45 protein-coding genes and 1 tRNA gene (2 of these 46 cut by a window edge) are annotated in these 57671 nt (G+C 44.1%); 26 read left to right on the plus strand and 20 right to left on the minus strand.

Annotation, left to right across the window (positions count from 1 at the left end):
* From rpoN to ACFQ21_RS29730, 3 genes are all read left to right on the plus strand, one after another.
* On the plus strand, nucleotides 1-1366 hold the 3' portion of the coding sequence (gene rpoN / locus ACFQ21_RS29720) for an RNA polymerase factor sigma-54 (protein ID WP_377586346.1). Its footprint begins 95 nt before the window's first position; the window shows 1366 of its 1461 coding nt (coding positions 96-1461); its start codon lies beyond the left edge, outside the window; it ends in the stop codon at nucleotides 1364-1366.
* Nucleotides 1367-1411: 45 nt separating this feature from the next.
* Complete coding sequence (locus ACFQ21_RS29725) at nucleotides 1412-2035, plus strand: hypothetical protein (RefSeq protein ID WP_377586348.1); 624 nt, start codon at nucleotides 1412-1414, stop codon at nucleotides 2033-2035.
* A gap of 65 nt (nucleotides 2036-2100) precedes the next feature.
* Nucleotides 2101-2883, plus strand: a complete 783-nt coding sequence (locus tag ACFQ21_RS29730; protein WP_377586350.1) for an enoyl-CoA hydratase/isomerase family protein — start codon at nucleotides 2101-2103, stop codon at nucleotides 2881-2883.
* Between the two features lie 64 nt (nucleotides 2884-2947).
* Here ACFQ21_RS29730 and ACFQ21_RS29735 read toward each other — a convergent pair whose 3' ends face one another.
* A complete protein-coding gene (locus ACFQ21_RS29735; protein ID WP_377586352.1) occupies nucleotides 2948-3688 on the minus strand; it encodes a porin family protein in 741 nt (246 codons plus the stop codon).
* A gap of 120 nt (nucleotides 3689-3808) precedes the next feature.
* Here ACFQ21_RS29735 and ACFQ21_RS29740 point away from each other — a divergent pair.
* Nucleotides 3809-3882, plus strand: a tRNA-Arg gene (locus ACFQ21_RS29740).
* Nucleotides 3883-4557: 675 nt separating this feature from the next.
* On the opposite strand, the gene ACFQ21_RS29745 is transcribed toward ACFQ21_RS29740, so the two are convergent.
* From ACFQ21_RS29745 to ACFQ21_RS29780, 8 genes are read right to left on the minus strand one after another with little or no spacing between them, the layout of a single operon-like run.
* Nucleotides 4558-5292: an acyloxyacyl hydrolase gene (locus ACFQ21_RS29745; RefSeq protein WP_377586354.1), complete on the minus strand. Its 735-nt coding sequence runs from the start codon at nucleotides 5290-5292 to the stop codon at nucleotides 4558-4560.
* Nucleotides 5293-5308: 16 nt separating this feature from the next.
* Complete coding sequence (locus ACFQ21_RS29750) at nucleotides 5309-6205, minus strand: DUF6268 family outer membrane beta-barrel protein (RefSeq protein ID WP_377586356.1); 897 nt, start codon at nucleotides 6203-6205, stop codon at nucleotides 5309-5311.
* Nucleotides 6202-7410 (minus strand): hypothetical protein, encoded by a 1209-nt coding sequence (locus ACFQ21_RS29755; RefSeq protein ID WP_377586358.1) that lies wholly within the window; start codon nucleotides 7408-7410, stop codon nucleotides 6202-6204. The genes ACFQ21_RS29750 and ACFQ21_RS29755 overlap by 4 nt, the downstream gene beginning before the upstream one ends.
* Nucleotides 7407-8099 carry an ABC transporter ATP-binding protein gene (locus ACFQ21_RS29760; protein ID WP_377586360.1) on the minus strand — a complete coding sequence of 231 codons (693 nt, stop codon included), beginning with the start codon at nucleotides 8097-8099 and terminating at the stop codon, nucleotides 7407-7409. Before ACFQ21_RS29760 ends, ACFQ21_RS29755 begins: the two co-directional genes overlap by 4 nt.
* Nucleotides 8099-9343: an ABC transporter permease gene (locus tag ACFQ21_RS29765; protein ID WP_377586362.1), complete on the minus strand. Its 1245-nt coding sequence runs from the start codon at nucleotides 9341-9343 to the stop codon at nucleotides 8099-8101. Before ACFQ21_RS29765 ends, ACFQ21_RS29760 begins: the two co-directional genes overlap by 1 nt.
* Before the next feature lies 1 nt (nucleotide 9344).
* Nucleotides 9345-10442, minus strand: a complete 1098-nt coding sequence (locus ACFQ21_RS29770) for an efflux RND transporter periplasmic adaptor subunit (RefSeq protein WP_377586364.1) — start codon at nucleotides 10440-10442, stop codon at nucleotides 9345-9347.
* Nucleotides 10443-10446: 4 nt separating this feature from the next.
* The gene (locus ACFQ21_RS29775; protein WP_377586366.1) at nucleotides 10447-11757 is read right to left on the minus strand and encodes a TolC family protein; all 1311 of its coding nucleotides are present in this window, start codon (nucleotides 11755-11757) and stop codon (nucleotides 10447-10449) included.
* 4 nt (nucleotides 11758-11761) lie between these two features.
* Nucleotides 11762-12151 carry a hypothetical protein gene (locus tag ACFQ21_RS29780; RefSeq protein ID WP_377586368.1) on the minus strand — a complete coding sequence of 130 codons (390 nt, stop codon included), beginning with the start codon at nucleotides 12149-12151 and terminating at the stop codon, nucleotides 11762-11764.
* A gap of 95 nt (nucleotides 12152-12246) precedes the next feature.
* On the opposite strand from ACFQ21_RS29780, the gene ACFQ21_RS29785 reads away from it, so the two are divergent.
* Entirely contained in the window at nucleotides 12247-12438 is a 192-nt protein-coding gene (locus tag ACFQ21_RS29785; protein ID WP_377586370.1) for a hypothetical protein, read from the plus strand.
* A gap of 341 nt (nucleotides 12439-12779) precedes the next feature.
* Here the strand turns inward: ACFQ21_RS29785 and ACFQ21_RS29790 are convergent, their stop codons facing one another.
* Both ACFQ21_RS29790 and ACFQ21_RS29795 read right to left on the minus strand, forming a co-directional pair.
* Nucleotides 12780-13550, minus strand: a complete 771-nt coding sequence (locus ACFQ21_RS29790) for a LytR/AlgR family response regulator transcription factor (RefSeq protein ID WP_377586372.1) — start codon at nucleotides 13548-13550, stop codon at nucleotides 12780-12782.
* The gene (locus ACFQ21_RS29795; protein WP_377586374.1) at nucleotides 13547-14551 is read right to left on the minus strand and encodes a sensor histidine kinase; all 1005 of its coding nucleotides are present in this window, start codon (nucleotides 14549-14551) and stop codon (nucleotides 13547-13549) included. Before ACFQ21_RS29795 ends, ACFQ21_RS29790 begins: the two co-directional genes overlap by 4 nt.
* Nucleotides 14552-14784: 233 nt before the next feature.
* On the opposite strand from ACFQ21_RS29795, the gene ACFQ21_RS29800 reads away from it, so the two are divergent.
* From ACFQ21_RS29800 to ACFQ21_RS29810, 3 genes are all read left to right on the plus strand, one after another.
* Nucleotides 14785-15654: a helix-turn-helix domain-containing protein gene (locus ACFQ21_RS29800; protein ID WP_377586376.1), complete on the plus strand. Its 870-nt coding sequence runs from the start codon at nucleotides 14785-14787 to the stop codon at nucleotides 15652-15654.
* Between the two features lie 134 nt (nucleotides 15655-15788).
* Nucleotides 15789-16991 carry an epoxide hydrolase family protein gene (locus ACFQ21_RS29805; protein WP_377586378.1) on the plus strand — a complete coding sequence of 401 codons (1203 nt, stop codon included), beginning with the start codon at nucleotides 15789-15791 and terminating at the stop codon, nucleotides 16989-16991.
* An 832-nt stretch (nucleotides 16992-17823) separates the two neighbouring features.
* Nucleotides 17824-20718: a DUF6055 domain-containing protein gene (locus ACFQ21_RS29810; protein WP_377586380.1), complete on the plus strand. Its 2895-nt coding sequence runs from the start codon at nucleotides 17824-17826 to the stop codon at nucleotides 20716-20718.
* Between the two features lie 101 nt (nucleotides 20719-20819).
* Here the strand turns inward: ACFQ21_RS29810 and ACFQ21_RS29815 are convergent, their stop codons facing one another.
* The 4 genes from ACFQ21_RS29815 to ACFQ21_RS29830 form a co-directional block, all read right to left on the minus strand.
* A complete protein-coding gene (locus tag ACFQ21_RS29815) occupies nucleotides 20820-21260 on the minus strand; it encodes a PepSY-like domain-containing protein (RefSeq protein ID WP_377586382.1) in 441 nt (146 codons plus the stop codon).
* A 72-nt stretch (nucleotides 21261-21332) separates the two neighbouring features.
* A complete protein-coding gene (locus ACFQ21_RS29820) occupies nucleotides 21333-22142 on the minus strand; it encodes an HAEPLYID family protein (protein WP_377586384.1) in 810 nt (269 codons plus the stop codon).
* 89 nt (nucleotides 22143-22231) lie between these two features.
* Entirely contained in the window at nucleotides 22232-23500 is a 1269-nt protein-coding gene (locus ACFQ21_RS29825; RefSeq protein WP_377586386.1) for a sensor histidine kinase, read from the minus strand.
* Entirely contained in the window at nucleotides 23497-24174 is a 678-nt protein-coding gene (locus ACFQ21_RS29830; RefSeq protein ID WP_377586388.1) for a response regulator transcription factor, read from the minus strand. The genes ACFQ21_RS29825 and ACFQ21_RS29830 overlap by 4 nt, the downstream gene beginning before the upstream one ends.
* A gap of 173 nt (nucleotides 24175-24347) precedes the next feature.
* On the opposite strand from ACFQ21_RS29830, the gene ACFQ21_RS29835 reads away from it, so the two are divergent.
* The 10 genes from ACFQ21_RS29835 to ACFQ21_RS29880 all read left to right on the plus strand — a co-directional run bounded on the left by ACFQ21_RS29835 (nucleotide 24348) and on the right by ACFQ21_RS29880 (nucleotide 37981).
* A complete protein-coding gene (locus ACFQ21_RS29835) occupies nucleotides 24348-25226 on the plus strand; it encodes a hypothetical protein (protein ID WP_377586390.1) in 879 nt (292 codons plus the stop codon).
* A gap of 93 nt (nucleotides 25227-25319) precedes the next feature.
* Complete coding sequence (locus ACFQ21_RS29840; RefSeq protein WP_377586392.1) at nucleotides 25320-25667, plus strand: winged helix-turn-helix domain-containing protein; 348 nt, start codon at nucleotides 25320-25322, stop codon at nucleotides 25665-25667.
* A 123-nt stretch (nucleotides 25668-25790) separates the two neighbouring features.
* A complete protein-coding gene (locus ACFQ21_RS29845; RefSeq protein WP_377586394.1) occupies nucleotides 25791-28313 on the plus strand; it encodes a TonB-dependent receptor in 2523 nt (840 codons plus the stop codon).
* Nucleotides 28314-28517: 204 nt separating this feature from the next.
* Nucleotides 28518-28871, plus strand: coding sequence for a YciI family protein (locus tag ACFQ21_RS29850; protein WP_377586396.1), 354 nt, complete (start codon nucleotides 28518-28520; stop codon nucleotides 28869-28871).
* 60 nt (nucleotides 28872-28931) lie between these two features.
* Nucleotides 28932-30155, plus strand: coding sequence for an RNA polymerase sigma factor (locus ACFQ21_RS29855; RefSeq protein WP_377586398.1), 1224 nt, complete (start codon nucleotides 28932-28934; stop codon nucleotides 30153-30155).
* 104 nt (nucleotides 30156-30259) lie between these two features.
* Complete coding sequence (locus tag ACFQ21_RS29860) at nucleotides 30260-31516, plus strand: FAD-binding protein (protein WP_377586400.1); 1257 nt, start codon at nucleotides 30260-30262, stop codon at nucleotides 31514-31516.
* A 173-nt stretch (nucleotides 31517-31689) separates the two neighbouring features.
* A complete protein-coding gene (locus ACFQ21_RS29865; RefSeq protein ID WP_377586402.1) occupies nucleotides 31690-32316 on the plus strand; it encodes a TetR/AcrR family transcriptional regulator in 627 nt (208 codons plus the stop codon).
* A 2-nt stretch (nucleotides 32317-32318) separates the two neighbouring features.
* Complete coding sequence (locus ACFQ21_RS29870; protein ID WP_377586404.1) at nucleotides 32319-33644, plus strand: TolC family protein; 1326 nt, start codon at nucleotides 32319-32321, stop codon at nucleotides 33642-33644.
* Between the two features lie 17 nt (nucleotides 33645-33661).
* Nucleotides 33662-34795 carry an efflux RND transporter periplasmic adaptor subunit gene (locus ACFQ21_RS29875; RefSeq protein WP_377586406.1) on the plus strand — a complete coding sequence of 378 codons (1134 nt, stop codon included), beginning with the start codon at nucleotides 33662-33664 and terminating at the stop codon, nucleotides 34793-34795.
* A 21-nt stretch (nucleotides 34796-34816) separates the two neighbouring features.
* A complete protein-coding gene (locus ACFQ21_RS29880) occupies nucleotides 34817-37981 on the plus strand; it encodes an efflux RND transporter permease subunit (protein WP_377586408.1) in 3165 nt (1054 codons plus the stop codon).
* A 253-nt stretch (nucleotides 37982-38234) separates the two neighbouring features.
* Here the strand turns inward: ACFQ21_RS29880 and ACFQ21_RS29885 are convergent, their stop codons facing one another.
* From ACFQ21_RS29885 to ACFQ21_RS29905, 5 genes are all read right to left on the minus strand, one after another.
* Nucleotides 38235-39137, minus strand: coding sequence for a glycoside hydrolase family 43 protein (locus tag ACFQ21_RS29885; protein WP_377586410.1), 903 nt, complete (start codon nucleotides 39135-39137; stop codon nucleotides 38235-38237).
* A 66-nt stretch (nucleotides 39138-39203) separates the two neighbouring features.
* Nucleotides 39204-39548 (minus strand): hypothetical protein, encoded by a 345-nt coding sequence (locus tag ACFQ21_RS29890; RefSeq protein WP_377586412.1) that lies wholly within the window; start codon nucleotides 39546-39548, stop codon nucleotides 39204-39206.
* Between the two features lie 52 nt (nucleotides 39549-39600).
* A complete protein-coding gene (locus ACFQ21_RS29895; protein WP_377586414.1) occupies nucleotides 39601-40500 on the minus strand; it encodes a helix-turn-helix domain-containing protein in 900 nt (299 codons plus the stop codon).
* 296 nt (nucleotides 40501-40796) lie between these two features.
* Nucleotides 40797-42065, minus strand: coding sequence for a DUF1501 domain-containing protein (locus ACFQ21_RS29900; RefSeq protein WP_377586416.1), 1269 nt, complete (start codon nucleotides 42063-42065; stop codon nucleotides 40797-40799).
* Between the two features lie 18 nt (nucleotides 42066-42083).
* A complete protein-coding gene (locus ACFQ21_RS29905; protein WP_377586418.1) occupies nucleotides 42084-43940 on the minus strand; it encodes a DUF1800 domain-containing protein in 1857 nt (618 codons plus the stop codon).
* Between the two features lie 302 nt (nucleotides 43941-44242).
* Between ACFQ21_RS29905 and ACFQ21_RS29910 the strand changes: the two genes are divergently transcribed.
* From ACFQ21_RS29910 to ACFQ21_RS29945, 8 genes are all read left to right on the plus strand, one after another.
* The gene (locus ACFQ21_RS29910) at nucleotides 44243-48448 is read left to right on the plus strand and encodes a hybrid sensor histidine kinase/response regulator (RefSeq protein ID WP_377586420.1); all 4206 of its coding nucleotides are present in this window, start codon (nucleotides 44243-44245) and stop codon (nucleotides 48446-48448) included.
* Nucleotides 48449-48518: 70 nt separating this feature from the next.
* Nucleotides 48519-48845: a DUF6660 family protein gene (locus tag ACFQ21_RS29915; protein ID WP_377586422.1), complete on the plus strand. Its 327-nt coding sequence runs from the start codon at nucleotides 48519-48521 to the stop codon at nucleotides 48843-48845.
* A gap of 145 nt (nucleotides 48846-48990) precedes the next feature.
* Entirely contained in the window at nucleotides 48991-52131 is a 3141-nt protein-coding gene (locus ACFQ21_RS29920; protein ID WP_377586424.1) for an efflux RND transporter permease subunit, read from the plus strand.
* Nucleotides 52118-53422, plus strand: a complete 1305-nt coding sequence (locus ACFQ21_RS29925; RefSeq protein ID WP_377586426.1) for a TolC family protein — start codon at nucleotides 52118-52120, stop codon at nucleotides 53420-53422. Before ACFQ21_RS29920 ends, ACFQ21_RS29925 begins: the two co-directional genes overlap by 14 nt.
* Before the next feature lie 50 nt (nucleotides 53423-53472).
* Nucleotides 53473-54708, plus strand: coding sequence for an efflux RND transporter periplasmic adaptor subunit (locus ACFQ21_RS29930; protein WP_377586428.1), 1236 nt, complete (start codon nucleotides 53473-53475; stop codon nucleotides 54706-54708).
* 376 nt (nucleotides 54709-55084) lie between these two features.
* Nucleotides 55085-55390 carry a hypothetical protein gene (locus ACFQ21_RS29935; protein WP_377586430.1) on the plus strand — a complete coding sequence of 102 codons (306 nt, stop codon included), beginning with the start codon at nucleotides 55085-55087 and terminating at the stop codon, nucleotides 55388-55390.
* 176 nt (nucleotides 55391-55566) lie between these two features.
* Nucleotides 55567-55938, plus strand: coding sequence for a hypothetical protein (locus ACFQ21_RS29940; RefSeq protein WP_377586432.1), 372 nt, complete (start codon nucleotides 55567-55569; stop codon nucleotides 55936-55938).
* 417 nt (nucleotides 55939-56355) lie between these two features.
* Nucleotides 56356-57671, plus strand: the start of a protein-coding gene (locus ACFQ21_RS29945; RefSeq protein ID WP_377586434.1) for a T9SS type A sorting domain-containing protein. It continues 6382 nt past the right edge of the window; only the first 1316 of its 7698 coding nucleotides appear in the window; its start codon is at nucleotides 56356-56358; the stop codon falls past the right edge of the window.

Consider the following 57671-nt stretch of genomic DNA (forward strand, 5'->3'; position numbering starts at 1 on the left):
TGAAACCAGGATTGAGGAAGAGCTTGAGATAAATCCTGCGCTGGAGGAAGGAGAGGGAGAAGATCAGGAGAAGACGGAAGAAGATACCTACGAACAGGAAGAAGAATACCAGGAGTCATCGGGAAGCGAAGAGGAGGTCGATATAAAAGATTACCTCCGCGATGATGATTACAGCGGCTATAAAATGCAGGGCGATGGCGATGATGAAGATGAACGCGACATGCCGCTGCCGATGTCTACTTCGTTGCACGAGCAACTCATGGATCAGCTCGATTTCCTCGGGCTTGATGAAAAACAATATACCATTGGCAAACAACTGGTGGGCAGTATAGAAGGCGATGGCTATATACGCAGAGACCTTGATGCCATCGTAAACGACCTCGCCTTTTCGCAGGGTATTGAAGCAACCGTGGAAGAAGTAGAGACGGTGCTGAAAAGAATTCAGACGTTCGACCCCCCCGGTATTGCTGCGCGCAATTTGCAGGAATGTTTACTACTGCAGTTAGACCGTATGGACAACGGCCATGATATCGATGTAGCCGTTGCAAAAAAAATCATTACCGAGTGCTACGATGAGTTTACCAAGAAGCACTATCAGAAAATACAGAAGAAACTCGAAACGGAAGACGAAGAGTTTATCCGCGATGCTGTAGACCTGATCGTAAAGCTCAATCCGAAGCCCGGAGGAAGCAGTGCCCCTTCCATGGTGAAGAACCAGTATATCATTCCGGATTTTATACTCACCAACAATAATGGTAAGCTCGAACTGGCGCTAAACTCGCGCAACGCACCCGAGCTGCGCATCAGTCGCTCGTATACCGAAATGTTCAAGGCATACGATAAGAGTGATAAGAAAGACAAGAAACTGAAAGAGGCGGTATCCTTCGTAAAACAAAAGCTGGATGCAGCCAAGTGGTTTATCGATGCCATTAAACAGCGCCAGCAGACTTTGCTCAGAACCATGCGCGCTATAGTTGATTTTCAGTATGATTTCTTTCTGGAAGGTGATGAGACAAAACTGAAGCCGATGATTCTGAAAGATATAGCCAGCATGATCAGCATGGATATATCTACCGTGTCGCGTGTGGCCAGCAGTAAAGCCGTACAAACAGATTTCGGAATTTACCCGCTCAAATATTTCTTCTCCGAAGGTATATCTACCGATTCGGGCGAGGAGGTAAGCAGCCGCGAGGTAAAGCAGATCATTAAAGATATTATTGATAGTGAAGATAAGAACAAGCCTTACTCGGATGATAAGCTGGAGAAGATCCTGAATGACAAAGGGTATAATATTGCCAGAAGAACAGTTGCCAAATATCGTGAACAACTGAATATACCTGTGGCACGGCTTCGTAAAGAACTATAATATGGCTGTGCATTTTTTAATCATCCATAACACTTTTTGAGTAGCGTGAATTTTATAGCAAAAGTTATCTCCTTTGTATTCCATCCGTTGCTGATGGTAACGTATCTGTTTGCATTGTTTGCCCTGTACTTTCCGATTGGGCTTGATCCGCTGAAGATAGAAACACAATGGAGTTTTGTGCTGATCATTTTTGCCTTTACGTTTTTGCTGCCGGCACTGAATATAGGCCTGTTGAAATTACTCGGTACAATACGAAGTATAACCATGCAGGACCGCAGAGAGCGTGTACTGCCGTTTACATTCATAGCGATACTCTATGTACTCATTACATACCTGTTCTACTCGAGAACAGGCGTGAGCGTTAACGATAATCTCTTCAAGTTTTTATTGCTGGGCGATGCGCTAGTGGTGATGGCAGCCGTTGTTACATTGTTCTATAAAGTAAGCATCCACAGCCTGGCTGCCTGGGGATTTTTAGGCATCATTGTGCCGTTGAATACATTATCGGAAGACGGTTCACTGTTCTATCCATCGTTGGTGGCTATTGTTATCACGGGGTTCATCATGTCGTCACGACTGTTGTTGCATGTACATACCACCCGCGAAGTAATGGTAGGCTCTGTGCTCGGGTTGGTGACGAGTCTCATCGGAATGTCAGTTTTGTTCTAAGAATAACTTTCATCTCTTGCGAAAGAACGGTAGCTTCGGATTCAAACATCTGATGCTATAATTCTATGGATTACAAGTTTTTGAAATATTCACTGCAGGGTGGAGTTGTTACCATTTCACTGAATCGCCCGGAAGTATACAATGCCCTGAATGACGATATCACCTACGAACTTCAGGACGCACTCAAAGCCGTTGCTAAAGATGATACAGCACGCGTAGTGGTACTCACAGGTGAAGGAAAAGCATTTTGCTCCGGACAAGACCTGAAGGCTGCTGCCGGAACTGAGAAGCGTTCTTTTATAGACTCGCTGCACAAGCGTTATAATCCGATAATCCGTGCCATGCGTAATCTACCCAAGCCAATTATAGGCAGGTTAAACGGTGTGGCAGCTGGTGCTGGTTGCTCACTCGCCCTGGCGTGCGATATTATTGTAGCTTCCGAGGAGGCTACGCTCATCGAGGTTTTTATAAATATAGGATTGGTGCCGGATTCAGGCTCATCATACTTTTTACCAAGACTGGTAGGCATGGCTAAGGCGTTTGAATTGTGCAGCATGGGCTCTCGCGTGAAAGCAAATGAAGCGCTTGCCCTGGGATTGGTGAACAAGGTTGTACCGCCCGATCAGCTCGACACGGCAGTAAAAGAGTATACCGATTACTTTGCCGCTGCGCCTACCCGTTCCGTTGGTTTGATCAAAAAGATGCTCGATAAAGCCTCGACTTCAACATTAGATGAAGCGCTGGAATACGAAGCCTATTGCCAGGAGATAGCTGGTAATACACAAGACTATAAAGAAGGCGTTACTGCCTTTCTGGAAAAACGAAAGCCTGATTTCAAGGGGAAATAAAATAGCCCGCCCCGATAGTAAACGAGACGGGCTACTTCAAAATATACTTTACGATACGATCTTCTTAGAAGCTCGATAAAGATATACCAACGGTAAAGGTGTTGAAATTCTTAAGTTGGCTGTCTTCGAGGATACCTTTGTCTTTCTCGAACAGGTCGCTGAGGTTATAGTATCCGAAGAGGCTGAAGTTTCCGACACCGATTTTAGCCGATACACCGTAACGGAACTTGTTAAGGTTATAGTCCTGCTTGTCTTTCAGTTTTTTCATTTCACCGTTCTCTTTGTATTTGATCTTGGTGAAAGAATCGAACATATAGCCTACACGGCCACCGATAGATGCCTTGAAGCTGCGGGCAGGATCTTCCGGATTCGTACGGAAGGTAATTTCCACAGGAACTTCAATATAGTTCGTGATCAGCTGCGACTTACGTGTATCTGAACGACCTGCTTCAGTCGGGGAGATCATCACGATAGAACTTCCGTTATAGTCGAGGGTATATTCGTTCTTAAACTTGAAGCGCTCCATGCTGAAACCAATACCCGGTACAAAACTGAAGTTTGATTTCAGTATGCGCATTTCATATTGATAGTACACATTCAGTGTACGCGATCCCCAGAATCCGAGACTGAACTCGCTGGGCTTACTGGATGCATTGTTTACACCAAGCTCAAGCGTAAATGTACCTGGAATATCAGGACGACCAGATCTTTTCAAAGAACCTGTGCTCTGTGCTGGTGTAGTATCCTGACCGAAGGCCGGGATAAAAAAAACTGTAAAAATTAAATAAGCCGCGAATTTTCTCATTGTTTGCCTGTCTATCAGTAAAATAAAGGTTCAAAAATAACTTTTTTGTTGGCAGAGCCAAACGAGTTTATTTGGTCAAGTGAATTTATTCTTTACATTTGCAGTCCCAAATTCACACCCGCACTCGTAGCTCAATTGAATAGAGCATCTGACTACGGATCAGAAGGTTCGGGGTTTGAATCCCTGCGAGTGCACTTGGTAAAGACCGGAGATTAATATCTTCGGTCTTTTTTGTTTTACAAAGTTTCAAACCCAATCAGCTCAACTATTATATGGAGCATCCCGATTTCTGACAGGGTAGTTCGGTGTTGAATCCTTGCGTGTGCGCATCTGCGGCAGAATGGAAAACTTTCATTCTGTTCATTTTTTATCCCTACAATTCATTGGTTTTCAATATCATGAGTGATACTGTATACCATTTCCTCTGCGGAGATTGAACTTCATTATTTAAAATAAGTCTTTCCTGAAAGTCAAACTCAACAGTTTTGCCTACTACAACGCGTGCCGCTGCATAAACTTGTTTAAATGCCGCAATAGATTAACGCTCCAACAATATTAGAGAACTATATATTGTCAGTCACCTCTAACGATGCTCTCACGCTTCATAAAGTTGTATTGTTCTGTATTTAATCTTGAGAGCTCTATACCGGTGATCTATGACTTCTTTCTTAAACACGAAGGAAGAGAAGAAGCTCTCATACGGATTTTACCAGTGTATGTGGCACTTTTATGCATTGCATTGCAGCGACCTTCTTTTTTTGGAAAGCCTTTGCAAAATGTAATCTGCGTGTAGTTTGCCCGTTGCCAGGCAGTTCAAGGGTGATTCTGATAAGGCGAATTTTCGTCGGAAACTACAACAGGGTTAACGCTTAAGGCTTTTGATACAACAACGCAACCGAAAAACCATTACTGTCATGACCAGGATTTCTATCATCACTGGGATGATCTCCGTTTGAAAAGTGAATATGCCAGATGGACAATTGAGCGGCAAGGCGTTTGTTGATTTTAATATCCGCTCCTATACCATATTTTGGACTTCCATTCAATCGTGTACCTTCCCTGTAGTCGCCAAAGAATCCCGAGGGCTTCGGAAAGTTTTCTGCAAACAGTATCAATCCTGCTCCGCTTTGAAAAAATAACTTGAAGCTTTCGTTATGTATAGGATAGAAGCGGACGAACGGTCTTATACCAGATCCCCACGTATTGTTGATTTCATCTTTTACGTGCACTGCAGAGATTTCTGCTCCGATCGACATATATTTTCGTACTTTATATAGTATACCTATATTATTCTGGTATACGGTAGTTTTACTGGCATAATATCCGTACGAAATTCCAAGGTCGTTATAAAATGAAATCCGATTGCGGATGGTGGAATCCTTTCGGGTAAAAATGAGGATTGCCGTTGCTGCTAAAGCGGGTATATATAGACCATTGCCGGTATGAAGGCTGACCGGACTGATGCCCAGCGGATTCTGATACCATTTGGTGAAGGGTGGATATTGGCCAATGGAAGGTTGCTGACCTAAACACGTGAGTACAGAGGCAGGCAAAAGCCAGGCAGACAGAACAATAACTTTTAATAGTATATATGGTTTTGACATAATAGTATATTTTATGTTACTCGTTTTGATGAAGTGACCAGGCCAACACTATTTCAGCAAAAAAGGAATTGGCTTCATACGAATAGGAGGGAGTTCGTTTCCTGCCATTTACATCAATCGTCAGAATGCTGAAGACTCCTGTTTCGGATGCATCATATAACTCGAACCTTTGTCTCAGCGAGGCGCCTGTTCTGATGGAGATCGTCCAGTGTTGTTTCACCTTGTAGTCGAATCCGATACCTGCGTTCCATTGTTTACGCTGCAAGTATTGCGCGTTGTTTTCCCGGGCTGACAATCTGAAAGTTGAATTGTCGGGTTTAAGAAAGAGTGATAGTGAGGCTTTCGGGTGAATGGTATAGTAAAGGCGCGGGTTTAGCGGAAACGGACCGTGGAGACTTAGCTGTCGGGAGATTTTCCAATTGAAGTCTATAAAAGGAGCAATGAGGTTTCCAAAGAATTGTTTGCTGTAAAGTAGTCCATAAGAGAATGACAGTTTTTCGCTGATTTGATTTTTATACCGTATGCCCGCAGCAAACCGGAAGTCATCGCTTGTAATGTCTTTGAAATCGGAATATATACCCACAGAGAGAACGGCCGTCAGGACATTGTTCGTTTTTAACTTCCTGCCAAAAAGTAATTGCATGGATGTGCCGTGCAATGCCTGCGCCATAGGTAGCGATTGTCCATCAGTAAGAAGACTTTCATACTTGATGCCGGTTGCCACGGTGTAGTTTTTGCGGAGTATAGTGGGTACTTTGATATTAGCTTCAAGTTCATGCAGTACGTCATTGCCTGACGTATGCTTCATCGGTGTGATACTATATTTAAGATGAAACAGATCAGCATCCTGTTGCGCCAGTACCGACTTGCATAGAACCGATGTAAAAAAGTATACTATAAATATGTTCTTCATTTTGCGAGAATAAAAGCAAGGCCGGCCAGTATCGATGCTCCCTGGTAATAATTGATTGAGCCTGCCGGTGGATCTATTTTGTTGCTTAAGGTATATGATGCAGAAAAGCGCAGCGATGTACCGGGTGAAAAACGATAGTCAACACCGGTACCAATGTGATACGTGAATATATTTTCAATTTTTCGGACTATATCCTTTTTTATGCCACCCTGCGAACTTCCTGACCCGGTGCCTCCTTCAACATGAATATAGGTATACCCGGCTGCTGCAGTAATGAAAGGACGCAGGCTTCCGAAGAGAAATGCATATCGTATACCGGCTGCGTAAGGAATAACGATACCTCCGTGGCCACTTCCACTTGCTTGTACTCCGCCGGGCCCGATTGTTATACTATGAATAGTTTTTTCCTTCGGAATAAGAATACAATGCACATCAGCATATGTGGATATTTTTTCGGTGAAATTATAGTCGATTGTAAAACCAAATATGAAATGGTGTTTCGCTATGTCAATAAATGTTTCGTCATCAAATTCGGTTCTGCTCCTCTCCGCTTGTTGCCACCGCCCAAGTGTAATGCCCAGGCTCACGTGTTGCTTGTATAGCTTGGGGTGTTTGTTAGCAGGCGGTGCTGTGCTTACCGGTATAGTGCTCGCTGCCTGAGGTGGATTGCGCTGTATGATTGAGTCCAGTGTATGTACCGACCCGGACGTAATATACTGGTTTCTCATTTGTTCTTTTCGGTAGTTCCATCGAGTAACAGCGCGCACAATGCCTGGGTATCTCTTTACAAACTCTTCAGCAACACAATGTGCTTCGCCCATGCCAATGATAAATACGCTGGAAGGATCTGTGTTGAAGGTATGCTGTGTTTGTAAAATAACTTGCCGTAAAAATTTCTGATCCTGATCTGCCCTTACCGAATCTCCGGAAGAGGAACAATACCATCGATGCAACAAGCCTATGGGTAAAAGTATAACGGCTGGCTGCCGCAGACGATGCCAGGGTAAATTATCAAGTGCGAGCGGACGTATATAGTTATCGTGTAGAATAATTATAAGTGGTAAATGATCGGTTTTATCTTTTGGAACATTTACCAGGTACGATCGCCTTATACTGTCTGATTGAAGTGTGAAAATGCGCTGTGCCGCTATATAACTGTTGTTTACTGCATAGAATATAGCGATGAGAACAATTATCTTCTTCACGTATTATGTTGGTTAATAATTTTACCATCCATCATTTCGATAATCCGATCGCTCTTGGCAGCGAAGTCATTGTCATGCGTTACAGTAATTATAGTTTTCCCGAATTCACGACTTAACTGCATAAACATGTCAAATACATTAGCCGCATTTTTGGAATCAAGGTTGCCGGTCGGTTCATCTCCCATAAGAATAGCCGGTTCGTTGATGAGTGCACGCGCTATGGCTACACGCTGCTGTTGTCCGCCGGAAATGCGTGATGCAGCTTTTAACGCTTGCTCACCTACATTCAGCATCCTGAGTTTTTCGTAGGCCTTATGCTCAATTTCTTCGAATGAATATTTGCCCAGGCGAAGAGCAGGTATCATAACATTCCTAAGACAGGAGAAATCGGGTAACAGGTAATGAAATTGAAATACAAACCCGAGGTGTTCGTTCCGAAAGAGCGCAAGCTCATTTTGGGTACGACCGGTTACAGGTGTATTGTTTAAAATCAGTTTGCCCTCGTAGTCGGTGTCCATCGTTGATAGTATATATAGTAATGTAGATTTTCCACAGCCCGACTTTCCGATGATGGATACAAATTCACCTTTGAATACTTCGAAGCTCACGCCTTTCAATGCCTGAAATTTTTCAGGCTCAAGGAAGAATTTATTAATGTGGTCGGCTCGTAATGCAATTTGTTTTTCCATTATCCTCGAATGATTTGTACAGGGTCTACCTTGGATGCTTTAACGGCAGGTATATAGCCGGCAAAAAAAGTGGTGATAACACCAAACACGAAGCCTTGTATATAATGTGGGATTTTGAACGCCATGGGTAAGTAGCTAACATTGCCCATGCCGATATATAGTTTGGATACAAGTAGCGCCAGCGTCCATCCAAGGGCAAGTCCCATAAAACTTCCTATTAAACCAATGAACATGGCCTGTCTTATAAAAATCGAAATGACATGTGTGCCTGCAAATCCCGTGGCCTTTAGAATGGCAATTTCTTTTATCTTTTCATAGATCGTCATGTTTAGAATATTATATATACCAAAGCCTGCAACGATAAGAATCGTAACAACAACCGAGTTCGCAATAACATCGCGGATTTTGCGGGCAGCAACAGATTGCTCGTTGGCACCCTGCCAGTCTTCTGCCTGGTAGCCGGTAAGTTGCTCGGCTTTACGTGCAAACTGCGGTGCCTGCGTATAGTCTTTTATGTTGATATATATTTCGGTAATGTAACTGCGGTCTTTCTTGAGCAGTTGTTCTGCAACGGGTACATTTACGTAGGTTTTTGTATTATCAATGGCCTTGATGGTGGTTTTAAAAATTCCAACAACGCGGAGGCGTTTAGCCATACCGTTGGAAGCTGTCAGCGTAATGTAGTTTCCTTTTGTTACGTTGAGATCGGAGGCCAGTCCTGCACCAATAATGATACCGTCCGGTGTGTTTTGCAGATCGTCTGTTTTTCCGGTCAGCAGCGTAGAGGTAATGTCGAACATTTTGTCTTGTTCCAGAATGTTTACGCCATACACGGTTCCGTTTCGATCTACGCCACTATAGGTATATATAACATTACTGCTCACTTGTGCCGATAGCGCCATTACTTCCCTGTCTGTTTTCAGGGAATGAATAAGTTTGAATGGATCTTTTATCCGGTTATCCGATGCAGTCAGTTTGGGATTTGAAATGATCTTTATCGTACCGTCTTGCAAGTATGTCTGTAACAGACTGGCATTGCTCATTTTATTGTCGCTGTATAAACGCACATGAGGTGTAGTGCTCAGCGTTACTTTTTCGAAGTAATCATTGGTGCCGGCGATCAGCGAATTCATGAAGATATACATGGATATACCAAACGTCACACCCAATGCCGCAACGCCCGTCTGCTTCTTGCGCGACAGTAAATAGGTTAATGCTATTTCTGTATTAATACCGGTACGCATATCAGTTCGCTTTGATAAGTTCGTCCTGCAGGGTCAATCCTTCTTTCACTTCAACCCAGTCCGTTGAGATGATCCCTGTTTTAATAGCGATAGTATCTGCATTCAGGTTTCTCCTGATAATTACTTTTTTATCGGCAGTAAGGTATGCCCGCGGGATTAACATGGCTTGGTCATCCTGTGCAACAATAATGTTTGCCTGAAGCAATGTGCCTGCGATAATGTTTGAAGGTCGTTTTTCGAAAGAAGCTTCAACTTTATAGGACTGTTTCTCTTCATCAAAATAGGGATATATAGTAGTAATAATACCTGTATATATCTGCTCCGGATGCGTATTGAGCTCAATCAGCACCTTATGGCCGGTGCGAACTTTGGTGATACCGGTTTCGTCTACCATCAGTACAATTCCTAGGGAATCGGGGTGGCCGAGGAGTGCAATTGCCTCGCCCTTGCGAATGAGTTCTCCGTCATTTTTTTCAATGCGGTATATCTTATGGTTTCCAGGAGATTTTAATATGAAATAGTTATTTCCGGCAACTGAAGTTTTATATTGGCTTTGGCTATGGATCAGATCCTGTTGCAGGGTAAGCTTTGCAGAGGCTATATTTTCTGTAATGGATTGTACGGTATTTTTATCATTTTCATAGGCAAGTAGCGCGCCTTCAAACTCTACTGCGGAAACGGTATTCGTTTCATACAAGCGCTTCATACGCCAATACTGCACCGAGTCATTTTGTAGTTTCTGTTGGGCATTTGCCAATTCGGCCCGCAGACTCATGAGCGTTGGCGAGTTGTCTGACGCGTTTTGTGAAGCCAATCGTAAATTTTCAGCGGCCGCGGCCTGCTCGATGGAACTTGTTGTATTGTCTAGGGTAAATAAAATTTGGCCTGCCTGCACATTATCATTTTCCTTGATCCAGGTATCCTGCAGAAATCCATCACTGAAAGCTGCCAGCGTAAATTGGTCAGCGGCTTCAACATGACCTGATGCAAAAACAGCATCCGTGATAGGGGCAATGACCGGTGAAGTTGTCTCTGTTTTGTTTCTGCACCCGGTTATGATAATTGATAATAGTGATATATATAGTGCTGTTTGTTTCATAGAATCAGAAAGTCTTTTGGCGAACTTGTATAGTATAGTACTGAATGAAATACCGGGATACCGCCTGCAGGTATTCATGCTGATAGGTTATAAAATCCTGGTATACGCGCAGTCGTTCATCAACCGAGATGAGCCCTTCATGAAGCTTCCGGTCCGCGTGCGAATCATTTTGACGATACAGATCGAGTATTTTACGAGCTTCCCGGTACGCGCTATAGGTACGCTCGTATGCGAGGATAAGATTGTCATCATTAATTTGAGCGCTACGCAAACTGCTCTCGTATACCTTTTGCTGAGTATCAAGTTCAATTCTTGTTCGCGCAGTTTGATAGGCACGTGTACCTCCTGAAAGTATAGGTATCGTTAGCCGGAGACCCCAGTATTGTTGCGGAAGATTACTGGTGTTTTCAAAATTGAAGAAGTTGTCGCCTGCAAGTTGTTTGCCTGCTGAATATACTGCCGATAAAGTTGGTATATAGGAAGCTTTCGCAGACTGCCAGTTTATTTTTGCGACAAGCATGTTTGAATATGCCAGCCTTACTTCATTATCTGTGGGGAAGTCTTGAGACAGCTGACCCAATGCCGGTGCTGATACCAGCGTGTCAACTTCAAGCGTCACAGAATCCTTCACAGACAAATTCAGCAGAATTTTTAAGTTGTTAAGTGCTAGATGCTTGTTTTGAATCGCATCATGAAGATTCATTTCCGTTTTGCCAAGATTGATCCGTGCCGTATTTAGACTCACTTCGTTTACCAGCCCTTCGGTATATTTTCCAGATATAGTCTCGTATGTTCCTATCGCAATGCTGAGACTCTCTTTTGCCAAAACAGATGCTTCGTTCATTAATAAATAATTGTAATAGGCATTGGCCAACTGGTTATATAGTTCATGCCTGGTTTTTATTACGTTCAGCGTGGCGGTCTCATAATATTGCCTGGCAGCTTTGATGGAAAACCAGCTCTGGGTATTGATCAGGTCAATCTGGGCTGTAATACCTGCATTATATATATAACGCTTCCCAAACTCTTCTTCCCGATATGTACCGGGTTCGCCCCCGAACAATTCTGCCGGAACCAGGGTCGGCTGTAGCTGGATGTTATCCGTGAATGATCCGTTTATGCCAAGCGAGGGAAGCAATGCTCCATAAGCCTGATCAATACCCTTGCCGGCTATAGCCTGATTACTATAGGCAGTATACATTTGTGCAGAATGAGATTCAGCGTAGTTCCAGATTTCTTCCAGCGAATGAAATGTATACTGTGCCTGAACCTGCTGCATGATGAACACGGCTATCGTTAAAAACAAAATACGCATGGCTTTATTGGATACGTGACCAGTATACCGAGCGGGACATAAAACCTTTCGATGCGGTGATTTTTATTTTTTGCTCGTTTTCAAAGTATATAGTGCAAGGCATTTCTCCTTTGGGAGTACTTGCCAATCCGTTGAATTTTTTTCCGTCCCACTTCAGATTTTTGAAGATAAGGTCGCCCGTTTTTACTTTGCTGTCGTCTGCGGCAGTTTCTGTTAATTTTGCCATATACAGATTACCTTCTTTGTAAAATTTGGCCTGCCGTGTACCCTGTGTGTTAGTCCATATACCTTCGATTCTTTCCGGTGTTTGTGCTAACCCCACGATTGCCGAACATGCTAACAACATGCACACTAGAAGTATAGCAGCGACTGTACTTTCTGATTTTATTTTCATTGTTATTTATTTTTATGCAAGTGTACGGCGGTTCCGTACTATGAGACTTTGAAATAAATATTGAAGGGACAAATTGCCCGTTGAAATGGACACGTGTGGAAACGAGTGTTTCGGCCGGTGTGCAGTCTTTAAACAACGAGAATGCGAATGGCAATAAGGGCAGTTGCGTTTATAGTCTGGATTATGTACGGCAGATGTATGATGTTATTTATCCCATGCCTGTAACCGATAAACAGATATTACAATTGCGTAATATCAACTACACCAATATAGGTATGACAGGTTAAGAACAATCACTATTATAACAAACGTGATAGCAGTAATAAGCCCGAAACAATTGCTGCCATTTGAATGATCAGATTTCATGATGATTGGTTTGAAAGTAACCCGTCTACATGTATAGCACTTGCGTATGTATGTTGACGATATACAGACTATCGGTCTGATTGGGGCATGAGTTAGCGATTGGTGAGAAGTGACGGCAGTGAAAAAATGGTGAAAGAGACAAATTGCCGAGTGAATCGCCCTGAATCCTTGTTGGGCATTTAAATGAAAACGTATATACTATACGCTATCGGTTTGCGATCGTTGTGATTGTCTCCAGGTGTTTTTTCTTTTACCGGATTGATCAACTATTCTCCAGCCAGTTTAGAAGGGCAGTGGATTTTATTTTACTAACCAGGATATTTTCAGGTGTTTTTATAGATAGCCGGATAATCAGTTTGCGAGAAAAATATCGTTCAATGTCTTTTATACTATCGCGATGAACTATAAACTGGCGATTGGCCCGAAAGAAAATCTGCGGATTAAGTTTTGCTTCAAGATCATCCAGCGTTTCCTGGATAAAGTATTGCTGATCATTAAAAAGCGAAACCGTTACTACGCCGTTGTTATAATAAAGAAAAGCTATATCGTCTGTTTTTACGGGGGTAATTTTATCTCTGAAATTTACCAGTAATGTGTTGCGGTACGCGCTAGGCATATTGCCCAATAATTGCTCAATGCGTTTGGTATATTCGTCTTTGGTACGATCAAAAGACTGTCTTAGCTCATCATATTTTTTCAGGGCTTCGTCAAGCTTGTCGGGAGTGACAGGTTTCAGCAGGTAATATATACCATTCGTTTCGAAAGCACTCAGCATATACTCATCGAATGCCGTGCAGAAAATAACAGGAGTATGAACCGTTACTTTTTTAAAAATGTCGAAACTGAGTCCGTCTGAGAGTTGAATGTCAGAAAATATAACATCAGGCGCCTCATGATACTGTAACCACGCCACCGAGTCTTCGATGGATTCCAATGTACCGAGTATGGAAATATCAGACCGAAGAGTCTGTATCATATTCCGAAGTTCCTTGGATACTTTCGGTTCGTCTTCAATAATCAGTGCCCGCATCATGTCAGGATTGGGAGTTTAACGCTAAAGTAATTCTCTCCTTGTTCAATTTCAATGGATGTATTGGCGAGCAGGAGGTAGCGATCGCGTATATTAGGCAAACCGTGCCCGGATGCTGATCCGTGAGACTGCCTGGGTTGATAATTATTACGAACAACCAGGAATTTATTTATACTCAGTATCTCGATAAAAAGAGGCTTGATCGATGAGGCTATGTTATGTTTTACTGCATTCTCAACCAGCATCTGCACCGCCAGCGGAGGAAGTTTGGATTGCCTGGCATTTTGGTCAACCTCAATTCTTATTTTCAGAGCATCTTCAAAACGTTCGCTTAAGATATATAGGTATGACTCAACAAAGGCCAGTTCTTCCGCAACAGTAACAAAATTACTTTGCCGCACCTGGAGCAGGTAACGGTATACATTTGATAGTTCTGCTATATACTCCTTTACTTTGGTTTCATGCGCAATGCTGCTCAACGTACTAAGCGAATTGAACAGGAAGTGCGGGCTGATCTGCTGCTTGAGTGAATCAAGCCGCGCCTGGAGATTTTCTTTTTTTAATTTTTCATTTTCAATAACCGATTGCTGAGTTGCTGTAAGTACGTAAAGGTAATAGGCTACAAAGAACAGAAACCCGCTCACCAATGTGCCACGAAAGAGTAACATGCTTAATTTAGGATCAGTCTCTAAGGGATCGGGTATAACCGGTATATGAAGGTATGCAGCAATATATTTATTGTATAAAATGGAAATGGTGATGCAGATCAGGATACTGAATGCGTTTTTAATCCAGTGTATGCTTAGCGGGCGAACAAGGAACCGGGTTTGAATAAAATAGTGATGGCAGCACCAGCATATAAACGAGTAGCTAAATGTATATGCAATGTTCCCGGCAATGTTTTCGTAGTTTATTACTTCAAAACGGATAAGCCTGGGAATGGAAGCAAGGATAGCTATAAAAAGAGAAAGAGCTAGCCCTACCTTAATATTGTACTTTCTCATGGTAAAATAAACACAAAGGTATAGTAAGAAGCGTATTTTCTTCAAGATACAATTTGAACTGGACAATCCGGTTAACGAGATGGACCAAGGTATTATTGAAGGTTTTGGGAGGTCTGACAAAAACATAGGTCGCATAAAGTGTTTCCGGCAACGTACAAATCATTGGCATAGTAATTTTAACAAACCATTCGAACCGAAAAGAGTAACAGTGTGTCAAACGGTAAATATTCGACATGCAACGAAAATTCAACCTGAAGTCTTTCAACTTATACGAGTATCTGAAACACCAGAATGCCGATAGCTTTAACATCCCATTTTTCCTGGCAGACCGGCATACCTATAAAAATGCACACGTCAATTTTCCGTTCAGAACATTTGCCTACGGACTTGGTGTTACCTATACAGGCAAAGGCGATACTTTTAAAATTGGCAGCACAGATTATACATTGAAAGCGCGATGCCTGACTACAGTCGGTCCGGGTATGGTTTGTCAGTGGGCTGGTAATTATACCGCAGAGCATGATACCATTTATTTTACAGAAGAATTACTGGAAGGTATACAGGCAAATTCGTTTTTACATTCGCTCCCGTTCTTCTTTCACGGTGGAGATCATGTAATTTGTCTGACAGACGAACAGACGAAAAAAATGAAATCAGTGTTCGGGCTGCTGAAGGTATTAAAAGATAATAAAGAGACAGTACCCGGAATCGTTCATGCGCTCCTGATGTTAGCAAACTCTTTCCACTCCATTCAAAACGACACACCTAAGAACGCCAATGTTTCCAGGAGAGAAAAGATTACCCATGAGTTTAGAAGATTGGTGGCGCAACATTTTTCCAAGAACAAGGAAGTCGCTTACTATGCCGACCATTTGAACATTACACCTAAGTATTTAAGCGAAGTGCTTCAGGTAGAGTTGGGTAAATCTGCGAAGAATTTCATCGATGAATTTGTAATGATGGAAGCCAAAAGTCTGCTGAAGCAAACCACCATGTCAGTACAGGAAATATGTTACTGGATTGGCTATGAAGATGCTTCTCATTTTGCCAAGTCATTTAAAAAGCTCACAAAATATACTCCCTCCGAATACCGCAAAGGGTAGAGCATACAACCTTGTCCGAGTAAAACAGTGACGGAGTAAAAACCGAAATTTATACCATTTCTTCCGACATGTCGTCTAACGGAGTGCCTATCCGAAAGAATAGCTTTGTTTACCCAAAACAAAACGATCCCACTATGATCAAACTACATGCCCTCATCTTTACACTGCTCGTGTTGAACATCACGAGTGTCTATTCTCAAACTAAAAAAACACCACAAATGAAAAACGTAACAGAATTCAAAGTACAAGTCTCCCAACAAGTATTGAATGATTTGAAGAGCCGTTTGCAAAACACCCGTTGGCCCGGTGAAGCAGAAGGCTCCGGCTGGAATTTTGGTACAAGCGAAACCTACCTGCGCGGCCTGGTTCGTTACTGGCTTACCGAATATGATTGGCGCAAGCAGGAGGTATCATTGAATAAATATCCACAATATATAGCCAACGTGAACGGAGTAAAGATTCACTTTCAGTATATAAAAGGAAAAGGTAAAAATGCGAAGCCTCTTATATTGACACATGGCTGGCCTGATAGTTACTATCGCTTTCACAAAATTATTCCGCTGTTAACGGAAGGCGATCAAAGCTTTGATCTGATAATTCCTTCCATACCGGGTTTCGGCTTTTCAGACAAAGTTGCCATGAGCAGTGAAGCTGTTGCCGACTTATGGAAAGTATTGATGACTGAAAATCTGGGCTATGAAAAATTCTATGCTGCCGGTGGCGATATAGGTATGGGAGTTACCAAAGCATTGGCATCTAAATATCCTGCTATAGTAGCCGGTGTACATTTTACAGATATCGGTTACCCGATGGGACAGGAAGATCCATCGACTATGACCGAAGCAGAAAAACAGTTTGCCCAGTTTGTACAACAGTGGTGGTATGCCGAAGGTGCGTATGCCATGGTACATGCCACCAAACCTCAATCCATAGCCTATGGTTTGAATGATTCACCCACTGCACTTGCAGGATGGATTCTAAGCTTTGTCAATGCCGGTGCTACACCCGAACTAATCGAAAAAGCATTTGGTGGCAAGGACGAATTGCTAACCAACATCATGATCTATTGGGTAACTGAAACTGTTGCAACTTCTGTCAGAATGTATAAAGCAGATGCTATTGCGCAATGGGGAGGTTCACAGCCCCTGCAAAAAAGTAATGTACCGGCCGGTATATCGGTGTATCCGAGAGAAGCGCAGTTTCCAAAAGAGTGGGCAGACCGTTTTGTGAATGTAACAAGCTTCCGGAAATTGAATGAAGGTGGACATTTCGCAGCTCTCGAGGTTCCGAATACATTTGCTGACGAGCTTAAGAATTTCTTTTATAGTATTAAGTGATTCAGCAACACAGATGCAGGTAAATGTACCTGTCTCAAAAAATAAAGGACCGGAGATTAGTCTTCGGTCTTTTTTATTTATCGGTATGCAGGCGTTAGCAATTGGAGCTTGCTGCTTGATTTAACATTCGCCAATGTGAAAAGACCGTCTGTTAATATATACTGAAATGGTATGAATGATGAGCGAGGACAGAATTTTCGGTCCCGATTGTCTAATTCATTGCTATATATCCATGGCGCGATTTTTAGTGTATATTCTGCTACGCCACTAGTAAAAGATTACAATCGCTTTGGAATATAATCTGTATCCTTAACCTGATTTTTAATGAACACGAATAGAGTGTATGAATTATGGTACTGTTGATTATCTCGTAAAACCAATTTCCATTGCCGAGAACGATGTCATGACAAAACGCCTCTTGGGGTTTTTATAGCGATCTTTGGGCAATAAAACGCGGCTAATAAACGTATCGTTCAAATCTGATATATAGTATATGTTGTAACCTGTTGTGTCAATGCTATATATATTAACTGTTGTGTCATTAATATATCTGGTAATATAATACAACTACCGGAGTATATATGTGAAATGTAGACTCACGAACCATCTTAGCTTTAATTATACGTTTTGTTGATGGTTAACCCGGATATATGTTCTAACCTTTATTACTAAGTGTATAGCATTATACTATATAATATGCCTATGAATAAAAGGTATATATTCCTCTATATATAATAAGGAGTATTGCTGAATAGCGAAATAAACAACATGTCTGTATAACTGGCTGGTAATCGGCTATAATCAGCAGTCTATCGATTCCAAACTTCAAACTATGAAACGAATTGTTTTACTAACAATCACACTATGTTTGCTATCCCTCGGTTTATATGCGCAGAAAACAGTATATATACCAAACCAATTCAGTTCCGCACCCTGGAACCAGTGGTCATGGGATAAAACATATCAGTCAACGAACTTTGTTATTTTCTGGGGAAATGTAGTGGGTACCAGTCCTGCCACGTATTCCAATCCTGATCTTCGGTTTGATCCTGCACAACTCGCAGGCTACCTCGAAGCAAGCTTTACCAAGTTTGTTACCGAAATCGGTTTTGTACCCAACACCGGTAAATTAGGAACCTATAAAATTATAGTGGTTATGAACGATACCTATACCGGCACCGGTGGACCAACCGGCTGGGCATTCGGTGGTTCGTATGATAACAACATTGGTGCGATGTGGGTACATCCCGGTGCAACGCGCGATCCGTATGTGCTGAGTCACGAGTTTGCTCACGCCCTGCAAGGACAAAATAATATACAGCAGAATCCCAACGGAGGATTTGTAAACTACGAACCGGGTGGCTGGTTCTGGGAATGCCACGCCAACTATATGCGCTGTGTTGAGTTTCCTACATTTGCGAGCGAAGATTTACCACGTTGGTTGATGACACGACATTTCCACGTAGCGTCTACACGCCATCACTACAGCACCTTTAAATGGTTGATGAACATTCAGCAAAACTATGGCGGCTATAATACGGTAAATCGCTTGTGGCGCGAATCCATTGCCAACGAAACGGCAACGGAAGCATGGAGGCGGCTCAGCGGTTGGACTCAGGCACAACTTTGCGACAATATGTATGATTATGCAAAGCGTGAAGCGAACTACGATTATCCTGCACAGGGATTTGGAGCTGACATTCGCGCGCAGGTAAATATATACAAGACTCAGGCTTCTGAAAACTGGTGGCTGTGGCGAGAGTATACCATTCTCGATCAGGTCAATGCAAGCAACGGCCGCTATATCGTGCCGCGCTATATGGCACCGCAGGATTATGGTATGAATATTATCCCACTCTATCCAAACTGTGCATCCAATGCTGTACATATCAAGTTCAAAGGGCACACGGAAGTAAATGCGCAAGCCGGCTGGCGCTGGGGTTTTGTGGAAGTTACATCGGCTGGTACATCTATATATAGCCCCATGCAAAGTGCTACTACCGGTGAAGCTACCTATACACTTACGGCAGGTACATCAAAATTATACCTGGTTGTAATGGGCGCACCAACCACCAAGCATGATTATGTATGGGAGCCGGGCTTCCCGAAGATACATCGCTATCCGTATGAAGTACGCATTGAGAACGCTGTACCCGAAGGATACCAGACTAACTTCCGGGCTGATCTGAAATCATTGTTCCCGGGAAGTGCACATGCGAATGGCGGTGGCTGGGTGGCCAGTACCGCTACCGTTGCGTCATCGGTATATGTAGGCCCGAAGGCGGTTGTATTGGGAAGTTCCAATCTTTCCGGTAGTGTTCGGGTAGAGGGTACTGCGCGACTTCAGAATGTTACTGCCAGCGGCAGCGCAAAATTTGCCGGTAACTGCAATGTGAATGGAGGCAGCTATACCAACACGGCACAGGTACTGGATGGTGCCATATTATTCAACAGTAATCTTTCCGGCAACGCAACCTTTAAGGATGTTGCGTGGGCCTGGGGATCAACGTATGGTAATGGTGTTGTAGTAGGAGGCGATGCCGAGATCGGAAGTTGCTCAACGGCCGGAGTATATTTACAAACGCCACACGGTAACAATGGTCGCACCGCTTGTGATGGACAAGGCGCATCGCATTCATCCAACATAGACATCAATGCAAGCTATACTAATTTTACAGATGCAGACATGAGTTGGACAGCCATCGGCTGTAGCAGTTGTACTCCGACAACCATTACCCCGTATACACAAACCGGAAGTGGCGCATGGGTACAAACAGCTTCGGCAACTGTTAGCGCAGGAACAACTGTAAAACTCGGACCTGCACCCAATACCGGGGGCTCATGGAGTTGGACAGGACCCAACGGTTATACAGCATCCACACGCGAGATAACGATCAGCAATGTACAATCCAATCTTACTGGAACCTATATAGCACGCCATACCAACGCATGCGGGGCGCAGACGACACAGAATTTTACCATCGCGCTTAGCAATACTACATCAACGAATATAGCACCGCTGGCAACTAGCTCAACATCGTACGTTTCTCCGTGGGAAACACTGGCCGCTGTGAACGATGGTTTTGTACCGGCAAATTCGAACGATAAATCGCATGGTGCCTATGGTAACTGGAACAATCCGAATTCAACACAATGGGTACAGTATGATTGGACACAGAATTATACCGTTACCGCGACAGAGGTATATTGGTTCAATGATGGAGGCGGAGTGTTAACCCCGACAACTGCATCGCTCGAATACTGGAATGGTTCTTCGTGGATTAAACTTGCAGATGTACCCTTGCAGACCAATGCCTTTAACGTAGTCAATATTAATTCAGTGAGTCTAAATCGTCTGCGTGTATCGATGCTGAATCCAACACAGTCTACCGGTATATTGGAATGGCGTGTAATGGGCTATAGTTCTGCTACTGCACGAGAGGCTGCTACGCTGGTAGCAGAAGACGAAAGATCAGAAAGCATCGTTACGTATCCCAATCCGGCATCATCTGATTTTACAGTTCAATTGAACGGATTTGAAGAAAATGAAAATGTTGAACTTCAGATACTCGATCTGCAGGGCCGGGTAATTGATTCAAAACAAATAGGCTCTTCAAGAACAGCGAACTATAACAAAGCTGCGTTAAACACGAAGGGATCGGTATATATACTGAAAGCAATCGGACTAAAACGGATAATCTCCGGTAAAATTGTATTGACCGATTGACTAGTTTATTCCATTGGATCAATAAAAAGCAGAGGACGGTTGATGAACCGTCCTCTTTTATTCGAGCTACATTTTTTTAACGATTAACATCCACAACAAAGTCAGTCCACTATATTCTCCTGCACGTCACCGGTAGAAGTAAACGTCACCTTACGATCATCAGCAGTACCATCCAGTTCAACGAGATACACCACCTTGCCATCGGCCTCGATTTTATCCGTGCCATCTATTTTATAGCTGCTGAAATCTTTGGCGATCTTATTTACGATTCCCTGCGGCAGATCTTTTTTCGATATATCTTCTTTATGCTTTTTAATATTTCCGCTTTTGTCGATCCATACATCATGGTCGCGCGTTCCGATTTCAAAATCAACTTTATACTGGTCGCCTTTTAATTCCCAGTCAACGTCTGTCGCATTTGGAAACTTTACCTGGAAAGCGTTCAGTATCACCGAAGGAACCTGGCTCTGTGGTATATCCTGGGCATTTGCGTGTACGTTCAATATCCACACCGCTAATAAAAGAATGATGAGCTTTTTCATAGTTGAATTGTTTTATAGTTTAATACAGTGTAAAGATCAAATCCAAATCAGGAAACAATTAGGAAAAACAGGTTAGCGCGATATTTTTTTTCGGGGCTCGTATATCCAGCGTAAAAGAAAATCAAGGTTCTCTTCGGTGTTGCCGGCAGGTATACCTATCGCGAGTCCTAAGGCGATTTGGTTGGACAACGCCATCTTTACCTGTGGACGAACCATCATCGCCAGATGTTCCTTTGTAATTTCCTTGTTCAATTCAACCACGAGGAAATTTTTTGTACCCGGAAATACATAGTCAATATTGGTATTGATGAGAATTGATCGAAAGTGATGTTTCGACTGGGATTCAAAGGATGGTCCGGTATATAGCAGTGTGTGTAGTCTTCCCCAACGTTTGGCTATGATAAGAAAGGGATTGTGTGTACTGCCGGAATACTGAAGCATATTGAAACTTTTTCCATGTATTTCATATATATACCCGACTGCAAATGTGGTCTGGTATTTTTCTGAAATGAAGAACGAATATTGAAAGGCTGCTTTGATCCCTTCGAGTCCGGTTTCTGTTTTAGCCTGGGCCGGATCTTCGTTCTCCGGAAGTTTATGAAAGGAGAACGGTAGTTCAATTTCTACTCCCAGTCTGTTTACAGGAGCAAATTCGTATTCAATCAGGTATGATTGAATGGTATAGGCATCGGTACTGATCATGCCCATCCCTATATTTAGTTCACGCTCACCTTTGCGTGCGCCCAGGTCGCGGATCAAATCAAAGAACACCGGTTCTGCATGTGATACTTTTACCGGTAATGTTGATGTGCCGGTTTGTGAAAACACAATGCCGCTTGCAACGATGAATAATACCAAAAGGAATAGTCTGTGATATACCATAAGCATGATTGTTTACAAGGGCGAAGGAAGCACCTGAATCAGGAAACAATCAGGAAGAATGCTATCGTATAATAAAAAACTACGTTTCGCTAAAACGATATAGCGAATGTGTGGTGTTGATTGGTATAGGTATAGCGAATGGTATACCCGTAGTAATCCACAATAGATTTGACAATGGATAACCCAAGACCGGTAGAGTTTTTAGCAGACGAATTTTTATAGAACCGGTCAAAGATATGTGTCTCGTCAAGAGCACCTGTATGGCTGGTGTTGGTTACTGATATGCCGGAAGCGTGTATGGTGATGGTTACGGAACCTTCCGGGTAATTATGAAGAATGGCATTCTTGATGAGGTTAGACAACATGATCTCGGCGAGCTCTGCATTGAGTGTATAGATACATGTACCGGGTTGTTCAACTTGTATGGTTACGGATTTGAATTCAGACAAATCGCCAAAGGCTGATACAAGCCGAAGTACAAGATCATTAAAATTAACTGATGTCTCCTGTGGAAACTGCCGGTTCTCAATGCGCGACAGAAGCAGCAGTGTTTTATTTAAACGCGTGAGGCGTTCGAGCGATTCAATAACGGTGCTGATCTCTTTCAGTTGGTCACCGGAAAGTGAATTCTTTTCCGTGAGCAGTTCCAGTTTGTTGATGCTGATGGCGAGTGGTGTTTGTAACTCGTGTGATGCATTTTCAATAAATTGTTTCTGACTGTTAAATATAGCGATGTTACGTTGCAGCAATGACGATACAGTCTCATTCAGAATATTGAATTCACTTACGTTGGTTTTCTCCGCAGCGAAATTCTCGTTGCTTCCCAATCGGAAGTTCTTTAGTTTGTCGAGAATGGTATAGAAAGGTTTCCATACTCTTCGCAATAGCACATTGTTAATAATGAGTGCACTGGCCAGCAACACAATGTATAGCCACACAATGGCATAAAAGAGATCCTCGATAAGGTCATCCTCTTCCACCATCGATGATACGATCTGAAGTTCATAGTATTTTCCGTTGGATGCGCGAAACACCGTTTTTAACATGCGCACGGGTTCAAAGTCTTTTTCGTTCTGCATATATAGCGTGGAGTCCATATAGATGTCGCGAACGTGTAGTGCATGGTTGTCGGTGATCTCGTGAATGGCGTAGTTACTCTCCATAAATTCTGTTTTATGGATCAGCGTGGTATCGCTCTCTACTTTGCGAATGATGAGGATCTTTGAATTCTCAAGACCATCATCAATGCTGTCGTAAATTTCATCGAGCATATTTACATAAAAGATAACGGCCCATACGCCCACCACCACCAGCAATGCTATAGAAAGATAGGAGAGTGTATAGTTTAACAGCTTCAAGGAACGATCAGTTTATAGCCTACACCGTAAACAGCCTGTATCTCAAGTTGTGCACCAGTGTCCTTTAATTTTTTGCGCAGGTTTTTGATCTGTGAGTATATAAATTCAAAGTCGTCAGCCTGATCGATATGATCGCCCCATATATGTTCTGCCAATGCAGCTTTATTGATAAGACGGTTCTTGTTCGCTATAAAATAGGCGAGTATATCAAACTCTTTGCGATGTAATGATACGGGCTCGCTGTTTACGTAAAGAAGCCGGTCATCTACATGTATCTTTACATTGTTCAGTTCAATAACATTCTGGCCGTTCATGCTTTTTCTGCGGATGACCGATTTAACACGGGCCGTAAGCTCTGATAAATGAAATGGTTTAGCGAGGTAATCATCAGCACCGAGATTGAGACCGTTAACTTTATCATCAACTGAATTCTTGGCCGAAATGATAATGACGTTCTCCTGCTTCTTCATTTTTTTCAGCGCGTTAAGCACTGAAAGACCATTGCCACCCGGCAACATAATATCCAGCAGGATGCAATCGTATTGATAACCGGTAACTTTATCAAGCGCGGCCGTATAATCAGCAGCCGATTCTACCAGGAAATTTTCTTTTTCCAGGGAACTTACAATGACGTTGCGCAGTTCGTCTTCATCCTCAATTACCAGTACTTTCATGGTTTGTGGCGTATCTCGTTCAGGAGAATTATCAGTCAAAAGTAAGGATGAAAACCGGAAAGAAATGGGAATGATTTATTTCATGAAAACAATAAAAAATAAACCATAGCTTTCGTTCCTAATTGTTTCCGGATTTCGCTTTTATTTTTGTGCTGTAATTAAGATGTTTTTATATGAAATTTAAAATAGCAATAGTTTGTGTGCTGGCCTTCGCCTCCTGTATGCAAACGAGAAAAGACACGTTTACCGATAAATTTGAAAAAGGACAACGGTTGGCGGAACTTAAAACAAAGAAGTTGAAAGAAGTATCCGGTATAGCAGCCAGTGTTACCAACCCGGGTATGCTGTGGGCATTGAATGACAGCGGAAATAAGGCAGAACTATACCTGATCGACAAGAATCTGAACATTGTATATACCTGCAGCCTGGCCGGACTTGAGAACCGTGATTGGGAAGATATATCCGTTGGGCCCGGACCAGATTCCAATCAAAGCTATATTTATGTTGGTGATATTGGAGACAACGAAGCCGTATATCCCTATAAATATATCTACCGCTTGCGGGAGCCTCGTGTCCGGCAGGGCAGGAGCGATACTACCGTTGCCGCGGTTGATAAAATTGTATTCAAACTTCCGAATGCTATAAAAGATACCGAGTCGCTGATGATCGACCACAAAACAAAAGATCTGTATGTAGTGTCCAAACGTGAAGATCCGGTATATGTATATAAATTAAAGTATCCTTACAGCACAACCGATACACTTACAGCAACGGAAACTGTATCACTTCCATTCGCGAGTATTGTATCAGCGGATTATCAATCCGGCAGCGGAGATGTGGTCATGAAAAACTACGATCACATTTACTATTGGGAAAACAGCCGGGGCGAAGACGTGAGTACACTGTTGAAGAGGAAACCGGTTGAAGTTGCTTACGAATCTGAGCCGCAAGGTGAATCCATAGCCTGGGCAACGGATGGTTCCGGTTTTTATACCATCAGTGAAGTAAAGAAGAAAGAGAAGTCTTATCTCTATTTCTATAAGCGAAAGTAATTTTTTATAGGTTACAGGTTCGAAGCATTGCATAAGTTTTATGCAATGCTTTATTTTTGGTATATAGATTAAGACAATCAGTAATCAGAATATATGACAAAAGCTAAAAAAGAAATACGGGTGAGGGTTTGGGTTGATCTGGATGGTGAGCGATTCTTTGGCCCCGGCCGGGCTGAATTATTACAGTTGATACAAGACACCGGCTCTATTTCCAAAGCTGCCAAGTCAATGGGTATGTCGTATAAAAAAGCGTGGGCGATGGTGGACGAAATGAACGAGAAAGCGAAAAAGCCCTATGTGATTGCACAGAAAGGCGGACAAAAAGGTGGTGGAACAGAAGTAACGGAAGCCGGTAAAAAAATGGTTGATGCCTATACGAGAATGATGGGCCGCATCCAGGCTATCGTTGAAAAGGACAAATCACTCCTCGACTACATTTGACGGTCAGAAGTAGCTGATCGTCTGGTATAGTCTTTATTTTACACGGATTTATCCGGGATGGAAGAAATAGTACTTCCATTTTTTTATATTTAGCGATATGTTCATCTGTACATATCGATTGCTATGAAGAGAATTTTTACCCTGTTATCGTTCATTTTTATTTTGCAAGCCGCCTTTGCCCAGGCTCAACGCGATAGTATAAAAACGGTTGAGCTGAACGATGTTGTTGTAACGGCTTCACGTTTGGAAGAAGGTATGGGTAAGTCCCCGGTAAGTATTGAAAAGATTGATACACATTCTCTATACCAGGCAGCAGCTCCTTCTTTTTTTGATGCACTTGAAAATGTAAAAGGTATACAGATGCTTGTGCCCAGCGTAGGCTTCAAAGTAATTAACACACGCGGGTTCGGTAATACAACCAACGTACGTTTTGTGCAGATGGTAGATGGTATGGATAACCAGGCACCGCACCTGGGTACGCCCATCGCCAACATGTTAGGACCAAACGACCTCGATATATATACTGTAGAGGTTATTCCCGGTACAGCATCGGCTCTGTACGGCATGAATGCGATCAACGGTCTTGCTAATTTTATTACGAAAGATCCGTTTACAACAGCTGGAATTAGTGTTCAGCAGAAAGTTGGTGTTAACAGAATCGGAACCGGTGCCAAGCCATTTTCAGAGACCAGTATACGGTGGGCGCATGTTGTGTCTGGCAAGCTCGCATTTAAGTTGAATGCAACCTATATACGCGGCACCGACTGGATTGCGGATGACCGGCAGGATCTCAACCCCAAAGCCAATACAAGCACGGGTCTCACCGGCAACGACAACCCGGCTTTTGATGCCGTGAACTCGTATGGCAATGAATCTTCCAATCGGAGAACATTGAACCTGGATGGCAAAAATTATGTAGTGGCGCGCACCGGGTATTTTGAGAAAGAAGTTGTCGACTATAGCATTCGGAATTCCAAAGGCGATGCAGCTATACATTACGCATTTGCTCCTGATAAAAAACTGATCTATACCTATCGCTTTGCCAACCTTGATAATATATACCAGCGCTCCAATCGCTTCCGGCTGGAAGATTACCAGTTGCAGCAGCACGGTTTGGCCTATAAATCAAAATCGCTGCAGGTACTGGCGTATCTTACTTTTGAAAATACAGGCAAGTCCTACAACGCGCGCTCCATGGCCGAGAATATTGACCGAAGCTTCAAGAGCGATGACCAATGGTTTTCTGACTATAGCAACAGCTTTCGCTCCGCTATACAAGAAGGAGAGTCCGTTGCCAGCGCGCATCATATAGCACGCAGTTTCAGTGATGCGGGAAGACCGCAGCCGGGCTCTGCCGAGTTTAATGATCTTATCAAAAAACTGGGTAGTATCAACAACTGGGATATAGGGGCAGCGCTCCGGGTAAAGTCGCGCCTGCTACATACTGAGGGACAATTGAATCTTACCAAAGAACTGTTGCATCATTTCCAGGAGACAACCGGTATAGAGCTGCTCGCTGGTTTCGATTACCGAACCTATATTATTATTCCGGATGGCAATTACTTTATTAATCCGGAGAACGAAGGCGAAAATATACTCTATAGTAAAACCGGTGGATTTTTGCAGGCATCCAAAACCTTTCGTGAGAAACTAAAATTGGGAGCCACCATCCGTGCCGACAAGAACGAGTTTTTCAAGCTGAAATGGAACCCACGCTTTACTGCAGTATATTCGGTGAATAACTTTCATCACATTCGGTTCTCTTTTCAGAATGGTTTCCGTTTTCCGAGCGTGTTCGAAGCATTCTCGAATGTTAATAGCGGTGGAGTAAAGCGGGTAGGAGGTTTACCGGTGATGTCGTCTGGTATATTTGAGCGTGGGTATAAACGTGCTTCGATTGATGCATTTCAGGCAGCCGTGATCCGCGATGTAAACCAAACCGGGCTGTCGCAGAATGATGCCATTATCAGGAATAAAGACCTGCTGGTAAAGAACGATTATACCTATGTAAAACCCGAAGAGATACGTTCGCTAGAAGCCGGGTATAGAGGAACATTTTTGGAAGGCAACTTGCAGTTCGATCTTGATTTTTACTACAACCGCTATAATGATTTTATAGCACAGGTAGAGATGAACATCCCCCTTACCACCATTGCCGATTCAATTCCGTTTTATCTCAACGACAGACGCAAGCAGGACCGCTATCGCATGTGGACCAATTCGCATACTACAGCGTATAACTATGGTGCCGGTATAGGCATTCGTTATACATTGCTTCGTAATTTCAATGTCTCCGGCAATGTTTCCTACGCGCGACTCCAGCGAAAGTCCAACAACGATGGACTTGAAGATGGTTTCAATACACCGCGATGGATCGTTAATGTCTCACTCGCAAACGATCATGTATATAAGAATATAGGATTCAACATTACCTGGCGCTGGCAGAGCGATTACTATTGGCAATCATTCCTGGTAAACGGAAATGTACCAGCCTATCAAACCGTAGATGCACAAGTATCATCACGCTGGCGTAAATTCTCAGTAAAGATCGGCAGTAGCAACATCTTCAATCACTACTATCATTCATTCCTGGGCGGTCCCTCCATCGGAGGCTTCTACTACACCACCCTAACCTACAATATTTGATATATATGTATTCACAGATGTCTTAAACCCTTTCAAACTTCCATACTTATAACTTTTGGGCTTCCCGACTCCCGGACTTTTAAACTTCCCGACTTCCCCGTCTCTTTGACTTTAAAAATTTCTTCTTTACTTGTGTCCAATTCCTGAAAGCTCATTTGTCATAGGGATGTATTGAATGTATTAAACATCTAAAACAAAACGACAATGGACGAATTCATGTTAATTTTCAGACACGAGGATGGTAAAAAAGTAGCATCTCCGGAGCAGATCGAGCACTGGATGAAACAGACCATGGACTGGGTTGGCAGTATTGCCGCACAAAATAAATTTGGAGGTGGCAACGGTTTGCCCTTCGAAGGCAGTAAAGTTGTGTGGCATAATAATGTTGTTACCAACGGGCCATTCGGGGAAATCAAGGAAACGATTGGCGGCTATATTATAGTCAAAGCTCAGTCAGTGGACGAAGCGGTTGAATTTGCCAAAGGGTGCCCGGTGCTGCAAGGTGAGGGTAACAGTGTAGAAGTAAGAAAGATCGCCCGTGGCGATGGTGTTCATTAATTCATTTTCGGCTTCTGCGCTGTATACTATATATAGAGCAGAAGCCTGATTTTTTTAGCGATGGAACATCACGAACTGATTCCGCATTTATTCAGGATCGAGTACCGCAAGATCGTTTCGGTTCTCTGCAAGCACTTTGGCTTCGACCAGGTTGAGACAGCTGAAGATATAGCGAGCGATACATTTCTGACAGCCGCACAGACGTGGCCGCTAAAAGGTATACCGGAAGAACCGGTAGCGTGGCTCTATAGTGTGGCACGCAACAAGGCGAAAAACCACTTGCAGCGCGATCGTGTTTTCGAAAGCAAAATTACTCCGGCAATAAAGAGCGATGCATCAGCGATAGAGGATATAGACCTGTCGCCACAGAATATATCGGACAGCCAGTTGCAGATGATGTTTGCTATTTGTCATCCTGCTATTCCGCCCGAAGCGCAGATTGGTTTATCGCTGCGTATACTTTGCGGATTTGGTATTGATGAAATTGCCGATGCCTTTCTTACCAGCAAGGAGACGATTAACAAGCGGCTGTTCCGCGCACGCGAAAAGCTCCGCGAAGAAAAGATTACAATCGGGCTGCCTGCGCAAAGTGAGATCGATGCACGACTCAATACTGTACTGACAACACTATACCTGTTATTCAGCGAAGGATATTACTCAACCAGTCAGCAGCAAACCCTTCGGAAAGAACTTTGTCTGGAAGCTATGCGACTCTGCTATATGCTCGTGGATAATTCGTATACCGACAAGCCACCGGTAAATGCTTTACTGGCGTTGATGTGTTTTCACGCCTCCCGGTTTGAAGCCCGCGTAGGTGACAACGGAGAATTTATACTATACAATGAGCAAGACACCAGTCTGTGGAACCAGGAACTCATCAGCAAAGGCGGACAGCTCTTGCATAAGGCAACCACTGGAAATATAGTATCCCGGTATCACCTCGAAGCCAGCATTGCGTTCTGGAATACAAAGAAGGAAGACACCCGCGAGAAATGGGAAAATATACTTCAGCTCCATAATCATTTACTGCAATTCGAATATTCTCCCATTGCCGCGCTAAACCGAACGTATGCACTTTCCAAGGTAAAAGGTAAACACGAAGCGATCCTGGAAGCCGAGAAGCTGAAACTGGTCACCAACCATTTTTACTTTACGCTGCTGGGCGAACTCTATACCGGCATTGACAACGAAAAGGCAAAAACAAATTTAGAGAAAGCTATAGTACTTGCCAGAACATCATCGGACAAGCAAACCATTCAAAAGAAAATAGATGCGCTTCAGTAGTGAAGTAAAATAAATTAGGCGCTTGTTGTAGGAAACCTGTAGCCTCTGCAAGTTTTTCCAAAACTTTTCTTTACTTCGTACCTCTCACAGATTGAGTAAACAGCATGTCACAACGCATCACGAACTGGGCCGGTAATTTTACATATAATACTGCACGTATACATTATCCAAGAACTATAGATGAGGTATGCCAGATCGTGAAGCAATGTAAACAGGTTCGGGCGCTTGGCTCGCGACATTCCTTTAATACAATTGCTGATAGCAGTGAAGACCTGGTGTCACTGGAGTTCATGAATGCCATTGCCGAACTCGATTGGTTACAGCATACGATTACTGTTGAAGCCGGAATTAAATATGGTGAAGTATGCGAGCATCTGCACCATCACGGCTATGCACTGCATAACCTCGCTTCGCTTCCGCATATATCTATAGTAGGAGCAGTTGCAACAGCTACACATGGATCGGGTTTACATAACGGAAACCTTGCTACGAGCGTGGCTGCATTAGAATTTGTAAATGCTGCTGGTGAAGTAGTAAAATTATCGCGGGCCGATGGCGATATATTTCACGGTGCCGTGGTAAACCTCGGGGCACTGGGTATCGTTACGCGCATCACGCTCGACCTGGTGCCTGCCTTTGATGTACAGCAGTATGTATACCTCAACCTGCCAATGCAGCAGCTGGAGGAAAATTTTATAACGATTATGTCGGCCGGCTATAGCGTTAGTCTCTTTACCAAATTTCAAAACAAGACTATAAATGAGGTGTGGATAAAGAAGCAGTCGGATATACCCGCGCATACCATGCCGTCAGAATTTTACAGAGCAAAACTGGCAACCCGGAATGTACATCCTATAGAAGAAGAGTCAGCAGAGAATTGTACAGATCAGTTGGGTGTACTTGGACCGTGGTACGATCGCCTTCCACATTTTAAAATGGGCTTCAAGCCAAGCTCGGGTAAAGAATTGCAGTCGGAATATTTTATACCGGTCGAGCATGCATACGAAGCATTCATGGCAGTTGAAAGTCTTCACGAACAGATAACTCCCTATCTTTTTGTTTCCGAGGTAAGAACCATTAAAGCGGATGATTTGTGGATGAGCCCCTGCTATAAACGCGATTGTCTGGCCATTCACTTTACGTGGCACCAGGAGGTTGATGCCGTCATGAACTTGTTACCCCTCATTGAAGCGAAGCTTGCTCCGTTTAACCCTGCACCGCACTGGGGTAAATTATTTACGCTTTCACCGGAGAAAATTGCTTTGCGATTTGAACGCATGGCTGATTTTAAACAATTGTTTAAAAAACATGATCCGGACGGTAAATTTCGGAATGATTTTTTACGAACCTATCTGCCGTAGAAAGCTTCAGCAAGTTGTAAAGCGGTACAACCTATAGCTACATCTATACTTTTTCTTTAGTATACATTATTTACCGACTGTCACTTCAACAATCGTTTCCTGAATCGGAATGCAGACTGTCCAGGCGCGAAGGTCGTAGAATTGCTGAAAAACCGAATGAACATTCAATCGGTATGGAACAACCAGATAAAAAACACGTCATCTTTCAGACCGTATTGGAGCTGATCCGCGAAAAGGGTTTTCATGGCACACCCGTGAGCATGATTGCCGAGCGGGCCAATGTTGCGGCCGGTACCATCTATCATTACTTCGATAGCAAAGAGGTAATGCTCCTCGAACTCTATAAGTATATTAAGGAACAGGTACAGGCTATCGTTGTAAAAACGGAGCAATCCTCCCAAACATATCCGGAGCAATTCTACCAGTTGTGGATGGCGCTTTATCAATTCTATATTAATAACCCTAATGTGCTGGGTTTCTTCGAGCAGTTCGTAAATTCACCTTATTATACAGACGAACTCGCTGATAATACCTGTGCTCTCCGTAAAACACTTCTCGATTTTGTCAGTAAAGGAGTGAAGCAAAATGTGCTGATGCCCCTGCGGCCTGAAATTTTAAGTGCTCTCTTCCACGGTAATGTTCTTACAATGGCCAAGATGCACAAGCTGCGAAAGGTTGTATTGAAAAAAGAAGAGGTCAGTGAAGTGATTGACGCCTGCTGGCGAAGTGTTACCAGGCCCGGTACCGGTTATCCTGATAAACGTACTATCGATTTCAAGTTAAATAAAAATGGAAAATGAAAATGGCAAAGTATAAAGTGCTGTTGATGCTTGTCGGGTTGCTGATTTCCTGGCAGGTATATAGTCAGCAGGCTTCCGATACCATCCCGGGTACGTTTACCCTTGAACAATGTATCTCCTATACGCTGAAGAATGGTGCAGCCGTACATCAGGCTCAAATTGATGCATCGATAGCCGAACGTGATGTTCGCATCGGTCTCTCGTCATGGCTGCCGCAGATCTCCGCACAATATGCTGCCGTGCATAACATTCGCAGGCAGACTTCGGTGTTTGGCGACCAGGTTATTACTATTGGTACCAAATACAATTCCAATATTTTGTTTCAGGCAACACAAACGCTCTATAGCAACGATGTATTCCTGGCATCGCGCGCTGCTAAATATACCCGCATGCAAGCGGCTGAGAATATACAGAGCAACAAAATCGATGCAGTAGTAGAAGTAAGCAAGGCATTTTATGATATACTGTTTACACGTGAGCAACTGCGCATTCTGAACGAAAACATTCTTCGTCAGGAGAAGCAATACAGAGACGCACATAGCCGCTATGAATCCGGACTTGCCGATAAAACTGATTATCAGCGTGCGAGTATATCATTAGCCAATACACGCAGCAGTCGCAAGCGTACATACGAATCTACGCATGCTAAATTTGCGTACCTGAAACAATTGATGGGTATAGATCCGAAAAAGGAATTGACGTTACAATACGACAGTGCTACGCTGATGAGCGAAGGTATACTGATCGATACAACACAAACACCTTCGTATGTATCGCGTATTGAATATCAACAACTTCAAACGCAGATGCGGCTGCTGCAACTGAATACCAATTATTATAAACTCGGCTTCCTGCCAACACTCTCGGCCTATATCAACTATAACCCGCTGTTCTTTAACAACTCGTTGCCGGATCTGTACAACAAAGCGTATCCTACATCGGCCCTAGGCATACAGGCTTCGATACCCATCTTTACCGGTACCAAGCGACTGCAGAATGTAAAACGTGCCCGCTTGCAGGAAGACCGCCTGCAGGTACAATTGGATAATACACAACGTGCCATCTATACCGAATACCAGACCGCGCTGGCGAATTATAAAAGCGACTATAACGAATGGCAGGTATTGAGACAGAATGCTGAAATAGCGAAAGAGGTATACAACACCATCAAGCTTCAATACGATGAAGGTATTAAAGCGTATGTAGATCTGATTGTAGCAGAGACCGATCTGCAAACAGCACAACTCAACTATTACAACGCGCTTTTTCAGGTACTCTCGAGCAAGCTCGATTATGAAAAAGCTTTAGGAATTATTAACGTGAACTGATCTTGAAATATACCTATATGATGAAACATCATTTACTCCGGCTTTTTGCGGCACTTGTAACGCTCACCATCTTGTATGGCTGCGGAAATTCGCAGAAGAAACAGCAAGGGCCGCCACCGGCTGTACCGGTTAATGTTCAGCAAGTAACATCCAGCAGTGTAACCGGTACGGATGTATATCCGGCAACGGTAGTGCCTGTTAATGAAGTGGAACTTCGCCCGCAGGTATCAGGCTATATTACGAATATATATATCAAAGACGGTCAGAAAGTTTCGAAGGGACAAAAGCTCTACGAAATCGACCGCAGTAAATACCAGGCTGCCATTCGCCAGGCACAGGCTAATGTGCAAAGTGCGAAAGCAAATTTGCATCGTGTAAAACAGGATGTAGATCGCTATGAGCGCCTGTTGGAGAAAGATGCTATAGCGCGTCAGCAGGTAGAGTATGCGCGTGCTGACTATCAAACTGCACAGTCGCAGGTGGCAGCAGCCGAAGCACAACTCGCCAGTGCATCCACCGACTATAATTACTCTGTCATAACGGCTCCGTTCGATGGTGCGATCGGTATATCACAGGTGAGAATTGGTACACAGGTTTCACCGGGGCAGCCGTTGCTCAATACTATATCTTCGGAAGATCCGATGGCTGTTGATTTTGTTATCAACGAAGGCGAGCTCAATCGTTTCAACAGACTTCGTACCAGTAACATTGATTCATTGTTTACCCTACGTTATTCCGATGGCTCACGCTATGAGTTGCCGGGTAAATTGATGGCTATCGATCGTGCTATTGGTCGCCAGAGCGGAACGATAATCGTAAGGCTTTCATTCCCGAACCCGAAGCGTGAACTATATCCGGGCATGACGCTGAATGTAAATGTACTGAACCAGGATATAGGTGATCGTGTCGTGATCCCCTATAAATCAGTTACCGAACAAATGGGAGAGTACTTTGTATTTGTCGTGCAAGGTGATTCGGTACAGCAGCGCAGACTTCAACTCGGTACACGTTTTCAGGAATCTGTTGTTGTACGCGATGGTTTGAAGAGCGGCGAGACGATTGTTGTGGAAGGTATACAACGCTTGCGTCAGGGAGCAAAAGTACAGGTCGGTCCTCCTGCAGGTGCACCGCAGAAAAGTGCAGAAAAATAATTACCTAAATTTTAGAAGCGCATGATCTCAGATGTTTTTATAAGACGACCGGTCACGTCTATCGTTATATCCCTGCTGATTTTACTCGTAGGTGTATTGGCGATGATGAACCTGCCGGTTACACAATATCCGGATATTACGCCACCCGTAGTCTCTGTATCTGGTAACTATACCGGTGCGGATGCTCTTACGGTGGAACAAACCGTAGCTACTCCGGTAGAGACACAGGTAAACGGTACACCAGGCATGATGTATATGAGCTCGAATAGTACCAGTACCGGCCAGATGCAGATGAACGTTACGTTCGAAGTAGGTACTGATGTAAATATAGCGACACTTGATGTGCAGAACCGTGTGAGCATCGCTGAACCACGTTTGCCGGAAGAAGTGCGAAGACTCGGTATGGTGGTGCGTAAACGAAACCCGAGCATCATGATGGTGGTAGGTATATATTCACCCAAAGGATCGCACGGTGTTGAATACCTCGATAACTATACCAACATATTTGTGCGCGATGCCTTGTTGCGTGTACCCGGTGTTGGTGATATCAATGCTTTAGGACAGGACTTCAGTATGCGTATCTGGCTCAAGCCGGATAAGCTCGCGCAATATAGCATTGGTGCAAAAGAAATATCGGCTGCTATACAGGAACAAAACCTGCAGGTTGCTGCCGGTACGGTAGGAGCAATGCCGCAATTCAATTCACAGACGTTCGAGTACCCGATCACGGTAAACGGACGATTATCAACGAAGGAAGAATTTGAAAATATAGTGGTACGCACGAATCCGAAAGACGGATCGCTGGTATACCTGAAAGATGTTGCCCGCATTGACTTCGGCCGTTTTGACTACGGAAGATTCTCGGCCATCAACGGTAAACCCGCTGCCATGTTGCTCATATACCAGGCACCCGGTAGCAACGCACTGGCTACTGCCGAAGGTGTATACGCAGCGTTGGAGGAACTGAAGGCTGCATTCCCTTCCGATGTAGACTATGTAGTTTCATTCGAATCTGTATCAGTAGTGGAAGTTTCCATTGAAGAAGTGGTACACACATTGGTGGAAGCATTGATCCTGGTAACCATCGTGGTATTCCTTTTCTTACAGAGCTGGCGTGCTACACTTGTGCCGGTACTGGCGATACCGGTATCAATTATCGGTACATTCATTTTCTTTATACCACTCGGCTTTACGATCAACACCCTTACGTTGTTCGGATTTGTGCTTGCGATTGGTATTGTGGTGGATGATGCGATTGTGGTGGTGGAAGCCGTGCAGCACTATATAGATCATGAAAAACTTTCGGCTAAAGATGCAACGCGCAAGGCGATGAAAGATATAACCGCTCCGGTTATTGCCATCGCGTTGATATTGGCCGCTGTATTTATACCGGTAGGATTTATACCAGGTATTGTAGGCCGCTTGTATCAACAGTTCGCCATCACCATCGCTATATCGGTATTGATCTCGGCATTTGTGGCACTTACTCTTACACCGGCATTGTGCTCGCTGATGCTGAAGCCGATGAATGTAAATAAAGATTCCCGCGGACTGAATAAATTCTTCTTCAAGTTTAACGGCTGGTTCGGAAGAACAACGGATAACTATTCGCACGGTGTGAAACACAGCATTCGCTATACACCGCTTGTGCTTATCCTGTTGGCCTGTATATATGTAGGTACATTTGCACTCTTCCAAAGCAAACCTACCGGCTTTATACCGACCGAAGATGAAGGACGTCTTTTCATTTCATTCGAGTTGCCGGAAGGTTCATCATCATCGCGCACACGTGAGCTGATGGCTAAACTTTCGGATATGATTCGTGAAGTACCGGCTATTAAAAATTATACCGGTATAGGTGGATTGAACGTGATTAACTTTGCATTCAAACCGAACAGTGGTACATACTTTATTCAGCTGCGTCCGTGGAGCGAACGTAAAGATCCTTCGCAGCAGTTGTTTGGTGTTATAGCTCAATTGCAACAAAAGTTTGCCGCAATCAAGGAAGCCAACATTGTAATTGTACCACCGCCTGCTATACCGGGTCTCGGACAAACGGGAGGTTTCAGTTTCATGCTCGAACAAAAATCCGGGACAGATATAAAAGAATTTGAGCGTGTACTAGGACAGTTCCTGATGAAAGCGAATCAACGCCCGGAGATACAGATGGCCTATAGCTTCTTCACAGCCAAAACTCCCGGTTACTATGTTGAAGTAGATCGTGAGAAGGTAAAGAAACTCGGAGTAGCAATGTCTGATGTGTTCTCAACAATGTCATCGTATATGGGTAGCCAGTACGTTAACGACTTTACACGATACGGAAGAAACTTCCGCGTAGTAGCACAGGCTGATACTGTATACCGTGATGATATAGAAGACCTGAAACAATTTTACGTGTTGAACAGAGAAGGAACTTCCGTTCCACTCAGCGCACTGGTGTCGTATCGCGTTGTGGAAAGCGCGCCCGTTATATCGCACTATAACTTGTTCCGCTCAGCTGAGATCAACGGTAACGCTGCAGCCGGCTATAGCAGTGGGCAGGCACTGGCTGCATTGCGCGAAGTTGCTGCCGAAGTTTTACCGGCTGGTTATGGCTATGACTTCTCCGGCCTCAGCCGCGAAGAACTTGCTGCGGGTAGCAGCACGATCACCATCTTTGCACTTTCTATCTTAGTAGTATTGTTACTGCTTGCTGCCTTGTACGAAAGCTGGTCAGTTCCATTCTCGATCATGTTAGCCGTACCGTTGGGTGCTTTCGGTGCGATCCTGGCATTGACATTCCTGCCGAAGCTCAACAACAATATATATGCGCAGATCGGTTTGATAACACTCATTGGTCTTGCAGCGAAGAACGCAATCCTGATTGTTGAGTTTGCAAAAGAGCGTGTGGACAAAGGAGTTGAACTCATTGAAGCAACACTCGATGCTGTGAAGCTTCGTTTACGCCCGATCATCATGACATCGCTCGCATTTATACTCGGTGTATTGCCGTTGGCATTGGCATCCGGTGCAGGGGCCGTAGCACGTCAAACCATCGGCTGGACAGTAATCGGAGGTATGCTCGCAGCAACATTCCTTGCAATCTTTATCGTCCCCGTGCTATACGTAATTATAACGAAGGTCTCTTACGGTAAGAAGAAACTAACCGAACTCCGCGAAGCCGATCGCACAACTCCGCATATATGATGCAGGATTTAAAAATTGGATGATTAGAAGATTTTTAAATTGAAAGATTCTAAGACTTGAAAAATTTTAATATTCAGGAATTTTAAAATATATACTTTGCAAATGAAACGGGTATACCTTGTCGGTGTACCCGTTCTTTTTATCGACAATCTATTTTTAATTCTTTGGTTTTCCGTTCATCCTAATTTTATAATCTTCTAATCTTTTAATCTTCCATTCTTCTAATCTTCCAATCTTCCAATCTTCCATTCTTCTAATCTTCCAATGTTCCGACTCCTTCCGAAGTCATGACCACACGCCTCATACTTCCGTCTTTATTATAGTATAGATAATCGAGGCATACAGATCGTCTTTGGCTGCTGCCATCTTTTAAGCCTCCGTTGTGATAGAAGAAATAGGACCTGCCTTTGAAATCGATAATGGCGGGACGATTTGTTTCACAGTTGCCAGCAAGTTCATTGAGTATACCTTTAAACTGCCACGGACCATCGATCGAGCGGCTCATCGCGTACGCTACTTTCTCCGGAGATTGATAGCCATACGATAAATAATACCAGTCATTCTTTTTATGTATATGGGCTCCTTCCATAAAGTCAGGCAACTTGACGGTTTTAATGGCTCCTTCCAGCTCGATCATAGTATCGCGGAGCTTTGCATAATAACATTTATTCTTTCCCCAGAATATATACGCTTGCCCGTTGTCGTCTAGGAGTACTGTTGGATCGAAGTTATCGGTGCCAGGAAGTATACCTGTTTTGGTGGTGATAAGTGCGGCACCAATGGCATCACGAAACGGTCCGGTCGGTGCATCGGAAACTGCTACACCAATGGCTTTGCCTTCGATGGTTGCATGCGTTACGGCTACATACCAATAGAACTTATTACCACGCTGAATTACCTTCGAGGCATACGCATCACCTTTGGCCCACTTGAAGTCAGTGGCTTTCAGATTTACCGGGTGTTCACTCCAGTCTCGCAGGTTCTGCGAGGAGAAACACAACCACTTGTTCATTATATATTGATGTGTGCCCGGAGGCGCTTCATCATGACCCGTATATAAATATACAGTCTCGTTATGCACGAGTACAGTTGGATCTGCCGTGAACGTATGCCGGATGATCGGATTACCGGTGAATGAAGTATTTGTTGCTGGCATGAGTAATTATTTATTGGAATTGAAGAAGATCAATGCAAAAAAACAATGCCAGCAACTTTAAAAGTGTCAGTTCAATGAAGTGTGAACACCTGGAAAGATCTTTAGATGAATTTTTGTAATGAAATGAATAAGCTCCAGCAGGTATGTTTTCTGCAGATCGTTTGAAAAGCGGTAGCCCGAATTTTTTTCGCCATGCAGTTTTTGAAGGATACTTGCTATTTCTTTATCCTGTACGTCATTCAGCGCGTAGAGTGTATTACTCATGGTGTTGAACAGGCGGTTGTACCGGATGTGTCGTAACGTATTCTCAGGAAGTAAATGTTTGTCGAACATATAAACCGATCCACCCGACACCTGCCTGGATATATGTACTATACAATACAGATTACTTATCGTGCTCAGAATAATCATCGCACCTGCCCTTCATTGTGCATCACCTGTTCCATGGCTTCATGGTTAGAAATTAGTTCCTGAAAGCGGAAGGTGTAACGGTGGTCTGCTTTTTGAAGAAGTGATTGAAGTGAGCCGGCTCTTCAAACCCGAGACAATAACTGATCTCGGATATATTCCAGTCAGTATGCTTTAACAGCGCTTTAGCTTCACTCGTTAAACGTTCAGCTATGTGATCGGTAGTAGTCTTGCCGGTTGTGAGGCGTATAGCGCGGTTCAAATGATTAACGTGTACCGATAACTTCTCTGCAAAGTCACTTGCTGATCGCAAAGTGAATCGCTGCGAAGGTGAATCAATCGGAAACTGGCGTTCCAGCAATTCTGTGAACACAGCCGTGATACGCGCGTTTGCATCGGTATGCTGATAGAGTGTCTCCGTAGGCTGCACTTTCAATGCATAATGGATCATCTCCATAATATAGTTTGTGATGAGATCATATTTATAGATATAGTCTGATCCAATCTCATTCAGCATTTTATCGAAGACACTGCTGATATACTTGTCCTGCGATTTGTTCAGCGAGTAACTGGGTTTGTTACCGGGCACAAACATCGGCAGATCACGTATACTTCCGCGCAGTCGCTCCGTAAAGAACGATTCCTTGAAAATGCAAAAGTATCCCGTTGAATCATCCGACCGTTGTTCAAAAGTATAGGGAACATTACTGCTAAAAAACATCAATGTAGTCCCCGACACTTCAACACTTTTATCAGCATAGTGGTATAGATGATTACCGCGCATCAACGTGATCTTGTAAAATTCTCTCCGGCTATACGGAGCAGGCTGTTTACCAGGCCCCATACAATCTTCCAATCGGAACACATTAAAATGCCCTATATCTTTTTTAAGATTCTCCGGAAGCCAGTTGAATTTTTGTTTATAAAAGTCTTCGAGTGTCTCAATCTTTGGCATGATGCTGAATTTAAAAATTGAAAAATTGCAAGATTGGAATATCGAAAGATCGGGTGTTCCTGTTAGCACCGTGATTGTTGAAGTTAGGAGTCCTGATTTTTCAATCTTCTAATCTTCCAATTTTCCAATTAAGAAAACAGATTTTCTGTCAGTCAAAGGTAGCAACGTTGCTAACCACGAAACTTATAACCTTCAAACGAAAACTTGCAAAATTCAAACAATTGGGGATGTGAGGATGGTGTTTGTTTTTTGCAGGCTAAAATGGGGATTATATAGTAAAATAAGCGAAATCCGCCTTACGGACGCATGATTCCGGTGATTGGACCATTCCATTCGGGAAACAATTCGCGCTTGTTTGTAATTCGCAGGTGCGTGGCGGCTACTTCGCTGAACACACTTCGGAAATCGGTAGTAACAGCAAGATCGCGACCGTCTTCCAGGTTCTCCGTGGCAAGTGGATTTACGGTGCCATATACTTTTCCCCCTTGTACATTATTGCCGATGATAAATGAACACGAAGCGCGACCGTGATCGGTTCCACCGGTCCCATTTTGTTTTACAGTTCTTCCGAATTCCGTCATGGTCATCACCGTTACATCATCATGATATACTTCCACGTCATTCCAGAAGGCAGCGATGCTATTGCTCAGATCTCTTGCCTGGCGTGCAAACGTACCGTTGTGCGTACCTTGCGCGAAGTGTGTGTCCCATCCGCCTGACTCAGCGAATGCGACTTCCAGTCCTACATCCATTTTGATAAGCTGTGCGATTTGCTTCAGTGCATTTCCAAGTTCACTGGCAGGATACTGCACGTTGTTGGCAGGAGTATATTTCTGCACATCGGCCTTCTGCAATATTTTAACAGCATCGAAGCTTTCTTTACTGGTCTCTTTCAGCAATGCTGACGATGTCTGATCATACAGCTCTTCAAAACTGCGGGCTGCGGTAGTTGCAGCTGCCGGGTTACCTTTCAATTGTACTGTAAAATCTTTCAGATCTTTTATGGCCAGCGCACCGTGCTCACCGTATAGCACACGCGGCATCGATGAAGTTATACTTACAGCCTGGAAGGGCGAAGCGTCATGTCCTGTGAGTCCTATAGCGCGGTTAAGCCAGCCACTCGATGTATTTTTATTAAACGGTGTGCCCGACTCCATATAGTCTTGCGCATCGAAGTGTGAACGTGTTGTATTGGGTGATCCCATACCGTGGACAATAGCCATGCGATTGTCGCGATATAGCGACTCGAACGCGCGCAGGGAAGGATGTAGTCCAAAACGTCCATCGAGATCGATTAACGGTTCGATACCGTTATTTTTTACTGCTGACATAGATAATGTTGGCCGCGCTGCCTTTAGGTATATATCTGTAAAAGGCGTTACGGCCATTAGCCCATCCATGGCGCCACGCTGAAAAATGCATACCAGTATTTTGTTCCGTTTATAGGGGGCTATTATTTTATCGCTTCCGGCAGCCCTTGCTATAAAGGTTGGCACACCGCCAAGTCCTGCACCCAGTAAAGTAAGTCCGCCTGCTTTTATAAATCCTCTTCGTGTTATCATCATCTCTATAGTTATAGCATATTATCTTCTTTGAAATTCAGGGGAGCCCAGCAAAATGCCAACTATTTGTGAAAGCCTGTATACATCGGTTTGGTCAGACTTGGCCAACGGTTGGTCAGACGTGATTTCTTCGTGCAGGGAGTCCGTTGCAGCAGTTGATTGTGCAGCTTTACCAGCGGCTTCATCTACTTTCTGTTGAAGGTCCGGTGCATTCAGAAGCGGTGTAAGTTGCTGAATGGTTTTATCCAGATTGCGGCCGGGCATCAACAATTTGCTATAGGTTGCCAATGCATCTTCGGCACTCTCCGGTTCGTGATTGTTGTTCAGGCCGAGGAGATTAAATTTTATACCCGGTATACGTTTATCTGCCAGGGCAAGTCCAAAGTTCATGCGGTTCAGCAATGAACCTGTGTTGATCCAGTGTTGACCTTTATCCGGGAAACCCGTAGGCGCCTGGTAGAAATATACCGGTTGTCCCATGCGTGTTAACCAGGTATATACCGGATAAGGATTTCGTATATCTGCCTGTAGCGCACGTATACTGCTTATGGCGAGTTCAAAGGGTGATTTGGTTTTGGTGCGTATAGCAGATACATCCCAGAACTCAACGGAAGTAGTCATGGTGATCAATACCTTTTTTATATCTCCATCCGTATCCCGGAAAGTTTTCGCCATAGCATCGATGAGACTTGCCGGGGGATTGTCGCTTACAAAACGTGTGGCAATTTTTGCAGCAATGAATTTTGCCGTAGAGGGATGTGCCGCGAGCATTTGCAGCAGTTGTATACCTTCATCATAGCCACCTCCTGCTTTGAAAGCTATACCTAATACTTTTTTCTCACCGGTATCATGGCGATTGGGGGTGAACAAGAAATCACCATCGTGTATATAACCACGGGCTGTCAGTTTTTCTTCACCGGCATTGTCCAATAACTTTCTGTAGCCGTTTCCAAAATTCTCTTTCCCCATAGGATATATAGTCCAACCGGTAAGAATACGTGCAGCTTCGGTAACATCGTTCTGTGTATAACCTCCGTCAACACCCAGGGTATGTAGCTCCATGACTTCGCGTGCATAATTTTCATTGAGTCCACGCATGCGTTTTTTGGATGAGACACGTTTCTTATTTGTACTATCCATAGCACCTACGCTGCTGAAGTTATCGAGGTATAATAACATAGCCGGAGATTTGGCAGTGGCAATCAGCAGGTCTTGGAATTTACCCAATGCCCGAGGCCGGATCACATCCCGCTCGTAAGCCGGAATAAACTGGCTGCATATTCGTTTTGTGAAGGATACATTAAAATGATTGAACCAGAATTCCGTGAGTACTTCCTGTAACTGATTTTCACTATAGACAGCGCGAAGTATTTTTTGATTGATGAATTGCCGCGTGAGTTCGCGTTCAGACCTGATGTTTTTATCCCGGGCATATTGCCGTAGCTGTTCACGGTAGCCTGCTATATTTACTTTTGCAGAATCACGATCAATCACACCATCGGCAACAGCCATGCGCAATATTTGTGCATTCTTGTAATATGTATTTACAACTTCAGCGTTGCTCAGGGTTAGCGCATCATAGTCGCGCAGACGTTCATCGAGAGGTGCGTCTGTTGTATTTGCAGCTAATTGCTTTTCGAACCAGTTCTCCAGGCCGGTAGCCATCACGTTGTCAATCATTCCGGGTGTTGCTCCATAGGTAAACCTGCTGACGAGGTGCGCAGCTGCCTGTTCTTCCGTGAGACCAACCTTCGCGTATGGAAACCGATAGAACACCGGAGCGCCAGGCAATTGTACAACCGAAGCGGATAACACAATCGCATTGAGCAATACAACGATCAACACCAATATAAACAGAGCTTGATTTTTCGAATACATATGATGAAAGATTCATTTCAGGTCCGTTGGACAATACTTTTATCCAAAGGTTTAAACGAATAAATAAAAAAGAAATAGACTCCTGTTGTAACAAAGATTCAGGCAACCCAATCAGTTTATAGGATATACCTGAGGCGTAATTCAGTCTTTTCCTGATGTGCGGCTTTCAGCGATTGCCGATCTTGTTAAAAATTAGCATTGGAACTGATGTATGCCTGCTCTTGCATTTTCAAAGCATACGCATTTCCGATCAAGACAGGCTACTCATATCCGGCAACGTAGCAGATCATTTAAATAAACGTATGGCGCTTCGCAGTATATCTTGTGTAATCACAATCCTGATTTTATTTCTGTTCTGCAACGTACAAGCACAACGTGCCTTCAAATTCAAAACCATCAAGCTCGAAGATAACCACATACGTTGCATCCTGCAGGACAAGCGTGGCTTTATGTGGTTTGGTACGTTTGACGGGCTCGTTAAATACGATGGTAACAAACTTGTTATCTATAAAAATACGGTGGGCGATTCTACCAGCATCAACGGTAACTGGATAACCGATATACTCGAAGACCATGAAGGCTATATCTGGATCGCTACATACGATGGCCTCAGCCGCTACGATCGGGTAACAGATTCATTTCAGCAATTCAAGGCAGGACGATCTCCTTATAATATTCCCGGTAACAATGTAGAAGATATATATGAAGATCGTGCCGGAAACCTGTGGATTGGTACGAACCTGGGTATATGCAGGATCGATAAGAAACGAACGGGCACAATCCGGTATATACACGATAGAAATAACCCTGCAAGTCTTGTGTCCAACGAGATCCTTACAATGCAGGAAGACAACGAAGGCTATATGTGGATCGGCACCGCGAAAGGACTCGAGAAACTGGATGTCTCAAAGGGTATATTTACACACTATCAGCTGAATTCTTCTGTAAATGAATCGCTGAGTGGTGAATTCGTTCGCGATTTGTTCCTGGATCGTGAAGGTGATCTCTGGATCGCGACAAAAGGCGATGGTGTAAATTTATTCGATCGCAAGACGGGTACCTTCACGCATTACCGGCATGAACCCGGTAACAAATATAGTCTGAGTAATAATGAGGCGATGGTTATAAGCCAGGATGCCGAAGGGCGTATCTGGATCGGAACCGAGAATGGTGGTCTGTGTATCTTGGATAAGCAATCCGGCCGGATCAATACTTATGGCAGCAACAGCAATGATGCAAGCGGTTTGATTCAGAATTCCATTCACGTACTATACCGCGATCGTTCGAAGAACATGTGGGTTGGTACCGCCAGCGCGGGTTTAAGTTTTCTGGACTGGAACCAAAAGAAATTTATACACTACGCGCACGATGCGAGTGACCCGCAAAGTCTGGGTGACAATGACGTGCGCGGCTTTGTGGAAGATAGAGACGGATATATATGGATTGCTACGGATGGTGCCGGTATAAATGTTCTTGATCCGGTAAAGCGAACATTCCTGCACTATATGAAAGAGGAGGGCAAGAATAGTCTCAGTGGTAATTACGCTACTTGTATCGCGCAGGATAAAGACGAGAATATATGGGCTGGTACGTGGGCGGATGGTCTTAATTTCTTCGACAGGACCAAACAACAATTTACGCACTACAAAAATATACCAGGCGATTCCTCGAGTCTGTTGGTAAACGAAGTCTTCGGTGTTATCAGCGATCACGAGAATAATATATGGGTTTCGTTATTTGCAGGGGGGGTCAACAAAATCGATCGCAATACCCGTAAAGTAACTCGTTACTTTCATCGCGAAGGTGTGTCCAACGGACTCAGCAGCAACCGTGTGTTTCTCACCTTCCAGGACAGTAGAAATATAGTATGGATTGGCACTGAGCTGAGCGGCATTGATTGCTATGATCCGGCCACAAACAGCTTTACACATTACTCGCACGATGCACACGATCCGCAGAGCATCAGCAACAACACTATACAGGATATATTTGAAGATAGTAAAGGCAACATTTGGATATGTACCACAAGCGGCTTAAATCGCTTCGACCGAAATACAAAACGTTTCCAGGTATACCAGTTGAAAGATGGGTTGCCCAGCAACGCCACCATGAGTATAGAAGAAGATGACCGTGGTAATCTATGGATAGCCTCTAACAAAGGACTGAGCAGGTTTGATCCGGTTAGCAACACATTCAGAAATTATACTGTAACCGATGGATTGCAGGGAAATTCATTCGGGTTTAACAGTTCCATGAAAACAAGAGACGGTCTCTTGTATTTCGGAGGTAACAATGGATTTAATGTGTTTCATCCCGACAGTATTATGGACAACCCCATTATACCACCGGTAGCCATTACAGACTTTCAGCTTTTTAACAAATCGGTTTCGCATCGCGACAATCCTATATTAACGGCTCATATTGGTGAAACGCAAAACATCGTGCTGTCATACGATCAATCTGTTTTTTCATTCGAATTTGCCGCGTTGAATTTTACGGCTCCGGATAACAATCAATACGCATATCGCCTGGTGGGTTTTGATAAGAACTGGAACTATGTTGGCAACAAACATTTTGCAACCTATACCAATCTTGATCCGGGTGAATATACCTTCGAAGTAAAAGCGTCAAACAACGATGGTGTTTGGAATGAAGAAGGTACAGCCATTCATATTGTTATTACACCGCCATTCTGGTTAACGTGGTGGTTTCGCGCAACGGTAGGGCTGCTGGTTGTGGGCAGTGCATTTACCTTTTATCGTGTTCGTATCAATCGCGTAAAGCGGCAGCGAAATATACTCGAAAACATTGTGGCCGAGCGGACAGCTGAAGTAGTAGGACAAAAGGATCAGCTTGAGGCACAGGCCCAGTTTCTCCAGGAGATAAACGAAGAGCTTACGCGGCAAACGGCAGAGGCCGAAGAAGCGCGCAAGGAAGCAGAGCGGGCGAATAAAGCGAAGAGTATATTTCTGGCAACGATGAGTCATGAGATCCGGACACCGATGAATGGTGTTATCGGTATGGCTTCATTACTCGCGGAGACATCGCTTACGGCTGAACAGTTTGAATATACTGAAACCATTCGAAGCTGTGGTGATAATTTGCTCACGGTGATCAATGATATACTTGACTTCTCCAAGATCGAGTCCGGTAAAATGGAACTTGAGCATATATCATTTGACCTGCGCTCGTGCGTGGAAAGCGTACTCGATGTATTTGCCGGAAAGGCAGCCAAGATCGGCCTGGACCTGATATACCAGATAGAACCCAACGTGCCGAATAAAATTATAGGCGACAGCGTACGGTTGAGACAGGTGTTGATGAACCTTGTATCAAACGCTATAAAATTCACTACGGAAGGAGAGATTTTTGTGAATATAGGTATAGCGAAAGATATACCGGCGCAAGGCGATGCGCTTTGCCTGCGATTCTCGGTTCGTGATACAGGCATTGGTATACCGGAAGATAAACAGCATCTTCTTTTCAAGTCGTTTGCACAGGTAGATTCGTCTACTACGCGTAAATATGGAGGCACCGGTCTCGGTCTGGCGATCTGCGAAAAGCTGGTACAACTGATGGGTGGCAATATTTCACTTTCCAGTAAACCCTCCGTTGGTTCTGTGTTCACGTTCTCGATTATGACAACCTCGGCTGATGAAGCCTTCCAGAAATATGTATACCTGAATCCCAATGATTGCATCGGCAAGCAAGTACTGGTTGTAGACGACAACGAAACGAACCGCATGATTCTGAAGGCGCAGCTTGAACAATGGAAGCTTGTGCCGATCGTAGCTGCTTCTGCTTCAAAAGCGTTGGAGGCTATACAGATGCATACCCGTATCGATCTGATGATTACAGATTATCACATGCCTGTGATGGATGGCGTTGCATTTACAAAGATTGTAAAGAAGCAATATCCTGAACTGCCGGTATTGTTACTTTCCTCGTTGGGTACTGATAAGACAGATGAGCTGTCGGAGTTATTCTTTTATATACTTACCAAGCCCGTGCATCAGAAGCAATTGCATGAAGTAGTATTTCAGGCACTGCGGCACGAGCGTAAAGTACAGGCACGCGTTGTACAAGCTACACAGCAACTCTCGGAAGATTTTGCGAAAACAAATCCGCTCACGATTCTGGTTGCAGATGATAACATGGTAAATCAAAAGTTAGCGGTGCGCATATTGAATAAACTTGGTTATACTCCGAAAGTTGTAAGCAATGGAGTAGAAGTGTTGGATGCGATGCGCGCTACAGGCTATGATGTGATCCTGATGGACGTGCAGATGCCGGAGATGGATGGTCTTGAAGCAACACGGATTCTCCGACAGGAGCGTCAATGCGATTCGTTTATCATTGCCATGACTGCTAATACCATGCAAGGCGATAAGGAGCAATGCATCGATATCGGTATGGACGATTACGTGAGCAAACCGATGCGATTGGAAGATATACTGAAGGTGCTTGAAAAGGCGGCTACGCATTGTGCGGACAAGAATCGACTTTGAGCCGGGAGTTATTACATTTTTTTCGCCAGTTGCAATCCTATTGCACGTGTTCATACGTTATCTTTGAGGCGTGAGGTTTACTGCAATCATATTGGCTATATATACGCTGGTGCTGGCATGCTATCCCTGCATGGACCGAAACGCTTGTGTTGATGAACCGGTTCCCGTTGCTACGCAGACTTCCCTGGCCGATCAGCATACTCAAGACAGCGATGACCAGGATCATTGTTCTCCGCTTTGCATTTGTTCCTGCTGTGCTGCCTTTGTTCAACTCACTACTTCCACGATTATTATACCTGTGCATGTATCGCACTATACCGGGTTGCTGGTTCCGTATCAGCAAAGAGCATTGCTTACCGGTACACATGCTATCTGGCAGCCACCCAGGTTAGCCTGATTCCTATTACGTGGCGTTTCGTCACTCATTTCAACTTTATTTCTATTATTAATTCTGGCAGCGCAGGACGATGCGCAGATGTATAGTGTTTATAGCTATACCTGCCGTGTGATGCGTCTGTCCAATACCTATCATATTTTAGTTTATGTTAGACAGGATCATTCATTATTCCATCCACAATAAGCTCGTAGTTGGTTTGTTTGTTTTCGGGTTGATTGTGTGGGGTGGATATTCACTGATGAAATTGCCGATCGATGCCGTACCGGATATTACCAATAATCAGGTGCAGATCATAACAACAGCTCCATCGCAGTCGGCACTTGACATCGAGCGGCTTGTTACATTCCCGGTAGAACAGACCATGGCAACTATACCGGGTATACACGAGATTCGAAGCTTTTCACGCTTCGGTCTTTCGGTTGTTACCATTGTGTTTCAGGACAATGTAGATATATACTGGGCGCGACAACAGGTAAATGAACGCATGGTGTCTGCTACAAGCCAGATACCGGCAGGTATAGGACAACCCGAGCTGGCCCCGGTAACCACGGGGCTGGGCGAAATATACCAGTATATAGTTCGGCCGAAGGAAGGATATGAATCGAAATATACCCCGATGGAACTGCGCAGTGTGCAGGACTGGATTGTGCGAAGACAACTGCTGGGCACGGCAGGCGTTGCTGACGTTGCAAGCTTTGGCGGGTTTCTGAAACAATACGAGATTGCCATCGATCCGGATAAACTTCGCAGTTACAACCTGAGTATACAGGAGATATTTACCGCGCTTGAACAAAACAACGCCAACACCGGTGGGGCCTATATCGACAAGAAACCCAATGCGTATTTTATTCGCAGCGAAGGCCTCATCAGCTCGGAAGAAGATATAGGGAAGATTGTTATAAAAAATACTAGCAGCGGTATGCCCGTGCTCATTCGCGATGTAGCCGTGGTTCGTTTTGGACACGCCAATCGCTTTGGTGCCATGACCTATAATCACGAAGGCGAAGTAGTGGGCGCCATTGTGTTGATGCTGAAAGGCGAAAATTCCAATGCCGTGGTAAATCGCGTAAAGACGCGGATACAACAAATTGAAAAGACATTACCCGAAGGACTTGAGATCGATGCATTTCTCGATCGCAGCGAACTGGTAGGCAGAACAATTGGAACAGTAGAGAAGAACCTGATTGAAGGTGCACTGATCGTTATTGTAGTACTTGTTCTTTTCCTGGGTAATCTGCGTGCCGGGCTTATTGTGGCTTCAGTTATTCCACTGGCGATGCTCTTTGCTGTGGGACTCATGTATACCTTTGGTGTATCCGGAAATTTAATGAGCCTCGGTGCCATTGATTTCGGCCTGATTGTAGACGGTGCCGTAATTATCGTAGAGGCAACCATGCACCACCTTGGCCTGCGCTCTATTACCCGGATACTGACACAGTCTGAAATGGATGACGAAGTATATACTTCTGCTACGAAGATCAGAACTTCGGCTGCGTTTGGAGAGATTATCATTCTTATAGTATACCTGCCTATTCTTGCACTGGTGGGTGTAGAAGGTAAAATGTTTAAACCGATGGCACAGACGGTGGCATTTGCTATACTCGGAGCATTTATACTTTCGGTAACCTATATACCGATGATGTCTGCACTCTTTCTGAGCAAACGTCCGCGGCACGAACGGAATTTGTCCGATCGTATGATGGACTTCTTTCACAGGATCTATACTCCCGCGCTTCGTCAGTCATTACGCTATAGGGCCTGGGTTGTGATAACGTCTGTAGTAATTTTTATAGCAAGTCTGGTATTGTTTTTAAAGATGGGCGGAGAGTTTTTACCGACCCTGGAAGAAGGAGATTTTGCTGTGGAGACGCGTGTACTCACCGGCAGCAGTCTGTCCTATACCGTAGATGCCGCACAGAAAGCATCTGAAGTTATACTGCGTGGCTTCCCAGATGAAGTAGAAGAGGTTGTAGCCAAAATAGGTTCGTCTGAGATACCAACCGATCCGATGCCGATTGAAGCGTGCGACCTGATGGTTATTCTGAAACCAAAAAGCGAGTGGAAGAAAGCACACAACCGTGAAGACCTCGCAGAAAAAATGGGCGAAGCATTGGAAGTTGTACCCGGTGTTACATTCGGATTTCAGCAACCTATACAAATGCGTTTCAACGAACTGATGACGGGCGTGCGACAGGATGTAGCCGTAAAGATTTTCGGTGAAGATCTTGAGACACTTACGGATTTGTCGCAGCAGGTTGCCAAAGTTGTTCGCGCGGTAGAAGGTGCGCGCGACCTATATGTAGAGGAAGTAACAGGACTCCCGCAGATCGTTGTTAAAATTAACCGCGATGAAATTGCCAAGTATGGTATATCTGTAGCTACGGTTAACCAGGCGATCAATACTGCCTTTGCAGGACAATCTGCAGGACTGGTATACGAAGGCGAAAAGCGTTTTGATCTTGTGGTACGATTGAATACCGAACATCGTCAGCAAATAGAAGATGTACGAAACCTGTTTATTACAACACCTACAGGAAATCAACTACAACTCAGTCAACTGGCAGAGGTTGAATTCAAGATTGGTCCGAACCAGATCCAACGCGAAGATGCCAAGCGCAGAATTATAGTAGGCTTCAATGTACGTGGCCGTGATGTAGCCGGGGTGGTAAAGGAGATTCAGCAGAAGATAGGGCAGCAGGTAGATTTACCGCCGGGCTACTACACAACGTATGGTGGCCAGTTTGAAAATTTACAGCAGGCACAGGCTAGGTTGTCAGTTGCTGTACCAGCGGCATTGATGCTGATCTTTATCTTGTTGTTTCTTACGTTCAATTCTGTTAAGCAATCCCTGCTCATCTTTACGGCTATACCTATGGCGGCTATTGGTGGCGTATTCGCGTTGCTTTTGCGCTCGATGCCATTTAGTATATCTGCCGGAGTCGGCTTCATTGCGTTGTTCGGTGTAGCGGTGCTCAACGGTATAGTATTGCTGGCCGAGTTTAACCGGTTGAAAAAGGAAGGCTATACCGATCTCCATGAAATAGTAATGAAAGGAACAGCCGTGCGTTTGCGACCGGTACTGATGACAGCTGCTGTGGCTTCGCTCGGTTTTTTACCCATGGCGTTAACAACCAGTGCCGGAGCGGAAGTACAAAAGCCGCTGGCTACGGTAGTGATCGGTGGACTAATTACCTCTACCTTGCTTACGCTGATCGTGTTGCCATGCCTGTATATATACTTTGAAAATATGCACTGGCGCAAACCGAACGAAAATGAGACAATATAAGGTATATCCCTCCGCCATTATGAAAAAAGACTATCAGCCGAAATCAACTATATATCAGATGAAATCGAAAGTTCTATTGATATTGCTGTGTTCGTGGTATACTATGCAGGCACAAAGTGTAACGGTTACACTGGATGAAGCTATTCAGCAAGCGCTACAGAAGAATAAAAGTATCGAAGCCGCCATGTGGGATGTTGAATACCAACAGCAGTTAAAGCGTACAGCCCTGGATGTCGGCAAAACCAGTGTGGTTTACATGCGTGGCCAATATAACAGCTACACCAAAGACGACAACAATATAACCGTTTCGCAAAGTATACCCTTCCCGACTGTTTTTACAACGCAACAGGCACTACACCGCTCCCTGGTAAAAGGAAGTGAACTGCGTAAGGCTGTAACCGAAAACGATTTGGTATACCAGGTAAAGCAGGTGTATCACGAACTCCAGTATTTAGCAGCATGCGAAGCGCTTTTGAAACGACAGGACAGTATATATACTGCATTCGTAAAAGCCGCAGACCTGCGTTATCGCACCGGTGAAGCACGTCTGCTGGAGAAAACGACAGCCGAGACACAACACCGTGAGATACTGAATCTGCAGGCACAGGTACAGGCAGATATCCTGATATACCAGGAACAATTGCAGGTACTTATCAACAGCGAACAGCCGGTACAAATAGGACAGCGTAGTCTGACGGAGCGTACATGGGAATCGCCAATGGACAGTGCATCAGTTCAGTCAAACCCTGAGCTGGTATACTTTAAACAACAGACCGAAGTAACAACGCGCGAGCGTAAAGTTGCCAGCGCCCGCTTTCTTCCGGATATCACGGTAGGTTACTTCAATCAAACGCTTATTGGTACGCCGGTAAACGCGAGTGGCGAGCTTGCTACGAAGAGCGATCGCTTTCAGGGCTTTGAAGTCGGTCTGGCCATACCGTTGTGGTTTGGTCCACAGGCAGCCAAAGTTAAAGCCGCTTCCATGCAGCAGAAGAAAGTGCAGGCAGAATATGAACACTTGCAAACACGCACCCAGGCACAATGGCAGCAGGCTGTGCAGCAGTATACAAAGAACCGGAACACCGTAAATTACTATAAGACATCCGCTGTGGTTAATGCTGAGCTGATCCTGAAGCAGGCAACGATAGCTTTTCGGAACGGTGAGATCGGGTATACGGAATACTGGCTGGCCGTTCGCAATGCCATGCAGCTACAGGAAAATTATCTGCGGGCTATTAACGCGCTTAATCAATCCGTGGTAACGCTTGAATTTCTGGCGGGTACCAGGTAAGGGGCGCTATAGCGATGTACTATATGAATCACTTTATTTTAAAACGAAATATGAATTTTATTAAATATATAGGGATACCGATGGTAATGGTGTCAATCCTTTTCGCTTGTAACAGCAAGGAAGAAACTGCGGCAGAAGAGGAGCATCCTCACGAGGAAGAAACCAATTCGGTTGAACTGACGGAAGGACAAATCAAAACCGCTGGTATTTCACTTGGTAAAATTGAACCGCGGCAAATCAGCGGCACCATTAAAGTAAACGGTGTGCTTGATGTTCCGCCCCAGCAACTCGTGAGTATATCGGTGCCGCTGGGTGGCTTTTTGAAAAGCACTACACTGCTGCAGGGATCACGCGTACAGAAAGGACAGTTGATAGCCGTAATTGAAAATCCTGAATATATACAGCTGCAACAGGATTACCTCGAAGCGATGAACCAGTTTGAATTTGCAAAGGCCGATTATGAACGGCAACAGGAACTGGCAAAGGAAAATGTGAATGCCCAGAAAACTTTGCAGCAGGCTAAATCAACCTATCAAAGCTGGCTTGCAAAACGCAACGGGTTAATGGCAAAGCTGAAACTGATTCATGTAGACCTGAGTGAAGTTGAAAAAGGAAATATTACCAGCACCGGAAATGTATACTCACCGATCAGCGGTTATGTTACCGAAGTAAATGTGAACATCGGGAAGTTTGTAGCGCCATCGGATGTGCTTTTTGAAATTGTGGATACAGAACATCTGCATGCAGAGTTAACGGTATTTGAAAAGGACGTTTTGAAATTACGAATAGGACAGAAGGTTAGGTTCACCCTGGCCAATGAATCGGAAGAGCGCATGGCTACAGTATATTTGATTGGTCGTGAGATAGGTGCCGATCGCAGCGTTCGTATTCATTGTCACATTGATAAAGAAGACAAGGAATTGCTGCCGGGTATGTACCTGAAAGCAAATGTTGAGACAGGTGGCGCGAGAGTTCCTGCATTGCCGAACGAAGCCGTTATTGATTACCAGGGCAGGAAGTATATATTTATACCGGTAGAAGGCGAGGAACACGAACACCACGAAGAAAAGCAAACCGGAGAAAAGCCTGCAGAAAATACGCATGAACACGAAGAGGGAACTCACTATAAGATGGTTGAAGTTCAGATCGGTAACAGCGAGTTAGGTTTTACGGAAGTTACATTGCCGGATACCCTGGATCTTAATATAGAGGTGGTGGTTAAAGGTGCGTATTCCATTCTGTCGAAGATCAAAAATAGCGAGGAAGAAGGTGGACATGCACACTGATTAAAATGATATAGCCAGGAACGCTTGTCCATGGTTTTTTAAATCAATTGGCTTTTGCCGATTTATAGGTTTAAAGAGATTGCCCCACTTCTTGATGCATTGCGTTGAAGATAGTAATGGGTGTTTCTTTAAACCTTTTTCATTCCACCGGTTCAGGTGTCTGCGTGAATCAACGCTTCTTTTGTACGCTCATTTCCTGGAGTGGGTAAAATTTATGCCATCCAATGTCTATATAAAATATACCCTTTACATGATGTGCTGGTTTGAGACAGATGTAGTCATGTTCATTGCCAGAAGTTGCCGTTGCTGCAGGGAACGATTTTTTGCGGGTTCAGTGTGAGTTCGTAATGTTATTCAGGTTGTAAAATATAAGCGTATGGATACTTCAAGTACAGACCGATTGCTCGATACGATTGTAGATGACATGGCCTATGCTGCTGCTATTGTGGATGACTTGCACGACCGTGGGTATGATAACAACTTTGAGCTGGTAGGCAACACTCTGGTATGTTTGCAAAGCCAGGAACAATATGCCCCACGGGATTTCTGGGTTGATGAGATCTATAGATTTGACCACGATGGTATAGGACTCCGTGGGTATTTTGTATATGCATTGCGTGAGCCTGTACGTGATGTGATGGGAATTTTTATAGCGCGGCTTGTTGAAGACCTGAGACTATAGCGTGCGTGTGAATGAAATATATTTACCGGCCAGGCATACCGCTATAAATTACCCATGCCTGCTGAATTGAGTTGTTGATATTCTATACTGTCCACATAGCTCCTCATCCCGGGGGCTCTATATGCCTTTTGTGCAGGGCATAGTTTTATTATAATTTTCATAAAGCCCCTCTCTTTATGAAGAAACTCATTGGACTCCTCCTGGCCATGCTGGTGGTAAGCATGGCAACGGTCTACGCGCAACGTACTTCAGATTCCACACGCATCAGTGCTTCCCTGCGGGAAGATCAACCGAATGAAGAGTCGCGATCACACTATGCACCCAAAGATTATCAGGCGGTTGAATCGTGGGATATACCGGCTGCACTGCGAAGTACACTGCAAGGCTATCGTTATAAAGGATGGAAGGAGGGAGGCCGGTTTTACAAAAGTATTTATAACCGCGGGTATATATTGAACCTCGCTTCTGGCAACAGTACCAGGAATTTCTATTTCGATCGGAACGGAAACGAGATCAACACCCGTGTTGTCTGGACATCGCTTGATTAACTATATATATTCAGAAATGAGACATACAAAGGCCGGGTTTCTACACCTGGCCTTTTCATTTGTTGTATCTGCAGGTTTGATCCCAAAAAGGCATCGAGAGTTCTCTTAATTGGAATTATACCACTATAAAAGGTATTATAATGCGTTGAAACCTATGATAATCGGGGTTAAAGCATTAGATTTGATCATTCCGAGAGCCCATCTCGATCCGTTTAACGATTTGACAGTCACAGACTAAAAGCAATTGTTGTATTTGTTTTCAGACAATGCCGGGAAAAGCTTGTCTGTGCGCAATTACTGTGGAATAGTTATTGGATAAAGCGGCTCAGCTTGAATCTCTTATTAAAATCTACCCCCCCTTCAGATTTCAAGAGGAGTTCCAGTATGGATTTCAACCCAAATCATACTTGAATTACTATGCGTAAGACTTTTACGATTCGTTTTCTTGTCCTGTTCTTTTTTACAACGGTTGCGCTAAGCGCAGAAGCAGTAACATTATACACCTATACCAACGGGGGCAGTACTGGCCAATGGAATGTTGCGGCCACCTGGACAACCGATCCGTCCGGAGTAACTCTCACAGGAAGTGCTGTACCGGGTAATAATGATGTGGTGCACATTTTGAATGGATTTACGGTAACACTCGCGGCCAACGTAACCACTACCGGTCTCACCATCAATATTCACAACGGGGGCACTTTGAATCTGTCTACGTTTACGATGAGTACCATCAGCACCCTTACAGGGTCGGGGACACTTCGTATTAAAGCAGGTTATTTTCCAACCATCACGACCAATAGCTTTCTGTCCAACTACGCATCGGGGGCAACGGTAGAGTTTTATGACTTCAGCGGTACATTACCGGTTTCTGTCAATTATCCGAACCTTACTTTTACCAACTCGACCGCGAGTAATTATACTATCGCATTTTCGAATGCATCCGCTTACAGCTTTACTATATACGGCAACCTCGTTACGCGCACAACGGGCACCGGTAATTTATCCGTATTGCTGGGTACACAAATCACCAACATTATTAACCTTACGGTGAATGGTAATGTTACGATTGGTGCCAACACAACGCTGGGGGTAGGCGCATTTAATGCCATTCATACGGTTACCCTGAACAGTAACATGACGAACAATGGAACTGTAGACTTCAGTAACTCGGCACAATATACCGCCTCTACAAACGGAGCGGCCACCATTACCTTTACCGGTGCAACGGATAATATACTGGCCTGTAATGGTGTTACCGATTTTTATACCCTTACGGTTAACAAAGGATTAAGCTCTACCAATATACTTTCGGTTACTTCCACCAATACAGCGAACCTGAATTTATACTCCAGTGGTCAATTGATCATGATATCCAACGGAACGCTGAAGCTGGGGAGTAACATCAACATACCGCGCGTATACGGATCGGGTACCTCCAACTATGATATAGGCTCATCAACACAAAGTCCCATGTTGTGGATTGATGGTGCTACGGTGAATACCAACGGTGCCGCGCTGGTGGTATATGGAAAGATACGCATCAGTGCCGGTAGCTTTACCAGCGTAGGCGGACAAGGAACAGTAATTCGCGAAGAAGGACAGTATATAATTGAGGGCGGTACATTTACCACCGAGAAGTTCAGACCTTCCACAACGGCTACAACACATCGCGGCTCATTCACCATGACGGGCGGTATATTTAATGCAAGTGGTACAACGGCTTCTGATTCGCG

Origin of the sequence: Ohtaekwangia kribbensis, from assembly GCF_042676245.1 — a bacterium.
GTDB lineage: Bacteria > Bacteroidota > Bacteroidia > Cytophagales > Cyclobacteriaceae > Ohtaekwangia > Ohtaekwangia kribbensis.

What these genes read in the sequence shown, in the direction of transcription:
- ACFQ21_RS29925 (WP_377586426.1), top strand. Translation starts at nt 52,118, where the DNA reads ATGAGACAATATAAGGTATATCCCTCCGCCATTATGAAAAAAGACTAT.
- ACFQ21_RS29810 (WP_377586380.1), top strand. Translation starts at nt 17,824, where the DNA reads ATGAAACGAATTGTTTTACTAACAATCACACTATGTTTGCTATCCCTC.
- ACFQ21_RS29855 (WP_377586398.1), top strand. Translation starts at nt 28,932, where the DNA reads ATGGAACATCACGAACTGATTCCGCATTTATTCAGGATCGAGTACCGC.
- ACFQ21_RS29805 (WP_377586378.1), top strand. Translation starts at nt 15,789, where the DNA reads ATGATCAAACTACATGCCCTCATCTTTACACTGCTCGTGTTGAACATC.
- ACFQ21_RS29935 (WP_377586430.1), top strand. Translation starts at nt 55,085, where the DNA reads ATGGATACTTCAAGTACAGACCGATTGCTCGATACGATTGTAGATGAC.
- ACFQ21_RS29770 (WP_377586364.1), bottom strand. Translation starts at nt 10,442, where the DNA reads ATGAAACAAACAGCACTATATATATCACTATTATCAATTATCATAACC.
- ACFQ21_RS29765 (WP_377586362.1), bottom strand. Translation starts at nt 9,343, where the DNA reads ATGCGTACCGGTATTAATACAGAAATAGCATTAACCTATTTACTGTCG.
- ACFQ21_RS29910 (WP_377586420.1), top strand. Translation starts at nt 44,243, where the DNA reads ATGGCGCTTCGCAGTATATCTTGTGTAATCACAATCCTGATTTTATTT.
- ACFQ21_RS29790 (WP_377586372.1), bottom strand. Translation starts at nt 13,550, where the DNA reads ATGATGCGGGCACTGATTATTGAAGACGAACCGAAAGTATCCAAGGAA.
- ACFQ21_RS29735 (WP_377586352.1), bottom strand. Translation starts at nt 3,688, where the DNA reads ATGAGAAAATTCGCGGCTTATTTAATTTTTACAGTTTTTTTTATCCCG.
- ACFQ21_RS29845 (WP_377586394.1), top strand. Translation starts at nt 25,791, where the DNA reads ATGAAGAGAATTTTTACCCTGTTATCGTTCATTTTTATTTTGCAAGCC.
- ACFQ21_RS29750 (WP_377586356.1), bottom strand. Translation starts at nt 6,205, where the DNA reads ATGAAGAACATATTTATAGTATACTTTTTTACATCGGTTCTATGCAAG.
- ACFQ21_RS29875 (WP_377586406.1), top strand. Translation starts at nt 33,662, where the DNA reads ATGATGAAACATCATTTACTCCGGCTTTTTGCGGCACTTGTAACGCTC.
- ACFQ21_RS29730 (WP_377586350.1), top strand. Translation starts at nt 2,101, where the DNA reads ATGGATTACAAGTTTTTGAAATATTCACTGCAGGGTGGAGTTGTTACC.
- ACFQ21_RS29745 (WP_377586354.1), bottom strand. Translation starts at nt 5,292, where the DNA reads ATGTCAAAACCATATATACTATTAAAAGTTATTGTTCTGTCTGCCTGG.
- ACFQ21_RS29880 (WP_377586408.1), top strand. Translation starts at nt 34,817, where the DNA reads ATGATCTCAGATGTTTTTATAAGACGACCGGTCACGTCTATCGTTATA.
- ACFQ21_RS29890 (WP_377586412.1), bottom strand. Translation starts at nt 39,548, where the DNA reads ATGATTATTCTGAGCACGATAAGTAATCTGTATTGTATAGTACATATA.
- ACFQ21_RS29865 (WP_377586402.1), top strand. Translation starts at nt 31,690, where the DNA reads ATGGAACAACCAGATAAAAAACACGTCATCTTTCAGACCGTATTGGAG.
- ACFQ21_RS29795 (WP_377586374.1), bottom strand. Translation starts at nt 14,551, where the DNA reads ATGAGAAAGTACAATATTAAGGTAGGGCTAGCTCTTTCTCTTTTTATA.
- ACFQ21_RS29780 (WP_377586368.1), bottom strand. Translation starts at nt 12,151, where the DNA reads ATGAAAATAAAATCAGAAAGTACAGTCGCTGCTATACTTCTAGTGTGC.
- ACFQ21_RS29920 (WP_377586424.1), top strand. Translation starts at nt 48,991, where the DNA reads ATGTTAGACAGGATCATTCATTATTCCATCCACAATAAGCTCGTAGTT.
- ACFQ21_RS29760 (WP_377586360.1), bottom strand. Translation starts at nt 8,099, where the DNA reads ATGGAAAAACAAATTGCATTACGAGCCGACCACATTAATAAATTCTTC.
- ACFQ21_RS29860 (WP_377586400.1), top strand. Translation starts at nt 30,260, where the DNA reads ATGTCACAACGCATCACGAACTGGGCCGGTAATTTTACATATAATACT.
- ACFQ21_RS29895 (WP_377586414.1), bottom strand. Translation starts at nt 40,500, where the DNA reads ATGCCAAAGATTGAGACACTCGAAGACTTTTATAAACAAAAATTCAAC.
- ACFQ21_RS29820 (WP_377586384.1), bottom strand. Translation starts at nt 22,142, where the DNA reads ATGGTATATCACAGACTATTCCTTTTGGTATTATTCATCGTTGCAAGC.
- ACFQ21_RS29900 (WP_377586416.1), bottom strand. Translation starts at nt 42,065, where the DNA reads ATGATGATAACACGAAGAGGATTTATAAAAGCAGGCGGACTTACTTTA.
- ACFQ21_RS29815 (WP_377586382.1), bottom strand. Translation starts at nt 21,260, where the DNA reads ATGAAAAAGCTCATCATTCTTTTATTAGCGGTGTGGATATTGAACGTA.
- ACFQ21_RS29930 (WP_377586428.1), top strand. Translation starts at nt 53,473, where the DNA reads ATGAATTTTATTAAATATATAGGGATACCGATGGTAATGGTGTCAATC.
- ACFQ21_RS29870 (WP_377586404.1), top strand. Translation starts at nt 32,319, where the DNA reads ATGGCAAAGTATAAAGTGCTGTTGATGCTTGTCGGGTTGCTGATTTCC.
- ACFQ21_RS29775 (WP_377586366.1), bottom strand. Translation starts at nt 11,757, where the DNA reads ATGCGTATTTTGTTTTTAACGATAGCCGTGTTCATCATGCAGCAGGTT.
- ACFQ21_RS29850 (WP_377586396.1), top strand. Translation starts at nt 28,518, where the DNA reads ATGGACGAATTCATGTTAATTTTCAGACACGAGGATGGTAAAAAAGTA.
- ACFQ21_RS29940 (WP_377586432.1), top strand. Translation starts at nt 55,567, where the DNA reads ATGAAGAAACTCATTGGACTCCTCCTGGCCATGCTGGTGGTAAGCATG.
- ACFQ21_RS29835 (WP_377586390.1), top strand. Translation starts at nt 24,348, where the DNA reads ATGAAATTTAAAATAGCAATAGTTTGTGTGCTGGCCTTCGCCTCCTGT.
- ACFQ21_RS29905 (WP_377586418.1), bottom strand. Translation starts at nt 43,940, where the DNA reads ATGTATTCGAAAAATCAAGCTCTGTTTATATTGGTGTTGATCGTTGTA.
- ACFQ21_RS29830 (WP_377586388.1), bottom strand. Translation starts at nt 24,174, where the DNA reads ATGAAAGTACTGGTAATTGAGGATGAAGACGAACTGCGCAACGTCATT.
- ACFQ21_RS29840 (WP_377586392.1), top strand. Translation starts at nt 25,320, where the DNA reads ATGACAAAAGCTAAAAAAGAAATACGGGTGAGGGTTTGGGTTGATCTG.
- ACFQ21_RS29885 (WP_377586410.1), bottom strand. Translation starts at nt 39,137, where the DNA reads ATGCCAGCAACAAATACTTCATTCACCGGTAATCCGATCATCCGGCAT.
- ACFQ21_RS29800 (WP_377586376.1), top strand. Translation starts at nt 14,785, where the DNA reads ATGCAACGAAAATTCAACCTGAAGTCTTTCAACTTATACGAGTATCTG.